General features: G+C 57.0%; 50 protein-coding genes (1 of these 50 only partly in view). 13 read left to right on the top strand and 37 right to left on the bottom strand.

Going from position 1 to position 57,323, the window contains the following annotated elements:
- The first annotated feature begins 170 nt into the window (after positions 1-170).
- The 4 genes from ssb1 to ABTW00_RS21740 all read left to right on the top strand — a co-directional run bounded on the left by ssb1 (position 171) and on the right by ABTW00_RS21740 (position 4,622).
- Positions 171-707 carry a single-stranded DNA-binding protein SSB1 gene (gene ssb1, locus ABTW00_RS21755; RefSeq protein WP_271447158.1) on the top strand — a complete coding sequence of 179 codons (537 nt, stop codon included), beginning with the start codon at positions 171-173 and terminating at the stop codon, positions 705-707.
- Positions 708-946: 239 nt separating this feature from the next.
- Positions 947-2,554, top strand: coding sequence for a gamma-glutamyltransferase family protein (locus ABTW00_RS21750; protein WP_433637592.1), 1,608 nt, complete (start codon positions 947-949; stop codon positions 2,552-2,554).
- Positions 2,555-2,585: 31 nt separating this feature from the next.
- A complete protein-coding gene (gene oxlT, locus ABTW00_RS21745; RefSeq protein WP_433637589.1) occupies positions 2,586-3,905 on the top strand; it encodes an oxalate/formate MFS antiporter in 1,320 nt (439 codons plus the stop codon).
- Positions 3,906-3,917: 12 nt separating this feature from the next.
- Positions 3,918-4,622 carry a GntR family transcriptional regulator gene (locus ABTW00_RS21740; protein ID WP_065357796.1) on the top strand — a complete coding sequence of 235 codons (705 nt, stop codon included), beginning with the start codon at positions 3,918-3,920 and terminating at the stop codon, positions 4,620-4,622.
- Between the two features lie 6 nt (positions 4,623-4,628).
- On the opposite strand, the gene ABTW00_RS21735 is transcribed toward ABTW00_RS21740, so the two are convergent.
- The 3 genes from ABTW00_RS21735 to soxS all read right to left on the bottom strand — a co-directional run bounded on the left by ABTW00_RS21735 (position 4,629) and on the right by soxS (position 7,116).
- Complete coding sequence (locus ABTW00_RS21735; protein WP_065357797.1) at positions 4,629-6,140, bottom strand: lytic transglycosylase F; 1,512 nt, start codon at positions 6,138-6,140, stop codon at positions 4,629-4,631.
- Between the two features lie 141 nt (positions 6,141-6,281).
- A complete protein-coding gene (locus ABTW00_RS21730; protein ID WP_064546682.1) occupies positions 6,282-6,563 on the bottom strand; it encodes a YjcB family protein in 282 nt (93 codons plus the stop codon).
- 223 nt (positions 6,564-6,786) lie between these two features.
- Positions 6,787-7,116: a superoxide response transcriptional regulator SoxS gene (soxS, locus tag ABTW00_RS21725; protein ID WP_064546684.1), complete on the bottom strand. Its 330-nt coding sequence runs from the start codon at positions 7,114-7,116 to the stop codon at positions 6,787-6,789.
- A gap of 87 nt (positions 7,117-7,203) precedes the next feature.
- Here soxS and soxR point away from each other — a divergent pair, with 87 nt between their 5' ends.
- From soxR to ABTW00_RS21710, 3 genes are all read left to right on the top strand, one after another.
- On the top strand, positions 7,204-7,662 hold the full coding sequence (gene soxR, locus ABTW00_RS21720; RefSeq protein WP_064546686.1) for a redox-sensitive transcriptional activator SoxR: 459 nt from the start codon (positions 7,204-7,206) through the stop codon (positions 7,660-7,662).
- 407 nt (positions 7,663-8,069) lie between these two features.
- Entirely contained in the window at positions 8,070-9,419 is a 1,350-nt protein-coding gene (locus tag ABTW00_RS21715; RefSeq protein WP_065357798.1) for an NCS2 family permease, read from the top strand.
- A gap of 196 nt (positions 9,420-9,615) precedes the next feature.
- Complete coding sequence (locus ABTW00_RS21710; RefSeq protein WP_064546690.1) at positions 9,616-11,262, top strand: Na+/H+ antiporter; 1,647 nt, start codon at positions 9,616-9,618, stop codon at positions 11,260-11,262.
- Positions 11,263-11,431: 169 nt separating this feature from the next.
- Here ABTW00_RS21710 and ABTW00_RS21705 read toward each other — a convergent pair whose 3' ends face one another.
- Entirely contained in the window at positions 11,432-12,316 is an 885-nt protein-coding gene (locus ABTW00_RS21705) for a LysR family transcriptional regulator (protein ID WP_064546692.1), read from the bottom strand.
- A gap of 102 nt (positions 12,317-12,418) precedes the next feature.
- Between ABTW00_RS21705 and ABTW00_RS21700 the strand changes: the two genes are divergently transcribed.
- Positions 12,419-12,829 (top strand): CidA/LrgA family protein, encoded by a 411-nt coding sequence (locus tag ABTW00_RS21700; protein ID WP_064546694.1) that lies wholly within the window; start codon positions 12,419-12,421, stop codon positions 12,827-12,829.
- A complete protein-coding gene (locus ABTW00_RS21695) occupies positions 12,822-13,511 on the top strand; it encodes an LrgB family protein (RefSeq protein ID WP_065356578.1) in 690 nt (229 codons plus the stop codon). The genes ABTW00_RS21700 and ABTW00_RS21695 overlap by 8 nt, the downstream gene beginning before the upstream one ends.
- Before the next feature lie 85 nt (positions 13,512-13,596).
- Here ABTW00_RS21695 and ABTW00_RS21690 read toward each other — a convergent pair whose 3' ends face one another.
- Positions 13,597-14,880, bottom strand: a complete 1,284-nt coding sequence (locus tag ABTW00_RS21690; protein WP_433641110.1) for an ABC transporter substrate-binding protein — start codon at positions 14,878-14,880, stop codon at positions 13,597-13,599.
- A 104-nt stretch (positions 14,881-14,984) separates the two neighbouring features.
- The gene (locus ABTW00_RS21685) at positions 14,985-16,280 is read right to left on the bottom strand and encodes a Gfo/Idh/MocA family protein (RefSeq protein WP_433637582.1); all 1,296 of its coding nucleotides are present in this window, start codon (positions 16,278-16,280) and stop codon (positions 14,985-14,987) included.
- 47 nt (positions 16,281-16,327) lie between these two features.
- On the opposite strand from ABTW00_RS21685, the gene ABTW00_RS21680 reads away from it, so the two are divergent.
- Positions 16,328-17,902: a hypothetical protein gene (locus ABTW00_RS21680; RefSeq protein ID WP_433637580.1), complete on the top strand. Its 1,575-nt coding sequence runs from the start codon at positions 16,328-16,330 to the stop codon at positions 17,900-17,902.
- Between the two features lie 211 nt (positions 17,903-18,113).
- Here ABTW00_RS21680 and actP read toward each other — a convergent pair whose 3' ends face one another.
- The 3 genes from actP to acs all read right to left on the bottom strand — a co-directional run bounded on the left by actP (position 18,114) and on the right by acs (position 22,175).
- Positions 18,114-19,763 carry a cation/acetate symporter ActP gene (actP, locus tag ABTW00_RS21675; protein ID WP_433637578.1) on the bottom strand — a complete coding sequence of 550 codons (1,650 nt, stop codon included), beginning with the start codon at positions 19,761-19,763 and terminating at the stop codon, positions 18,114-18,116.
- Positions 19,760-20,074: a DUF485 domain-containing protein gene (locus ABTW00_RS21670; protein WP_065356583.1), complete on the bottom strand. Its 315-nt coding sequence runs from the start codon at positions 20,072-20,074 to the stop codon at positions 19,760-19,762. The genes actP and ABTW00_RS21670 overlap by 4 nt, the downstream gene beginning before the upstream one ends.
- 142 nt (positions 20,075-20,216) lie before the next feature.
- The gene (gene acs, locus ABTW00_RS21665; RefSeq protein ID WP_433637576.1) at positions 20,217-22,175 is read right to left on the bottom strand and encodes an acetate--CoA ligase; all 1,959 of its coding nucleotides are present in this window, start codon (positions 22,173-22,175) and stop codon (positions 20,217-20,219) included.
- Between the two features lie 414 nt (positions 22,176-22,589).
- Between acs and gltP the strand changes: the two genes are divergently transcribed.
- The gene (gltP, locus tag ABTW00_RS21660) at positions 22,590-23,900 is read left to right on the top strand and encodes a glutamate/aspartate:proton symporter GltP (protein WP_433637573.1); all 1,311 of its coding nucleotides are present in this window, start codon (positions 22,590-22,592) and stop codon (positions 23,898-23,900) included.
- Between the two features lie 115 nt (positions 23,901-24,015).
- On the opposite strand, the gene ABTW00_RS21655 is transcribed toward gltP, so the two are convergent.
- The 7 genes from ABTW00_RS21655 to ABTW00_RS21625 all read right to left on the bottom strand — a co-directional run bounded on the left by ABTW00_RS21655 (position 24,016) and on the right by ABTW00_RS21625 (position 34,221).
- On the bottom strand, positions 24,016-24,699 hold the full coding sequence (locus ABTW00_RS21655; RefSeq protein WP_433637571.1) for a tetratricopeptide repeat protein: 684 nt from the start codon (positions 24,697-24,699) through the stop codon (positions 24,016-24,018).
- A 92-nt stretch (positions 24,700-24,791) separates the two neighbouring features.
- On the bottom strand, positions 24,792-26,939 hold the full coding sequence (fdhF, locus tag ABTW00_RS21650) for a formate dehydrogenase subunit alpha (RefSeq protein WP_077625465.1): 2,148 nt from the start codon (positions 26,937-26,939) through the stop codon (positions 24,792-24,794).
- Between the two features lie 319 nt (positions 26,940-27,258).
- The gene (locus tag ABTW00_RS21645; protein ID WP_433637568.1) at positions 27,259-28,713 is read right to left on the bottom strand and encodes an MdtP family multidrug efflux transporter outer membrane subunit; all 1,455 of its coding nucleotides are present in this window, start codon (positions 28,711-28,713) and stop codon (positions 27,259-27,261) included.
- The gene (gene mdtO, locus ABTW00_RS21640) at positions 28,710-30,689 is read right to left on the bottom strand and encodes a multidrug efflux transporter permease subunit MdtO (protein WP_433637565.1); all 1,980 of its coding nucleotides are present in this window, start codon (positions 30,687-30,689) and stop codon (positions 28,710-28,712) included. Before mdtO ends, ABTW00_RS21645 begins: the two co-directional genes overlap by 4 nt.
- Before the next feature lie 2 nt (positions 30,690-30,691).
- Positions 30,692-31,723 carry a multidrug transporter subunit MdtN gene (mdtN, locus tag ABTW00_RS21635; RefSeq protein ID WP_433637563.1) on the bottom strand — a complete coding sequence of 344 codons (1,032 nt, stop codon included), beginning with the start codon at positions 31,721-31,723 and terminating at the stop codon, positions 30,692-30,694.
- Between the two features lie 19 nt (positions 31,724-31,742).
- Positions 31,743-32,021 carry a YtcA family lipoprotein gene (locus ABTW00_RS21630; protein WP_433637561.1) on the bottom strand — a complete coding sequence of 93 codons (279 nt, stop codon included), beginning with the start codon at positions 32,019-32,021 and terminating at the stop codon, positions 31,743-31,745.
- A 214-nt stretch (positions 32,022-32,235) separates the two neighbouring features.
- Positions 32,236-34,221 carry an alkyl/aryl-sulfatase gene (locus ABTW00_RS21625; RefSeq protein ID WP_433637559.1) on the bottom strand — a complete coding sequence of 662 codons (1,986 nt, stop codon included), beginning with the start codon at positions 34,219-34,221 and terminating at the stop codon, positions 32,236-32,238.
- Positions 34,222-34,517: 296 nt separating this feature from the next.
- On the opposite strand from ABTW00_RS21625, the gene yjdP reads away from it, so the two are divergent.
- Positions 34,518-34,850: a DDRRRQL repeat protein YjdP gene (gene yjdP / locus ABTW00_RS21620; RefSeq protein WP_433637556.1), complete on the top strand. Its 333-nt coding sequence runs from the start codon at positions 34,518-34,520 to the stop codon at positions 34,848-34,850.
- Here yjdP and phnP read toward each other — a convergent pair.
- From phnP to kdgT, 17 genes are all read right to left on the bottom strand, one after another.
- Positions 34,847-35,605 (bottom strand): phosphonate metabolism protein PhnP, encoded by a 759-nt coding sequence (phnP, locus tag ABTW00_RS21615; RefSeq protein ID WP_433637554.1) that lies wholly within the window; start codon positions 35,603-35,605, stop codon positions 34,847-34,849. The two genes, yjdP and phnP, sit on opposite strands and share 4 nt — an antisense overlap.
- Before the next feature lie 9 nt (positions 35,606-35,614).
- Complete coding sequence (gene phnO / locus ABTW00_RS21610; protein ID WP_433637552.1) at positions 35,615-36,049, bottom strand: aminoalkylphosphonate N-acetyltransferase; 435 nt, start codon at positions 36,047-36,049, stop codon at positions 35,615-35,617.
- The gene (phnN, locus tag ABTW00_RS21605; protein ID WP_064546729.1) at positions 36,036-36,593 is read right to left on the bottom strand and encodes a ribose 1,5-bisphosphokinase; all 558 of its coding nucleotides are present in this window, start codon (positions 36,591-36,593) and stop codon (positions 36,036-36,038) included. Before phnN ends, phnO begins: the two co-directional genes overlap by 14 nt.
- Positions 36,593-37,729: an alpha-D-ribose 1-methylphosphonate 5-triphosphate diphosphatase gene (phnM, locus tag ABTW00_RS21600; protein WP_433637549.1), complete on the bottom strand. Its 1,137-nt coding sequence runs from the start codon at positions 37,727-37,729 to the stop codon at positions 36,593-36,595. Before phnM ends, phnN begins: the two co-directional genes overlap by 1 nt.
- A complete protein-coding gene (phnL, locus tag ABTW00_RS21595) occupies positions 37,726-38,412 on the bottom strand; it encodes a phosphonate C-P lyase system protein PhnL (protein WP_065356677.1) in 687 nt (228 codons plus the stop codon). The genes phnM and phnL overlap by 4 nt, the downstream gene beginning before the upstream one ends.
- A gap of 126 nt (positions 38,413-38,538) precedes the next feature.
- Positions 38,539-39,297, bottom strand: a complete 759-nt coding sequence (gene phnK, locus ABTW00_RS21590) for a phosphonate C-P lyase system protein PhnK (protein ID WP_433637546.1) — start codon at positions 39,295-39,297, stop codon at positions 38,539-38,541.
- On the bottom strand, positions 39,294-40,139 hold the full coding sequence (phnJ, locus tag ABTW00_RS21585) for an alpha-D-ribose 1-methylphosphonate 5-phosphate C-P-lyase PhnJ (RefSeq protein WP_433637544.1): 846 nt from the start codon (positions 40,137-40,139) through the stop codon (positions 39,294-39,296). Before phnJ ends, phnK begins: the two co-directional genes overlap by 4 nt.
- Complete coding sequence (locus ABTW00_RS21580) at positions 40,132-41,196, bottom strand: carbon-phosphorus lyase complex subunit PhnI (protein ID WP_433637541.1); 1,065 nt, start codon at positions 41,194-41,196, stop codon at positions 40,132-40,134. Before ABTW00_RS21580 ends, phnJ begins: the two co-directional genes overlap by 8 nt.
- Before the next feature lies 1 nt (position 41,197).
- On the bottom strand, positions 41,198-41,782 hold the full coding sequence (gene phnH, locus ABTW00_RS21575) for a phosphonate C-P lyase system protein PhnH (protein WP_433637539.1): 585 nt from the start codon (positions 41,780-41,782) through the stop codon (positions 41,198-41,200).
- Complete coding sequence (gene phnG, locus ABTW00_RS21570; protein ID WP_433637536.1) at positions 41,779-42,231, bottom strand: phosphonate C-P lyase system protein PhnG; 453 nt, start codon at positions 42,229-42,231, stop codon at positions 41,779-41,781. Before phnG ends, phnH begins: the two co-directional genes overlap by 4 nt.
- Entirely contained in the window at positions 42,232-42,957 is a 726-nt protein-coding gene (gene phnF / locus ABTW00_RS21565) for a phosphonate metabolism transcriptional regulator PhnF (protein WP_064546742.1), read from the bottom strand.
- A gap of 20 nt (positions 42,958-42,977) precedes the next feature.
- Positions 42,978-43,760: a phosphonate ABC transporter, permease protein PhnE gene (gene phnE, locus ABTW00_RS21560; RefSeq protein WP_433637534.1), complete on the bottom strand. Its 783-nt coding sequence runs from the start codon at positions 43,758-43,760 to the stop codon at positions 42,978-42,980.
- Positions 43,761-43,861: 101 nt separating this feature from the next.
- The gene (phnD, locus tag ABTW00_RS21555) at positions 43,862-44,878 is read right to left on the bottom strand and encodes a phosphonate ABC transporter substrate-binding protein (RefSeq protein ID WP_433637532.1); all 1,017 of its coding nucleotides are present in this window, start codon (positions 44,876-44,878) and stop codon (positions 43,862-43,864) included.
- A 23-nt stretch (positions 44,879-44,901) separates the two neighbouring features.
- Positions 44,902-45,690, bottom strand: coding sequence for a phosphonate ABC transporter ATP-binding protein (gene phnC / locus ABTW00_RS21550; protein WP_433637529.1), 789 nt, complete (start codon positions 45,688-45,690; stop codon positions 44,902-44,904).
- A gap of 132 nt (positions 45,691-45,822) precedes the next feature.
- Positions 45,823-46,269, bottom strand: a complete 447-nt coding sequence (gene yjdN, locus ABTW00_RS21545; protein WP_065356605.1) for a VOC family metalloprotein YjdN — start codon at positions 46,267-46,269, stop codon at positions 45,823-45,825.
- A 176-nt stretch (positions 46,270-46,445) separates the two neighbouring features.
- Positions 46,446-46,781, bottom strand: a complete 336-nt coding sequence (locus tag ABTW00_RS21540) for a zinc ribbon domain-containing protein YjdM (protein WP_064546752.1) — start codon at positions 46,779-46,781, stop codon at positions 46,446-46,448.
- Positions 46,782-46,951: 170 nt separating this feature from the next.
- Positions 46,952-47,950 (bottom strand): 2-keto-3-deoxygluconate transporter, encoded by a 999-nt coding sequence (gene kdgT, locus ABTW00_RS21535; protein WP_065356607.1) that lies wholly within the window; start codon positions 47,948-47,950, stop codon positions 46,952-46,954.
- Between the two features lie 683 nt (positions 47,951-48,633).
- On the opposite strand from kdgT, the gene proP reads away from it, so the two are divergent.
- Positions 48,634-50,136 (top strand): glycine betaine/L-proline transporter ProP, encoded by a 1,503-nt coding sequence (gene proP / locus ABTW00_RS21530; protein ID WP_433637525.1) that lies wholly within the window; start codon positions 48,634-48,636, stop codon positions 50,134-50,136.
- 86 nt (positions 50,137-50,222) lie between these two features.
- Here proP and ABTW00_RS21525 read toward each other — a convergent pair whose 3' ends face one another.
- The 4 genes from ABTW00_RS21525 to ABTW00_RS21510 form a co-directional block, all read right to left on the bottom strand.
- Positions 50,223-51,557: an HlyD family type I secretion periplasmic adaptor subunit gene (locus ABTW00_RS21525; protein ID WP_064546766.1), complete on the bottom strand. Its 1,335-nt coding sequence runs from the start codon at positions 51,555-51,557 to the stop codon at positions 50,223-50,225.
- 16 nt (positions 51,558-51,573) lie between these two features.
- Positions 51,574-53,760 (bottom strand): type I secretion system permease/ATPase, encoded by a 2,187-nt coding sequence (locus tag ABTW00_RS21520; RefSeq protein WP_433637522.1) that lies wholly within the window; start codon positions 53,758-53,760, stop codon positions 51,574-51,576.
- Positions 53,761-53,857: 97 nt separating this feature from the next.
- Entirely contained in the window at positions 53,858-55,210 is a 1,353-nt protein-coding gene (locus tag ABTW00_RS21515) for a TolC family outer membrane protein (RefSeq protein ID WP_064546768.1), read from the bottom strand.
- Between the two features lie 129 nt (positions 55,211-55,339).
- Positions 55,340-57,323 carry the 3' portion of a retention module-containing protein gene (locus tag ABTW00_RS21510; protein WP_433637520.1) on the bottom strand. It continues 1,346 nt past the right edge of the window, so 1,984 of the gene's 3,330 nt are visible here — the last part of the coding sequence; its start codon lies beyond the right edge, outside the window; the stop codon is at positions 55,340-55,342.

Below are 57,323 nucleotides of genomic sequence, written 5' to 3'. Positions count from 1 at the left end.
TAACCTGAATGAATATACAGTATAGGGGCGCCGATTCAGGATGCCGATGAAAATTTGCATAGCGGTAAGATGTTTACTGGAATACGCCTCGCAGCTACCAAAATACCGTCTGGAAATGGTACACTCGCGCGTTTACACTTAATCAAGAATCGTATTCAGGAGAGACAATCATGGCCAGCAGAGGCGTCAACAAGGTGATTCTCGTCGGTAATCTGGGCCAGGACCCGGAAGTGCGCTACATGCCGAATGGTGGCGCAGTCGCCAACATTACGCTGGCTACTTCCGAATCCTGGCGTGATAAAGCGACCGGTGAAATGAAAGAGCAGACCGAATGGCACCGCGTTGTGCTGTTTGGCAAACTGGCGGAAGTGGCGGGTGAATACCTGCGTAAAGGCTCTCAGGTTTATATCGAAGGTCAGCTGCGTACCCGTAAATGGACCGATCAGTCCGGCGCGGAAAAATACACCACGGAAGTGGTGGTGAACGTGGGCGGCACCATGCAGATGCTGGGTGGCCGTCAGGGCGGCGGCGCACCGGCCGGTGGCAACATGGGCGGCGGCCAGCAGCAGGGCGGTTGGGGTCAGCCTCAGCAGCCGCAGGGTGGCAATCAGTTCAGCGGCGGCGCGCAGTCTCGCCCGCAGCAGCAGTCCGCTCCGGCACCGTCTAACGAACCGCCGATGGATTTCGACGACGATATCCCGTTCTGATTTGCCGCCGTTTCGACGGCGCCCATCAAGACTCTCAAAACCCTGCTTCGGCAGGGTTTTTGCTTTTTTAATGCGCACCATCAGCCTACATCAGCACCGCTTCGGTGCGCGAGTTGCCCCGCGTTAATCGCCGTTTTTTGAATCTCATTCACATAACCATCAGATAATTAACAAAAATAACAATTGGCACGCTTTGTGCCTACATCCGTGTATACACACATGTAGGCAAGGTGCAGACGATGACTCAGATCCAATCAGCTAAATGTATGCAGGGCATGGCCGTTGCGCCGCACTCGCTGGCCGCCGAAAGCGCGGTGGCCGTTTTGCGTGACGGCGGCAATGCGGTTGAGGCGATGGTCGCGGCGGCGGCGACCATCGCGGTGGTTTACCCACATATGAACGGCATCGGCGGCGATGGATTCTGGTTAATTTCCCGGCCCGGCGAAGAGCCGGTGGCGATTCAGGCCTGTGGCTTTGCGGCAGAAAAAGCGAGTATCGATTTTTATCGCCAGGCGGGCTACATGCAGGTTCCGGTACGCGGCCCGCTGGCGGCCAATACCGTCGCGGGCACGGTTGGCGGCTGGGAGCGCGCGCTGGAGTGGGCGGGAGAACATACGGACAACGCGGCGCTGCCGTTAACGCGTCTGCTGCACGATGCTATTCACTATGCGCGTCATGGCGTGCCGGTCACCTCTGGGCTGCATCAACAGATTACCGCGCGGCTGCCGCAGCTCGGTCAGTATCCCGGATTTTGCGGCCTGTTTGCGCCGGAAGGTCAGGCGCTCACCCCTGACGATTTACTGCTTCAGCCCGCGCTTGCTAACACGCTGGAACGCCTGGCAACCCATGGGCTTGGGGATTTTTATCATGGTGAAACCGCCCGTCTGATAGCCAGCGAACTGGAAGCCGCCGGGAGCTTGATGCGCTTTAGCGATCTTGATGCTTATCGCGCGGCGCGGGTGAAGCCGCTGGCGCTGGAAACGGAGATTGGAACGGTTTATAACCTCCCCCCGCCGTCGCAGGGGCTGGTCTCGCTGCTGATTACCGGCATGATTGAGCAGCAGCGTAAAAAAGGCGCAATTGCTGACGAAACGGATTTTGTTCACCACTGTGTCGAAGCAACCAAGCTGGCGTTTACCCTGCGCGATCGCCACATCACAGATCCAGCGCATATGACGCTTGACCCACAGTCGCTGCTGACGGCAGACAATATCGCTCAGCTTAGCGCGCAGATTGTGCCCGACCGGGCACAGTCCTGGGGTAAAGGACGCGGGCCGGCGGATACCGTCTGGATGGGCGTTATCGACGGCTCCGGCACCGCGGTCAGCTTTATTCAGAGCATCTATCACGAGTTCGGCAGCGCGGTGATCCTCGCCGATAGCGGCATCATCTGGCAAAACCGCGGCAGCAGTTTTTCGCTGGACCCGAGCGCCACCAACCCGCTTCAACCGGGCCGTCTGCCGTTCCATACCCTCAACCCCGGGTTGGCGAGGCTGGCCAACGGCGATGCGCTGGTATACGGCAGCATGGGCGGTGACGGCCAGCCGCAGACGCTGGCAGCGGTTTTTGACCGCATTCTCCATCAGAACATGACGCCTCAGGCGGCTATCGCCGCTCCGCGCTGGCTGTTAGGGCGCACCTGGGGCGAGAGCAGCGACACGCTGAAGATTGAAAGCCGCCTGAGAGCGGCGACTACCGACACCCTCAAACAGTACGGCCATGACGTCGAGATTTACCCCCCTTACGACGACCTCATGGGGCATGCCGGGGCAATCCTCCGGCATGGCAACGGCATGCTGGAAGGCGGAAGCGACCCGCGTAGCGACGGCGGCGTCGCCCGCTGGTAACCCAGCATTTTCCAACTGAAACATTCCTGGAATGACGCGGCGCGTAAAACGCGCCCGCTTTCTGGCGACATTTTTTCGTCTATTGGAGCGTAAAATGACCGTTCTCAGAGAACCTTTGGTGGCACCAAAATTTGGCAAATGGGCGCAGCTGGTGTTGGGGCTTATCTGTATGGCCTCCATCTCCAGCCCGCAGTATGTGTGGACGCTGCTGACTAAACCGCTGACGGAAAAGCTGGGTGTGGGCCTGCCTGAGCTGCAGGTGACCTTTTCACTGCTCATTATTCTGCAAACCTTCTTTTCTCCTTTCCAGGGACGTCTGGTTGAACGGTTTGGCCCCCGACTGCTGATCTCGATTGGCACGGTAATGGCCGGAATGAGCTGGGTGCTCTCCGCGCACATTAACGGCCTGGTGGCGCTGTATCTGGTCTACGGCTGCATCGGGGGGTTGGGCACCGGGATTGTGTATATCGGTGTGGTGGGGCTGATGGTGAAGTGGTTCCCGCAAAACCGGGGCTTTGCCGCAGGGGCCGTGGCGGCGGGGTATGGCATGGGGGCGATTTTGACCACCTTCCCGATCTCGATTTCGCTGGGCAACTATGGCCTGGAGCAGACCATGACCATGTTCGGTATCGTCTTCGCTATCGTGGGTCTGCTGGCCAGCCAGGGGCTGAGCCTGCCGCCTCACTCGACCGTGCAGCCCATCAGCCGGAAAATCGTGCAGGGGACGCGTCAGTTCACCTCTCGCGAAATGCTGCGCCAGCCGCTGTTCTGGCTGATGTTTGCCATGATGGCGATGATGTCCACCTCCGGGCTGATGGTGACCTCGCAAATGGCCATCTTTGCCGAAGATTTCGGTATCAGTAAAGCGGTGGTATTCGGCATGGCCGCGCTGCCGTTGGCGTTGACCATCGACCGCTTTACCAACGGTCTGACCCGCCCGCTGTTCGGTTTTATTTCCGACCGTTACGGTCGTGAAAAGACCATGTTTATCGCCTTTGCTCTCGAAGGGGTGGCGATGACGCTATGGCTGACCTGCCGGGAAGATCCGCTGCTGTTCGTGCTGCTCTCCGGGGTGGTGTTCTTCGGCTGGGGCGAAATTTTCTCGCTGTTCCCCTCCACGCTGACCGACACGTTCGGCAGCGAGCACGCCGCCTCGAACTACGGCTGGCTGTATATCTCGCAGGGGATTGGCTCGATTTTCGGCGGGCCGCTGGCCGCGCTGCTGTATCAGCACACTCAAGGGTGGCACGTGGTCTTTGGCTGCGCGATTACCCTTGATTTCATCACCGCCGGGCTGGCGCTGTGGGTGCTGAAACCCTGGCGTGCGCGCTTTATTCGCCAGCACAGTTAATGCGGAGCACTTATGACGGTCACGACATCGGAACCGACGCCACTTCTGGCGCATTCAGAGCGGGTGTTTCTGCAACTGCGGCAGGAGATTTATCAGTTTGTCCTGCTGCCCGGCGATCGTTTCACGGAGGTGGACATTGCCCGCCGCCTGGGATGTTCCCGCACGCCGGTTCGCGAAGCGCTGTTATTGCTGCAAAACGAGGGGCTGGTTAGACGCTGTCTGCGTAACGGGTGGGAAGTTTTTCCCATTGATTTCGATGTCTATGAAGACCTGTACGAGACGCGCGCGCTGATTGAAGTGAATACGGTGCGCGCTCTGTGCCGTTCGACGTCGACAAAGGTGAATCGGGAGGGACTTGCCGGGTTGAACGCTATCTGGCGGGTTGCGCCGCGGGAGGGGCTGGCGTGCGATGATATCGCCTCGCTGGACGAGCAGTTTCATCTTGCGCTCACCGAGGCGGCGGGCAACCGGGAGTTGACGGCGATTCTGACCAATATCACCAACCGCATTCGCATTATGCGGCGGCTCGATTTTGAGTATGAAACCCGTGTGACACAGACCTACAAAGAGCACGCGGAGCTGCTGGAAGCCATTGAACAGCGTGACGAAGCGCGCGCGGTCGCGCTGATCTCCGCGCATATTCAGGATGCTTATCAGGGAGCCAGCACCATTACCCTGCGACGTTTGCAGGGGGTACGGGTCAAACAAATACCGTAACCGGGGCTAGCCGTTGTTTTTATCGGAGGCGGGCAAAATCGGCGGTTTCCCCGTCGCTGCCCGCTTCCGGTTCATCTCATCGAGAATCAGCCGATAGGCGATGTAGTACTTATAGATGTTGCTTACGTAGGTGACCGTTTCGGCTCCAATCTTCTCGGCGGCGAGGTTTTCCACGTTACCAAACCAGATGTTGGGGTCAAAACCGCGCTTTTTGGTCTCCGTACGCAGACGCGCAATCCGTGCCGGGCCAGCATTATAAGAGGCGAAAGAAAACAGTGCCTTATCCAGCTGCGTCATCGGTTCGTCACCGTAGTAGCGGTCGATCATCCAGCGCATATACTTCACCCCGGCGTGGATATTCGGATCCAGTTGCTTGATATCACCTACCTTCAATTCTTTGCCGGTGCTCGGCATCACCTGCATGACGCCAATCGCGCCAACGTGACTGCGCACGGACTGATTCAGCCGCGACTCCTGATAACCCTGTGCCGCCATCAGCAGCCAGTCGACGTCATAACGGTCGCCGTATTTGCGAAAAATCTCGACCATCTTCAAAAATTTGCGCCGTTCTTTCTCTGCTGCGGCATTTTTGACGTATTTCGCGCTTTTCAGATAGCGGAGCAACAGGGTATTGCCCAGGGTGCTGCCCTGGCGGTTGTCTTTAATAAAACCGTTGAGCTTCGCCAGCAACTGCGGGTTATCTTTGCGCACCGCCCAGGCGATGTTGCCGTTATCGCGTAGCACAATATCTTCATGAACCTGGATTTTCGGGAACACCTGTTTCCAGAACAGCGCTTTGTGGCGATCGACCACGATCAGCGGAATCAGCCCGGCGTTGAGCATTTCCAGCAGATCCTCGTCTTCCAGCGCTTCGGGGGCGGGCTTGATGACGATGGGTGGGAGAGAGGCTTTGGCAAAGCGCGCATTGAGGGCTTCAAGGCTTTCATAGTAGCTGGATGAACGACGGACAAAGACCGTCTTACCGGCGAGTTCGTCCACGTTTTTCACCTGCGGTGACGCGGGGCCGGAGATCAGCAGTTCCTGAATATCGCTGTAAATTGGGGCAGTAAAAGCCACCTGCTGCTGGCGTGCTGCGGTGATCGTAAGATTGGCTGCGGCAATATCGCCTTTACCTTCGTTCAGGGCAGTAAAGAGATTATCGCGGGTCACCGGAACGAAGATAATTCGCACCTTGAGGTGGCGCTGCTTGAGCTTTTTCTCTTTGGTAAGCTGGGCATTCAGGCTGCGTTCAAATTCGGCGAAGATATCGTGGGTGGCCCCGCGCTGCTGGCCTTTATCGATAAAAAAGAAGGTTTTGCTGTAGGTGGTCAACACGCGAATGACCCGGCGGTCGAGCATGCCAGGCAGGTCGCCCTTCCAGGGCTGCATAATGCTCTCGATATTGACCTCAAGCGCGTCGGGTGAGTCCTCTGGCTGTACGGCGGCGAAAGCGGTACCGGTCAACAGCAGGGCGCTCAGGCAGGCGGTGAGAAAACGGCTAACAGGGATGGCGTTCATGGTGCGGCACTCCGCAGGGCGCATCCCTCTATTTTAGTCGAGCGAAGCTAAAACACCCTGTTGGAGCAGGGCTTTTTCATGCGCTTCGCCGCCGCGAAATTCAGGCCATAAAAAACCCCGACGTGTCGGGGTTTTTCTTAATCAGTACATGGCCACCGGCCATTCCGGCGGCGCCTGGCTCATCACTTCAACCATCACATCTTTGATGTTGTTGAAAATGGTGGCGATGTCTACCATCGTGATGCCCAGTAACCCGGTTGCAAACCAGCACGCGGCTGCGACACCCAGCATACCGCTGATGACGGCGAGACCGGCGTAGTCGGATTTACGGAATTGAATTTTCAGGGTACTGGCGAGAAACATCAGTACCGCGCTGGTTAACGGCCAGCGTAACAGTGCGACGCCTGCGGTAATGGAAACCATGAGACTTCATCCTCAGAGATAAACAACAAGTTGCCCTGACAGCACTTATTGATTGAGGCGCGAGGCGCCCAGGCTATCTGAAGGCATTCACAAATTGAATGAAACAGTGTTTTTGTTTCATCTCGATGTGTGAACTATATCACGTTTGTTGTTTTATTCACCAGAGGTAAACGCAGGATTTTTGTCAACGCCGCGGCTCAGTATAGGCCGCGGCGAAGCGATGCTACGCGGAGATCTGATGGCGGTAGTCCGTCGGCGTGCGGTCGAACTCGCGGCGGAAGACGCGAGAGAAGGTCTGCTGAGAGACATAGCCCAGATCCATCGCGATATCGAAGATGGGGCGCTGGGTGGTGCGCAACGCTTCTGCCGCCAGCAGCAGACGTCGCTGGCGAATGTATTCGCCTAGCGTCTGGTGCATTACGGTGCGGAACATTCTTTGCAGATACCACTTCGAGTAGCCGGATTTTCTGGCCACGATGTCGATATTAAGCGGTTGATCGATATGTTCATCTATCCATTCAGTAAGAGTATGAATAATTTCCCGATGGGACATAAGGCTCTCCCCGTTGTCTATTTTCGCGTCGATTTCTTGTCTGGCGGCGAGTATAATTCCTCAAGTTAACTTGAGGTAAAGCGTATTATGGAAAAAAAATCGACCCGCATAAAATCGCTGCTCACGCCCGGTGAGGTAGCGAAACGAACGGGGGTTGCGGTCTCTGCGCTGCATTTTTATGAGAGTAAAGGGCTGATCCACAGCACGCGCAACAGCGGTAATCAGCGGCGCTATAAGCGCGATGTGCTGCGCTACGTGGCGATCATTAAAATTGCCCAGCGCCTGGGCATTCCGCTGGCGACGATCGGCGATTCCTTTAGCGTGCTGCCGGAAAACCACACGTTAGGCCCGCGCGACTGGAAACACCTCACGACCCAATGGCGGGAAGAGCTGGATAAACGCATTCACGCCATGGAGGCGCTGCGAGATCAGCTCGACGGCTGTATCGGCTGCGGCTGCATGTCGTTGCGCGACTGTCCGCTGCGTAACCCGGGCGATAAGCTGGGTGAAGAGGGCACCGGCGCGCGTCTGCTGGAAGACGAATAATCCTCCGCGATCCTCTCCCCAGGATTGCGACATTTTTGCCATAGAATTGTTGCCGGATTGCGCATAAACGATAACGTTTGCGCATGGGTTGGTGAATTCTTCATCGGTAATCGTTAATTTTCATAAACCAGGGCAAACTTCTGTTGAAAAAGGGGACATAAAAGCCAGATAATCGTTTGCCTCGGATTTTCGGACGCTTCTTATGCCGTAAATCCGCAGACCAACCTCATCACGCACTCGCGCAGATGAGGTATTCCGATTCTCGTTTTGTCTGCGCGGAGTTAATCGTTTGCTTTTTTGTGGCTCCCCTTTGCCGCAATGTAGCACATGGAGATGACGCTTAGCTGGCAGTGGATGTTCCACCACGCAGACGAACGAATGATAAAAACTCTCAGGGGATGTTTTCTATGTCTACGCCTTCAGCGCGTACCGGCGGTTCATTGGACGCCTGGTTTAAAATTTCTGCTCGTGGTAGCTCCGTTCGTCAGGAGATTGTCGCCGGTTTGACCACCTTCCTGGCGATGGTGTACTCGGTGATTGTGGTACCGGGCATGCTGGGTAAAGCCGGTTTCCCGCCGGCCGCCGTGTTCGTGGCGACCTGTCTGGTGGCCGGTGTGGGGTCTATCGTGATGGGGCTGTGGGCGAACCTGCCTTTAGCCATTGGCTGCGCCATCTCGCTGACTGCCTTTACCGCTTTCAGCCTGGTGCTGGGCCAGCACATCAGCGTGCCGGTTGCTCTGGGCGCGGTGTTCCTGATGGGCGTACTCTTCACCATCATCTCCGCTTCCGGTATTCGTAGCTGGATCTTGCGCAATTTGCCGCAGGGTATTGCGCACGGCACCGGCATCGGTATCGGTCTGTTCCTGCTGCTGATTGCCGCCAACGGCGTCGGCATGGTGGTGAAAAACCCGCTGGACGGTCTGCCGGTCGCGCTGGGTCAGTTCGACAGCTTCCCGGTGGTGATGACGCTGGTGGGCCTGGCGATGATCATCGGCCTTGAAAAACTGAAGGTTCCGGGCGGTATTCTGCTGACCATCATCGGCGTGTCTATCGTCGGCCTGATTTTCGACCCGAACGTGCACTTCTCTGGCGTATTCGCCATGCCGTCGCTGAGCGATGACAACGGCAACTCGCTGATCGGCAGCCTGGATATCATGGGCGCGCTGAACCCAATTGTCCTGCCGAGCGTGCTGGCGCTGGTGATGACCGCCGTCTTCGATGCGACCGGTACAATCCGCGCGGTTGCGGGTCAGGCAAACCTGCTGGATAAAGATGGCCAGATCATTAACGGCGGCAAAGCGCTGACGACTGACTCTCTCAGCAGCGTGTTCTCTGCCGTGGTGGGCGCCGCGCCGGCTGCGGTGTACATCGAGTCCGCAGCGGGTACGGCGGCAGGCGGTAAAACCGGTTTAACGGCGATCACCGTTGGCGTACTGTTCCTGCTGATCCTGTTCCTCTCTCCGCTTTCTTACCTGGTCCCGGGCTACGCGACCGCACCGGCGCTGATGTACGTGGGCCTGCTGATGCTGAGCAACGTGGCGCGTATCGACTTCAACGATTTCGTTGATGCGATGTCTGGCCTGATCACCGCAGTGATGATCGTGCTGACCTGTAACATCGTTACCGGCATCATGATTGGCTTCGCGACGCTGGTTGTGGGCCGTGTGGTTTCGGGCGAATGGCGCAAGCTGAACATCGGCACCGTTATTATCGCGGTTGCGCTGGTGGTCTTCTATGCGGGCGGCTGGGCTATCTAAGCCTGACGTTTTGCAGATAAGAAAACCCGCCTGATGGCGGGTTTTCTGTTTGTAGCCCGACTGCGCGACTGGTTCGGACTTTTTTTCCATTTTCCGCCGCGTCTCGTTTCCTTTTGCGTTACTCTGGTACGCGTATGATAAGAAGCACGACGCTTCATGTTTTGAATAATAAGACAACGCTGTAAACAGGGAACGCATGGAAATATTCTTTACCATACTCATCATGACCCTCGTGGTTTCGCTGTCCGGGGTGGTTACACGCGTACTGCCCTTCCAGGTTCCACTACCTTTAATGCAAATCGCCATCGGTGCGCTGCTGGCCTGGCCTACCTTCGGTTTGCACGTTGAATTTGACCCTGAACTCTTCCTCGTACTGTTCATCCCGCCGCTGCTGTTTGCCGACGGCTGGAAGACGCCGACCCGCGAGTTTATCGAGCACGGCAGGGAGATTCTCGGCCTGGCGCTGGCGTTAGTGCTGGTGACGGTGGTCGGGATTGGCTTCCTGATCTACTGGATTGTTCCCGGCATTCCGCTGATCCCCGCTTTTGCGCTGGCGGCGGTATTGTCGCCAACCGATGCCGTGGCGCTTTCCGGCATTGTGGGGGAAGGGCGCATCCCGAAAAAAATCATGGGCATTTTGCAGGGCGAGGCGCTGATGAACGACGCCTCCGGCCTGGTGTCGCTGAAGTTTGCCGTGGCTGTCGCGATGGGCACGATGGTCTTTACCGTTGGCGGCGCGACGGTAGAGTTCCTGAAGGTGGCGATTGGCGGCATCCTCGCGGGCTTCGTGGTGAGCTGGCTGTACGGTCGCTCAATGCGTTTCCTCAGCCGCTGGGGCGGCGATGAGCCCGCCACGCAGATCGTGCTGCTGTTCCTGCTGCCGTTTGCCTCTTACCTGATTGCTGAACATATTGGCGTTTCCGGTATCCTGGCGGCGGTGGCGGCGGGGATGACCATTACGCGTTCCGGCGTGATGCGCACCGCGCCGTTGGCCATGCGCCTGCGCGCCAACAGCACCTGGGCGATGCTCGAGTTTGTGTTCAACGGCATGGTCTTCTTGCTGTTGGGCCTGCAATTACCCGCGATTCTTGAGACGTCGTTGGTGGCGGCTGAGGCCGACCCGAACGTCGAAACCTGGATGCTGTTTACCGATATCATCCTGATTTACGCGGCGCTGATGCTGGTACGCTTCGGCTGGTTATGGACGATGCGCAAGCTCAGCCAGCGCTTCCTGAAAAAGAAACCGATGGAGTTCGGCTCCTGGACGACCCGCGAGCTCTTGATTTCTTCGGTGGCGGGGGTGCGCGGTGCGATAACGCTCGCCGGTGTGCTTTCTATTCCACTTTTGCTGCCGACGGGCGAAGCCTTCCCGGCGCGTTATGAGCTGGTGTTCCTCGCCGCTGGGGTGATTCTGTTCTCGCTATTTGTGGGCGTGGTGGCGTTGCCGATTTTACTGCGTCATATCGAATCCACCGACCACGTGCAGCAGCGTAATGAAGAGCGGCTGGCGCGCGCGGCGACGGCGGATGTGGCGATTGTCGCCATCCAGAAAATGGAAGAGCGTCTGGCGGCGGATAGCAACGAGAATATCGATAATCAGCTGCTGACCGAGGTCAGTTCGCGCGTCATCGGTAACCTGCGCCGTCGCGTCGACGGGCGTAACGATGTGGAAACCTCAATGCTGGAAGAGCAGCTTGAACGGCGTTTCCGCCTGGCGGCGCTGCGCTCCGAGCGCGGGGAGCTGTACCACCTGCGCGCGACCAGACAGATCAGTAATGAGACGCTGCAAAAGCTGCTGCACGACCTCGACCTGCTGGAAGCGTTGTTAATAGAAGACGCGTAGTGAAGTTCGGCGCCGCCCCGCGGCGCCTGGCCGGTCGACCATCGCCGGATGGCGGCTTCGCCTTATCCGGCCTACGGACCTGTAGGCCTGATAAGCGTAGCGCCATCAGGCACTAACGCCGCGTAGCCCGAGCGAGGCGTTTACGCCGACCTCGGGAATGGCACCCTATCTACTCCGGCAGCTTAAACCCCTCACAGCACTTCAGCCATGCCTGGGCGCTGTGAGACAAATAGACCCCTTCTCGCCAAATCATACCTAACTGCCAGCGTAGTTCGCTTTCCAGCGGCAGCCAGCGCAGCGTCTTTTCATCCAGCTTGCGGCAAATGGGCTCCGGCAGAATCGCCACGCCGACACCCGCCTGCACCATCGCCGCCAGAAAATCCCACTGGCCGCTGCGTACTGCAATGCGCGGTTTAACGTCATGGCGAGCAAACAGCTGCATCAGCTGGCGGCTGAGGGCGAAATCTTCGTTATAAATCAGCAACGGATGCGCGGCTAACTGGGTGGGCGAAACCGACGTTTGTTCCAGCCATTCACCGGAACGGGGCACCAGTACGCACAGCGGGTGGCTGAACAGCGGCAGGGTGGTGAGCGCGCTCTCTTCTTCAACAGGCAGCGCCGTCATCGCCAGATCCAGCTCGCCGTTCATCACCGCCTGCTGCACCGTCAGGCCGCCAAATTCGGAGATTTTCAGTTCGACGCCCGGGTAGCGCTGGCGGAACAAGCCGATCGGCCCCGCCATGAGCATACCGACCATTGGCGGAATACCAAGACGCAGCACGCCCTTATTGAGATGGTTAATATCGCTAAGCTCGGCTTCCAGCTGGCGGAATTCATCAAGAATCGCCAGCCCGCGCTCGAATACCACTTGTCCGGTATCGGTCATCAACAGCTTGCGGCCGTCGCGAATCAGGAGGGTACAGTTCAGCTCATCTTCCAGGTTTTTGAGCATCTTACTGATCGTCGGTTGCGTAACGTAGAGCTTCTCCGCCGCCCGGGTAAAGCTCTGCTGGCGAACGACTTCAACAAAGTAGCGCAGCGTTCTTATGTCCATGATTATGCCTCTAAACTATGCTACCGATGAGTTTAATTCATTTCTGTCATCATCGTGGTCTCACTATACTGTGCGCCTGTGATTTTTTCTGGACATCCCTCCATGGCTGAGGCCTTAGGGCGCGTAATGCCCTCCGTGTTAAATCGTCTTCAGGTACCGGTGCAGGTTGTGCTGTATGCCGGACTGTTTGTTTTTGCTGAATATCTGGTGAGCTGGTGGCATTTGCCGCTGCCTGCGAACCTGGTGGGAATGGTACTCCTGCTGGCGCTGATTGTTTGCCACGTGGTGCCGCTAAAATGGGTACGTGCGGGCTCACGCTGGCTGCTGGCTGAAATGCTGCTGTTCTTTGTCCCGGCGGTGGTGGCGGTGGTGAATTACGCTCAACTGCTGATGGTCGATGGGTGGCGCATTTTCCTCGTCATCGCGCTGAGCACCATGATGGTGCTGGGGGCAACGGCATGGGTGGTCGACAAAGTGTATCGCTACGAACTGAAGCGGATGCGCAATGAATAATTTTCAGCTGAGCGTCCTGTGTCTGGTGATTACCCTGGTGCTCTATTTCGCCAATAAACGTCTGTATCGCCGCTTTCGTAAATTACCGCTGATGCCGCTGGTTCTCACGCCGGTGCTGCTGGTGCTGATGCTGGTGTTTGGCCATATCTCCTATCAGAACTATATGGGAGAAGCCCACTGGCTGCTGTGGCTGCTGGGTCCGGCGACCATCGCCTTTGCTGTACCGGTGTACGACAATCTGGCCATTATCAAACGCCACTGGATGTCGCTCTCCGCCGGGGTGATCACGGCGACGGTCGTGGCGGTGACCAGTTCAGTGTGGCTGGCGCGGCTGTTTACCCTGTCGGATGAAATCCAGCGCAGCCTGGCCGTGCGTTCCATCACCACGCCGTTTGCGCTGGCGGCGGCGAAATCCCTCGGTGGGCAGCCGGAGCTGGTAGCGTTGTTTGTGGTAGTGACCGGTGTGTTTGGCATGGCGATTGGCGACGTGCTGTTTTTACGTCTGTCGATTCGAGAAGGTATGGCGAAAGGAGCGGGCTTCGGTGCGGCATCGCACGGCGCGGGAACCGCGCGCTCTTATGAGCTGGGGCCGCAGGAAGGCGTGGTGGCAAGCCTGGTGATGATGCTCTCCGGCGTGGTAATGGTGCTGGTGGCGCCGTTAGTAGGCTGGATTATGTTCTGACGCTATTGCCGGGTGGCGCTGCGCTTACCCGGCCTACAACGGCGCAATCCCGTAGACCTGATAAGCGAAGCGCCGTCAGGCAAAACTAGCGATTCAATCGCCGCACGATGCGCTCCACCTGCTGGCGGAAATCGGCGGCCACCTGGGCGGGTGTCTGCTTACCGAGATCCAGCTTTTCACGCGCTGACGTGAACTGATCGATCACCTGCAAATCCTCAATGTACGGCGTGGCGATAGCGGTAGTATGCAGCGACTGCGCCTGGCGTAGCCCGGCGACGACCGGATCGTTCGGGTCAATCACCCCTTTCTCGGTTAAAAGTGTTTCCGCCGCTTTATTCAGCGGAATGCCGCGCTCGAGCCCCAGCGCTTCCACCGACTGCGGATCGCTGACCAGGAAATTCAGCAGCATCGCCGCCTCTTTCGGATGCTTCGTCGACTTCGCCACTGAGAACATTTGCGACGTTTTGAAATAGACGCCCGATTCATCCGTCCCAGGCTGCATCACATAGTCGCCCAGCACCAATTTTGCCGGTGGCGTCATGTTGTTGGCGAACATGCGAATGGTAATGTTCCACGTAAACAAGCCGCCCCATTCACCGTTGATCCACGGCTTCATCTCATACAGGTTGCCCTTGCCGTAGGCGGAGAGCGTTTTCGGGGATGGCAGCACGTGGTCATCGCTCAGCCGCTTCACAAAATTGAAGGCTTCAATCCACTGGGCCTCGCTCCAGGTAAACTGACCGTCTCTGTTGAACATCGGCTGCTGATGTTTCTGCATCATGTAAGCGTTGAGCAGCAGAATCACATCCTGATCGACCATCGTGTACGGGTAGTAGTTGTTGCCGAGCTTCTGCTGGAACACCTTCCCGGCGGCAAAGAATTCATCCCAGGTTTTCGGATACGCCAGCCCGGCTTTTTTCCAGGTGACGTCGTTATAGTAAAACACCGGCGCATTCACAGAAATCGGCAGGCCGTTGAGCTTGCCTTTGACGGTGGTGGATTGCAGCTCTTTGGCCTGATACTGGCTGAAATCGAGCTCGCCTTTAAGCTTATTGAGGTCGTAATAGCCTTCACCGTTTTTGGAGAAGATGATCAGCCACGGCCAGTTGGTTTGCATCACGTCCGGCTCGGTGCCGCTCGCCATCTGGGTAGTCAGACGGGAAAGGTGTCCGTCCCAGCCGGTATATTCGGCCTTCACTTTGATATCGGGATACTTTTTCTCGAAGGTTTCCAGCGCCTTGAGGGTTGCCTGGTGACGGCTATTGCCTCCCCACCACGACATGCGTAATTCGACGGGCTGTTGCGCCCAGGCAGAGGTACAGGAAAATAACAGTGATGCGATAACACCTGATACGAGTTTATTCATTATTTCTCTCCGGAACAGAGGCAGAAATTGTTTTATAAAACAGGTGAGTAACTGCAAAATACTGACCAGTCGCTTCGGCGCGGCAGGAAGCCGCGCCGGAATGCGCTTTAGTGTTTCGCCAGACGGGAAACCAGTTCGAACTCCTTAAAGTTCACCGGGCGCTGCTGCTGCATAGAGATATTGCCCGCGATGCCGGTGAGAATGGACATCGCCCCCGCGCGATGGTCTGCCGCCCGTTGCAGCGGGTCGTTACCCGGCTCGCCAAACAGGTCCGCCAGCATGGCGTTGTCGCCGCCGCCGTGGCCGCCTTCACCCAGGTTAAACTCCGCTTTCCACGGTTCGGCGAACATCGGGAAGACGGTAATATCGCACTGCTCCAGGCTGCCTTCGTTTTCGCGCTTGCCGCCAGCGTTAACGTAGGATTTCTCGACGATTTTCATCTCCAGACGGCCTTCGGTGCCGTTAAACACCACGTTCAACCCTTCCCACGGCAGATAGGCGTTAAGGGAGTAGGTGAGCTGCACATTATTCTGGTATTTCACCAGCACCGACATGGTGTCTTCGATGGTGATACCGTCGCTGAACACGCTCTGGTCGCGGAAGTAGTTGTCTTCATGCTCGGCGTCCAGATAGAGCGCTTTCAACTGCGGGTTGTCCGCCATATTCAGCGCGAACGGGTCGTCCTTTGCTTCGGCATAGCCGTGGGCGCGGGGGTAGAACTGGGTCACGCCGCGTTTTTCCGCGTTCTCTTTGCCGTAGAACTGCAGACTGCCCTCGGCGTAAACGCGCTCAGGGTAGCTCGCCAGCCAGAAGTTCATCAGGTCGAAATGGTGAGTCGATTTGTGCACCAGCAGGCCGCCGCTGTTGCGTTTTTCACGGTGCCAGCGACGGAAGTAGTCCGCGCCGTGCTCGGTATTGAGCAGCCACTCAAAGTGAACGGAGGTAACGTTGCCGATCGCGCCCTGCATCAGCAGTTCACGCACCTTGCTGTGGTGCGGCGCATAGCGGTAGTTAAAGGCCACGCGCACCGTGTGCCCGGTCTCCTCGATGGCATCCAGAATGCGCAGCGCGCGCTTCTCGTCGATGGTCATCGGTTTTTCGGTGATCACATCGCAGCCCGCGTGCAGCGCACGGACGATGTAATCATCGTGGGTGCGGTCCATGGTGGTGACGATGACGATATCCGGCCGGGTTTCGCGGATCATCTCTTCGAACTGCGCCGCTTTCCAGGTGGAGACCGGCTCGGCGCCCTCTTTTTGCAGCAGCGTATTGGCGTAGTTCATTCGCGTCTGGTTGGTGTCGCAAAAGGCGACCATTCTGGCGTTATTACGCCAGGTTCCACCAATAGCGGAAATATATAAACCTGCACGACCTCCAGTCCCGACCAACGCATATTTTTTCATGACATCCTCGATTAATATATCAACACCAAAATCCGCAAGGCGACGCAATGAAACGTATTCCGCATCAATTGATGGAGCTGAACAGCACTTTTATCTGGCACTGGCCCTGGTTTATTCAGGGCGTGAAAAGCGCGAAACAGCACGGTTTCACCGGCATCATCCTGCACCAACAGGAACTGCTTTCTATTCTTGCGACGCCCTCGCCGTTGAGTCAGAAACTCCACGTCGAGAACTTAATTCATCAGCAACATTACGCGTTGCAGTATTTAAAACGCGTTGACCGTTATCTGGCGGAAAATAACCTGTCGTTCTGGCTACAGGGAGAGGCTGCGCCGAATGACGATATTATTAAGCGTAAATTTCCCGAACTGACCTTCGACGAAAGCAGCGCGCCGGATTTCTGGCAGCAGTTTTATGCCGCGATACTGCACCCGCTATTACCGTCGTTGCCGCACCTCAGCGGCATGATTCTCAGCCTGACCACCCCGGACTTTCAGACCGCTCGCTGGCAGCAGAGCCTGCACGATGTCTGGAGCCTGCTGCGCGCCCAGGGAAAAAAGCTGGTGTTGCGCGACTTTATCGATGACAGCTGGCCGCGCCAGCAGCTTTCGAACATACTTGCCCGGCTCCCGGACGACGTTCGCGCCGCGATTAAAGCCACCGAGCTGGACTATCACCCCGGTTTTGCCAACCACCCGCACATCGCCACGCTGCCGGGGCATAAAAAGTGGATAGAGTACGATCTCTTTGGCACCGGCTACGGCTGGACCGCGCTGCCGTGCTATCTGGCCGATGAAATCAGCGGCCGCCTGAGCTGGGCGCTGAGCGCCGCCGAAAACGAAATTGAGGCGATTACGTCTCGCGTCAGCTGGCAGTGGCTACCCGACAGCCGGGTCATGGACTCTGCCAACGCCATTAACCTCTTCGGGCTTTGCGCCGCCAATCAGACCGACGATTCCGCGCCGTCGGTCTTTGAACGCTGGGTTGAGCATCAGCAGCTTGGCTTTCGTTCGATGCAGGACAAACACCAGCTTTCTGTCATCGTCCACGCCAGCTACGACTGGCTGTGTAAAACGCCGAACTTCCTTGGACGACGGCTGCACTACCAAAGCCAGATCCCGGAGAGCGTCGCCCAGGCGCAGCAGCTGCTGCATATGGACACCCGCAGCGCCAACTGGATGCACGCCTGGCAGCCATTAATGCCGACCGACGACCCGACCCTCGGCAAAGAGCAGCGCGAGCGGGTGACGCTGGAAAAAGAGGCTGCCTGCTTCCTTGCGACCCGCACGGTACAAAATCTGCGGGAGCTGATGCCGCGAATGACCTGCCCGAACGACACGCTGGAGGTGCTGCTGGCCGCCTGGCGTAGCGCGGAAATCTACAGCCAGATGTTCTCTCGCGTGGCGGCGACGGTGACCGATATCCTGTGGCTTGACCACTACGGCCCGCACAGCCTACCTGCCGACATGCTACAAAAGCATCAACAGCAGCTGCTGCGCTACGCCGACACGCTGGAACGCTGGCTGGTTAATCCGCCTGCCAGCGGCCCGCTGTTCCTGCCGCTGTTGCTCAGCCCGGAGCGCTTAACCCGCTTTGCCAGAAGTCTCAGCGATGTGTCTTGAGTTAAAGAATAAAAAGCGCGGCGAGAGTTGTCTGTAAACGTCGTAGAGGTAAAGCTGAGGAATGGCGTGAAAACGGGAAAAGTGTGATGGCCTTTGCGAATCGCAGATAAAGCTTGTGATGCGCATCGGCTTTTTTCGTTTTGGTGACGTGATAAACGTCACCTGAAGGGAAAAAAAATGTGATCCCCGACCAGCGGTCGGGGAGGGGATTTTAGTGTGCGCGGCCCTGATCGATGCCCAGACCGGTCTGCGAACGGATGAACTGCGCGCGGAACTGTTCGCGTTCACGATTACCTTCTTCGGAGTTATCGGTGGCGGAGAAGAACCAGATACCGATAAAGGCGATGGCAATGGAGAACAGCGCCGGGTACTCATATGGGAAGATCGCCTTCTCGTGGCCGAGGATCGTCACCCAAATGGTTGGGCCGAGGATCATCAGCACTACCGCCGTCAGCAGGCCCAACCAGCCGCCGATCATCGCGCCACGGGTGGTCAGTCTTGACCAGTACATGGAGAGCAGGATGATCGGAAAGTTGCAGCTCGCCGCGATGGAGAACGCCAGGCCCACCATGAACGCGATGTTCTGATTCTCGAACAGGATGCCCAGCAGAATCGCCACCACGCCCAGCACCAGTACGGTGATTTTCGAAACCTTCAGCTCTTCACGCTCGGTCGCGCCTTTCTTGAAGACGTTGGCGTACAGGTCGTGAGAGACCGCTGAAGCACCGGCCAGCGTCAGACCGGCAACCACCGCCAGAATAGTGGCGAAAGCGACCGCCGAGATAAAGCCGAGGAACAGGTTGCCGCCCACGGCATCGGCCAGGTGCACCGCCGCCATGTTGTTACCGCCAATCAGCGCGCCCGCCGCGTCTTTAAACGCCGGGTTTGCCCCTACCAGCATGATCGCGCCGAAGCCGATGATAAAGGTCAGGATGTAGAAGTAGCCCATAAAGCCGGTGGCGTAGAACACGCTCTTACGCGCTTCGCCCGCATCGCTTACGGTGAAGAAACGCATCAGGATGTGCGGCAGACCGGCGGTACCGAACATCAGGCCGAGGCCCAACGACAGCGCCGATATCGGGTCTTTCACCAGCCCGCCGGGACTCATGATCGCCGTGCCTTTCGGGTGCACCGCCATGGCTTCGGTGAACAGATTATTGAAGCTAAAGCCCACGTGTTTCATCACCATAAAGGCCATGAAGCTAGCGCCGAACAGCAGCAGCACCGCTTTGATAATTTGTACCCACGTGGTGGCGAGCATGCCGCCAAACAGTACGTACATCACCATCAGCACGCCGACCAGCACCACGGCGACGTGGTAGTTGAGGCCGAACAGCAGTTCGATAAGTTTACCCGCGCCCACCATCTGGGCAATCAGATACAGCGCCACCACCACCAGCGAGCCGCAGGCGGAGAGCATGCGGATTGGCCCCTGCTTCAGTCGGTAGGAGGCCACGTCGGCAAAGGTATAGCGACCGAGGTTACGCAAGCGTTCGGCGATCAGGAACAGGATGATCGGCCAGCCGACGAGGAAGCCGAGCGAGTAGATCAGCCCGTCGTAGCCGGAGGTGTAGACCAGCGCGGAAATACCGAGGAACGACGCCGCCGACATAAAGTCACCGGCAATCGCCAGCCCGTTCTGGAAGCCGGTAATGTTGCCGCCGGCGGTGTAGTAATCGTTACGCGAACGTACGCGCTTCGACGCCCAGTAGGTAATGTACAGCGTCAGGACGACGAAAATCAGGAACATGATAATCGCCTGCCAGTTGGTCGGCTGGCGTTCGACCGGGCCGCTCAGGGCATCCGCCGCGCTGGCCGCAAAAGGAAGTGTGGCGGCTAGCGCCGTCAGGACTTTCTTCATGATGCTTTTACCTCGCGCAGGACGGCCTTGTTCAGGCGATCGAATTCATTGTTAGCCCGCCAGACGTAGATGCCGGTCAGAACAAAAGAAATCACGATAATGCCGATACCAATCGGAATGCCGCGCGTGACGCTGGTACCCGCGTGCAGCGGCGTGCCGAGCCAGCCCGGCGCGAAGGCGATGAGTAAAATAAAACCGACGTACACCACTAACATAATCAGCGATAAGAAGGTGGCAAACCGTTGCCGTTTTTCGACGAGCTCCCTGAAATGCGCACTATCTTCTATCTGCTGACAAATTTGATCATTCATCACAGAATCTCCAGAGGTACAGGTAGGGGTTGTTGTTATAGGTAGAGCTGTCTATTGCCGGATGGCGACTGGTGTCTTATCCGGCCTACGTTTGACTCCCGTAGTCGGCCCGGTAAGCGGAGCGCTACCGGGCAAAATAGTCTTATGACGGCATCGTGATGGCCTGCTTCTCTTCCAGCAGTTTTTCCACCACGCCCGGATCGGCGAGCGTTGAAGTATCGCCCAGGTTGCTGGTGTCGCCAGCGGCAATCTTGCGCAGAATACGGCGCATGATCTTGCCTGAACGGGTTTTCGGCAGCGAGTCGGTCCAGTGCAGCACGTCCGGCGTCGCCAGCGGGCCAATCTCTTTACGGACCCAGTTGCGTACTTCGGTGTACAGCGCAGGCGTGGGCTCTTCGCCGTGGTTCAGCGTGACGTAGGCATAAATCGCCTGGCCTTTAATACTGTGCGGAATACCCACCACCGCCGCTTCGGCAATTTTCGGATGCGACACCAGCGCCGATTCGATTTCCGCGGTACCCAGACGGTGGCCGGAGACGTTCAGTACGTCGTCGACGCGACCGGTAATCCAGTAGTAACCGTCTTCATCGCGACGAGCGCCGTCGCCGCTGAAGTACATGTTCTTGAAGGTGGAGAAGTAGGTCTGCTCAAAGCGTTCGTGATCGCCGAACAGCGTACGCGCCTGGCCCGGCCAGGAGTCGGTGATTACCAGGTTGCCCTCGGTGGCGCCTTCTTGTGGATGACCCTCGTTATCCACCAGCGCTGGCTGCACGCCGAAGAACGGACGGCTGGCGGAACCGGCCTTCAGCTCTGTTGCGCCCGGCAGCGGGGTAATCATGAAGCCGCCGGTTTCGGTCTGCCACCAGGTGTCCATCACCGGGCACTTCTCGTTGCCGATCTGTTTCCAGTACCACTCCCAGGCTTCCGGGTTAATCGGCTCGCCGACGGAACCCAAAATGCGCAGGGAAGAGCGGTCGGTGCCCGCGGTGGCTTTATCGCCTTCCGCCATCAGCGCGCGAATCGCCGTCGGTGCGGTATAGAGAATGTTGACCTTATGCTTATCCACCACCTGGCACATACGCGCCGGCGTTGGCCAGTTCGGCACGCCCTCGAACATCAGCGTGGTGGCACCGCAGGCCAGCGGCCCGTAGAGCAGGTAGCTGTGGCCGGTCACCCAGCCCACATCGGCGGTGCACCAGTAGATGTCGCCCTGATGGTAGTCGAAGACATATTTAAAGGTGGTTGCGGCGTACACCAGATAGCCACCGGTGGTGTGCAGGACGCCCTTCGGCTTGCCGGTGGAACCGGAGGTATAGAGGATAAACAGCGGATCTTCCGCATTCATCTCTTCAGGCTGGTGCTGGTCGCTGGCTTTCTCCAGCAGGTCGTGCCACCACAGGTCGCGGCCTTCGTGCCAGTCGATATTGCCGCCGGTACGTTTCAGCACCACGACATTTCTGATGGTTTTAACGTTCGGGTTTTTCAGCGCGTCGTCGACGTTCTTTTTCAGCGGCACGTTGCGTCCAGCGCGAACGCCTTCATCGGAAGTGATAACCAGGCAAGCGCTGGAGTCGATGATACGACCGGCGACAGCCTCCGGCGAGAAGCCGCCGAAGATCACCGAGTGGATCGCGCCAATACGGGCGCTGGCCAGCATCGCCACCGCCGCTTCCGGCACCATCGGCATATAGATAGCCACCACGTCGCCCTTTTTCACGCCCAGCGAGAGCAGGGTATTGGCGAAGCGGCAGACGTCGCGATGCAGTTCGCGATAGGTAATGTGTTTACTTTGCGTGGCATCGTCGCCTTCCCAGATGATAGCGGTCTGGTCGCCACGTGTCGCCAGATGGCGGTCAAGGCAGTTTGCCGCCAGGTTCAGCGTGCCGTCTTCGTACCACTTGATAGAGACGTTACCAGGCGCAAAGGAGGTGTTTTTGACTTTCGTGTAAGGCCGCATCCAGTCGAGGATTTTGCCCTCTTCACCCCAGAACGCATCCGGGTTGGTGACTGACTGGTGATATTTGGTCTGGTATTGCTCCGGGTTAATCAGGCAGCGGTCTGCAATATTTGCAGGAATAGGGTGTTTGTGAATTTGGCTCATGCTTTTTTTCTCCTTGTAAGATGTTAATAATATGTCTCATAAAAGTTAATAACAGAGGTATATGGCGCTTTGTTTACTATTTGCGCGGCAGATCACGCATTATTGGAATTGCTCAAATAACGTTCATTTGATTCTTTGAACAAAAATAATTACGGAAGGGGATTTATAGAAAAGTCGCAAATTTTTTTGTTTTTATAACAAAAACTTATAAATAATTATTGGTAGAAATTAGCGGTAATATAGATTTGGCTGGTGAAAAGCTCTGAACTGAAAGGGTTGCATGAGACGCCATGCAGATGATACTGATATTGCGCGTTAAAAACCTCTAAAAGTAAACGCAACACAAATCACCCCCTTTCAAGTGGATACCATTCCCGTATGGCATGGTATTTTTCATTGAGGAAGTTTGCCGTTATGAAGAAAGCACGTGTCAGCTTAGCCTGGCAAATTCTTATTGCCCTGATTCTGGGTATTATTCTTGGTAGTTATCTGCATTATCATAGCGATAGCCGCGACTGGCTGGTTATGAATCTGCTGTCCCCTGCTGGCGATATTTTCATCCATCTGATTAAAATGATTGTTGTGCCGATTGTTATTTCGACGCTGATTGTCGGAATAGCCGGTGTTGGCGATGCAAAACAGTTGGGGAGAATTGGCGCCAAAACCATCATCTATTTCGAAGTGATCACCACGATTGCGATCATTATCGGTATTACCATGGCCAACGTGTTCCAGCCGGGTGCCGGTATCGATATGTCGCAGCTGGCCACGGTGGATATTTCGAAATACCAGAGTACCACCGCAGAGGTGCAGAGCCACGCGCACGGCCTGATGGGAACCATCCTGTCGCTGGTGCCGACCAATATCATCGCCTCGATGGCGAAAGGCGACATGCTGCCGATCATCTTCTTCTCGGTGCTGTTCGGCCTGGGCCTCTCCTCGCTGCCGGCGACGCACCGTGAGCCGCTGGTGACGGTATTCCGCTCTATCTCGGAAACCATGTTTAAAGTCACCCACATGGTGATGCGCTATGCCCCTGTCGGCGTTTTCGCGCTGATCGCCGTGACGGTCGCCAACTTTGGCTTTGCCTCGCTGTGGCCGCTGGCCAAACTGGTGCTGCTGGTTCACTTCGCGATTCTGTTCTTCGCGCTGGTGGTGCTGGGCATCGTGGCGCGCATTTGCGGGCTGAGCATCTGGATCCTGATTCGCATCCTCAAAGACGAGCTGATTCTGGCGTACTCCACCGCCAGCTCTGAGAGCGTGCTGCCGCGTATTATCGAGAAGATGGAAGCCTACGGCGCTCCGGCGTCGATCACCAGCTTCGTGGTGCCGACCGGCTATTCCTTTAACCTCGACGGTTCCACGCTGTACCAGAGCATCGCGGCGATCTTTATCGCCCAGCTGTACGGTATCGACCTGTCTATCTGGCAGGAAATCGTGCTGGTGCTGACGCTGATGGTCACCTCGAAGGGGATTGCGGGCGTACCGGGCGTCTCCTTCGTGGTGCTGCTGGCGACGCTGGGGAGCGTTGGGATTCCGCTGGAAGGCCTGGCGTTTATTGCCGGTGTGGACCGTATCCTCGATATGGCGCGTACCGCGCTGAACGTGGTGGGTAACGCGCTGGCGGTGCTGGTGATAGCCAAGTGGGAACACAAATTTGACCGCAAGAAAGCGCGGGCGTATGAGCGCGAGATGTTGGGCAAGTTTGATAAAACCGCCTCGTAGGCCGGATAAGGCAACGCCGCCATCCGGCAACCTGCTCCGGGTTGCCTGATGGCGCTACGCTTATCAGACCTACCGCAACGTAGCCCGGGCGAGCGCATGCGACCCCGGGAAAATCCTACTCCGCACTCAGCTTATCAAACTCTTCACACCCGGTATCAAACCCTTCCGTACAGCTCAGATTCAGCCACTGTAGCGCTTTCTGCTTGTTCGGCGTAATAAAGCCCTTCTCGCCGCCCAGGAACATCATTCCGGCCCAGTATTCTGAGTAGCCAGTGCGCGAGAGCGCTGAGCTGTTTTTGAAGTAGTCCGTCGCCTTCTCATCATCTTCTTTCACGCCGACACCGTTGGCGTAAATCAACCCCAACAGCATTTGTGCGTCAACGGCGAAATCGCTCTCGGCGTTCATCGACGCCTGCTGGAGCAGGGTTATCGCCCGTGGGTAGTCGGTTTGCCCCGCCTGGCTATTGATAAGAATGCGCGCCAGGATAACGTCACCGGCACGGCTGCCCGCTTTGACGGCTTTCTCCGCCAGCGCTTTGGCTTCGGGATAGTCGAGACTCACTGGGTTCGTAATTTTGATCTGCGCCAGCAGAGCGCAGGCATCGGCGTCGCCGCCGTCAGCGGATTTTTGCGCCCAGAATTCGGCTTTACTCAGGTCGCCTGAGCTAAACCAGGTATCGGCCAGATAGTACTGCGCGCGTGCGTCTCCGGCTTCCGCTGCCTGCTGATACTGGCTGCCCGGCTCTTCTGCGTGGACCGCCAGCGCGGCGAGCCACAACAATGCTAAAAGTCGTTTCATCTTATTATGTAGGTAGTCGAGGAAGTGGGCAGTATAAAGAGATTGGCAGGATAAAAAAACGCCCCCGAGTGGGGGCGTTGAAACGAGTCCGCTTAGCCCATTGCGCTTTCGCGCAGGCGAGCCTTCAGCTTATTGTACTCATCAATCACGTACTGCTCGGCGGCACGCTGGTCGGCAATCGGCTCAACGTTCACGGCACAGTACTTATACTCAGGCGTTTTGGTAATCGGGCTTAAGTTCTCGGTTACCAGCTCATTACAGGCCCCAATCCACCACTGGTAGGTCATGTAAATCGCGCCTTTGTTCGGACGATCGCTGACCGCCGCGCGGGTGATGATGCGGCCTTTGCGGGAGTTCACCCACACCAGCGCTTCATCTTCGATGCCTAAACGCGCCGCATCGGCGGTGTTGATCTGGGCATAGCCCGGTTCATCCGCCAGCGCCGCCAGCGCCGCACAGTTGCCGGTCATCGAACGGCAAGAGTAGTGGCCGACTTCACGCACCGTAGAGAGCACCATCGGATACTCGTCGGTGAGTTTGTCGATTGGCGCTACCCAGTCGCAGGTGAAGAACTGCGCCAGGCCGTTCGGGGTGTCGAACTTCTCTTTGAAGAGATAGGTCGTCCCCTGGTCGGCATCGGAAGTATCGCGGCACGGCCACTGAATAAAGCCCAGCTCGCCCATTTTTTCGTAGGTGGCACCGTAGAAGTCCGGGCACAGATGACGCAACTCGTCCCAGATTTCCTGGGTGTTGTTGTAGTGCATCGGATAACCCATACGGGTGGCGATTTCACTGATGATCTGCCAGTCCGTTTTCAGGTCCCACTTCGGTTCTACTGCTTTAAAGAAGCGTTGGAAGCCACGGTCCGCCGCGGTAAAGACACCTTCATGCTCGCCCCATGACGTAGACGGTAAAATCACATCCGCCGCCGCCGCGGTTTTGGTCATAAAGATATCCTGGACGATAACCAGTTCCAGATCTTCGAACCCTTTGCGTACCGCAGAGAGTTCAGCATCGGTCTGTAACGGGTCTTCACCCATGATGTACGCCGCGCGTACTTCGCCATGCGCCGCACGGTGCGGCAGTTCGCTGATGCGATAGCCGGTATGTGCTGGCAGGCTGTCGACGCCCCAGGCTTTGGCGAATTTCTCGCGGTTAGCCGGATCTTTTACGTACTGATAGCCCGGATAGGTATCCGGCAGAGCGCCCATGTCGCAGGCGCCCTGAACGTTGTTCTGGCCGCGAACCGGGTTAACGCCCACGCTTGGCTTACCGAGGTTGCCGGTCAGCATCGCGAGGCTGGTCAGTGAACGTACGGTTTCCACGCCCTGATAGAACTGGGTTACGCCCATGCCCCACAGGATGGCCGCGCTTTTCGCACTGGCGTACATGCGCGCGCACTGACGAATTTCCTGCGCGCTGACGCCGGTAATGTCTTCGACAGACTCTGGCGTGTAGCCTTCGACAATCTTGCGGTACTCTTCAAACCCTTCGGTACGGCTGGCGACAAACGCCTGGTCGTACAGATTTTCTTCAATAATGACATGACCCATGGCGTTGAGCAGCGCGATATTCGAGCCGTTCTTCAACGCGATATGCATGTCAGCAATGCGCGCGGTTTCAATTTTGCGCGGATCGCAAACGATGATTTTCGCCCCTTTACGTTTGGCGTTAATCACGTGATTCGCCACGATAGGGTGGGAATCAGCCGGGTTGTACCCGAAGATAAAGACTAAGTCAGTGTCATCAATTTCGTTGATGCCGTTACTCATTGCGCCGTTACCGACCGATTGGTGCAGACCTGCAACCGAAGGGCCGTGTCAGACGCGAGCGCAGCAGTCGACGTTATTGGTACCAATAACGGCGCGCGCGAATTTTTGCATGACGTAGTTAGTTTCGTTACCCGTCCCGCGTGAGGAACCGGTAGTCTGAATGGCATCCGGGCCGTATTTCGCTTTGATCGCGCTCAGGCGATCGGCCACGTAATTCAGCGCTTCGTCCCAGGAGACGGATTCCAGCTTGCCGCCACGCTGGCGACGAATCATTGGGGTTTTCAGACGTGGCGTCAGGATCTGGGTATCGTTAATAAAATCCCAGCCATAATAGCCTTTCAGACACAGGGTACCCTGGTTGGTTTTCCCCTGAGCTGCCTCCGCCCGGACGATTTTTCCGTTATCGACCACCAGGTTGATTTTGCAACCTGATGCGCAATACGGGCAAACCGTGACGACTTTTTTCATCGGTCTCGCTCCAGTTAATCAAATCGCGCATACGCGCTGTCGCCCTCAGTATGCATCTTTTATGCCACTTTTTTATTGTGGTCATTCCCTGATAATACGGGCGATTTTTGGTCAAAACTCTGACGAAAAACAGGCTGTCGTCATATTTGACGTGTCGAAGGGAAAAGTGAGGTGACATTTCTGGGGGGGGGGAGGCGAGCCACTCCCGGAGTCGGCGCTGGCGCGCCTCGTCCGGGCTACATTTTTGTAGGCCGGATAAGGCAACGCCGCCATCCGGCAATGTGCGCCGATCTACCTGATGGCGCTACGGTTATCAGGCCTACTTCCCGGCAGCGGCCTGATAGCCACCGCCGAGGGACTTAATCAACTGAATGCTCTGAATCACCCGCTGAGTGTCGAGCATCAGCAGCGACATCTGCTCGGCAAGCACCGGCAGGCGCGCTTCGGTCGCCTGTAACCGGCTGCCAAGACCTTGGTTAAAAGCGGCTTCGGCGGCGCTTTGGCTATAGCGCATCGCCTCGACGCGATCGGCTTGCATCTGCCGTTCATCGCTCAGCGTTTGCAGGCGCGTACCGCCGATCGCCACGTCGCGCACCGCGTTCAGCACCGACTGGTTGTAGCGCTCAATCAGCATGTTGCTGTTGGCGCGCGTGTTTTGCAGGTTGGTGTTCAGGCGACCGCCGTCGAACAGCGGTAGGCGCAGGCCGGGGATGACGTTAATCTGCCGGCTGGTACCCTTAAACAGATCGTCGATATGAATGGCGTCGAGGCCAAAGAACATTTTGATATCAAAGCTCGGGTAGAACAGCGCTCGCGCGGCATCGACCTGATCGAGCGAAGCCTGCACGTACCAGCGCATGGCCTGAAGGTCCGGGCGACGGGCGAGCAGATCGTAGGAGAGCGTAGCGGGAACGCCCGTCTGCACCTGCGGCAGCGCTACGGGCTTAATCTCCGGTAACCCGTCGGCACCTACGCCCATCAGCGCGCGCAGCGATTCACGAGTTTCTTTGATTTGCCCTTTGGTGGCAGCAATCTGCTTCTCCACCGCCAGGATCTGCGCCCGCGCGCCGTGGTACGGCACTTTGGCTTCGAGACCCTGCGCAACTTTGCTCTGATGCGCCTGTACCGCGTAGTCAATCACGCTGCGGGTCTGCTCGAGCAGGTCGAGCATTTGATAGCTGGCCTGAATGCTGTAATACAGCTGCGCGACGGCGACAGAGAGCGACAGTTCTACCGCCGCGGTTTCCGCGAGGCTGGCGTTCTGCGCGCCGATGGCCGCCGATACGGCGGAGCGATGCGCGCCCCACAGATCGGGATCAAACCCGGCAACTAAGCCGACGGTGGCTTCCGTGTAGTACGGGCCATCCATCCCAAGCCTCGGTGCGTCCAGCGCGTAGGGGCCGAGGAAACCGTTGGCGGAGGCGCGCTGGCGGTTAATCATGCCTAAGGCCGCCATTTGCAGCTGCGAACCGGCCTCCAGCAGGCTGGCCTGCGCCCGCGCTTTGTCTTCGCGCAGTTTGGCCTCGGCCAGCGTATGTGAACCGGCGAGCGTCTTGTCAATCAGCGCCGTCAGCTGGGGGTCGTTAAACTGCCGCCACCACTGCGCCTGTGGCCAGCCCTGGCTCGCCAGATGGATATCATCGGCCAGCTTGATTTGCTCTGGCCGAAGCTGCGCGTGCGGCGCTGAGTCTTTACGGATTAACGCGCAGCCGGAGAGCGCCGTGGCGCCGGTAAGCAGGCCGCAAAGTAGTAAGCGAGAAAGGTGACGAGTCATTGTGGTGTGGCTCCTTGCGCCTGTTCCCCGGCAACAGCGATAGCCGAGCCAGTCCAGTCAGGTAACCGGGCGATTTGCTGCATCGCGCGCTGCGCCGGTTCCGATAATGTTGATAATGCGTCGATGCTCGCCGTGGGCGGGTGGCTGCTTGCGGTCGCGATTCCCGCGGCATACTGCTCCACCGCTGCGGCGAGATCCGGTTCTGGGGTTGGCATGTTGTTGTTGGCGTAGAGGATCTCCCGCCCCTGGCGAATAACGGCCTTGCTGCGCGCCAGCAGCAGAGCACGTTCCTCCTTATTTAGCTGCCGTTCGAGCGCCACGCGATCGCACATCTCTTCACAGGCGTTAAACGCGGCGTGACAACCGATGCGCAGCTGGAGCCAGGTCCGCTGCATCGCGGGATCGTGCTGAGGAATGCGCAGCAGCTTGCCGAGGCCAGCGAGCGCGGCCGCCAGCTTTTGTGGCAGGACGGCAGCTTCGCTTTCCGGCCAGATAAAGGTGTAGATCACCGCCGAGACGGCGGTGCCGACCAGAATGCCGACCGCACGATCGCGGATCTCGACCAGATCGTAAACCGGGCCAAAGGCATTCTCGAGGGTGGCGAGCGCAAAGGTGACGATCATCTGCGTGCCGATATAGGACGATCGCTCCGATCCGGTAGCGATCCACGCGGCAAGCAGCAGGATGGGGGCCAGCACGCACAGCAGTTCGGCAATATTATCCAGCCACGGGATCACGCAAATTGTCACCAGCAGCGCCAGCACAGCGCCGCATACCGCGCCGCCAAAACGCAGCGCCATTTTCTGCCACGATGAGCCGATGCTGGGGTTGGCGACAATAATGCAGGTCAGCATGCAGGTGTGAATGCCTTCCCAGTCAACGCCGGAATAAAAGACGTAACAGATCATGCAGGCCAGCAGCGTTTTCAGCGCGTAGCGAAGATAGGCCGGATTGCTGAAGGCGTCCGGTACCATCGACGGCTGTTTGGTGACAGGTGGTGGCGGCGTATCGGGGTCCATTGTTCCCAGTTGACGCAGCTGCTCGCAGAGCGTTTCCAGGCCGGATTTCCGGGCAACGTCACGTTCATCTGCGCTCAGTTCCAGCGCGCTTTGCCATGGCTCACCCTGCGCGATTGAATGCCGTAGCGACGTCATTTCACCGCGTAGGTTTTGTATCAGCGCGGGGGGCTGAGCGCGGGGGGAATAACGGTTAAGCGTGCTGTACAGATAGGTGACCGTGGCAACGCAGTTTTGCCACCAGGCGCTACGCGCCTTCCAGTCGGCATCATCGGCCAGGCAGAATACGTTGAGTTTTTGCAGCGCCAGCGCTTCCCGTTCAACGTATTTTTCCGCCAACGGCGCGGACGATGTCGTCAGGTGGGCGAGTGCATCATCAAGCCTTGCGCACAGCGCCTCCTGCATCTGCGTTCCCGCGCGGTCAGGGAACCACAGCACCCCCAGCAGCACCATCAGCAGCGTAGGATAGAGGCCTACGACGATGCACCACAGCGTCAGACGCACGACGATTTCTGGATAATCGAGCATGCCGGGAAAGGTTTGACCGTACACGGCGATAATGGCGACGGCGAAGAACAGCAGCCCGAGCTTGTAGGTGCGCATCATAAACATGCAGCCAAGCACCACCAGGCTGGCGACGACCAGGCGTATGAGTGGATAGCTGTAGGCCCATTTGTAGATCAAAAACAGGCTGGCGATTTCCATAACCGTGGCCGCGACGAACAGGATCGCCACGAATTTGGTGTAAAACGCGTTGGACTGCACGCCGTAAAACAGCACCGCCAGCGAGATCGCCAGAAACGGGATCTGGAAAGTCATTGAGATCAGCACGACCAGCAGACAGCCTGTCCACAGCTGGAGCGTCTGCGACAGCCGTCCTGGCCGCCGCTCGCTGAGTTCTTCATGGAAAAACGCCAGCAGCCTGACCAGCGGCAGAGGCAGATAATGGAATATATTCATGATTATTGCGGCTCAAGGCTGGCAACCGCCGATGCGCCGATGCGAAACAGCCCTGCATCCGGTTTATCGACCATGATTTTGACCGGAAAACGCTGGGCTACGCGCACCCAGTTAATTGAGCGGGAGACGCGAGGCAGCCCGCCGAGCACGATGCCGCCGTCGTCCGGCAGCACGCCGAAGCCGATGGAGTCGACTTTACCGCTGAAGGTTTTACCGCTATCGCTCATCAGGCGTAGCGTTGCTGGCGTACCAGGGTGAATGTTTTTCAGTTCGGTTTCGCGGAAGTTGGCGATCACGTACCAGCGGCGCGTGTCGATCAAGGTAAAAATGGGCTTCATGGCGGAGGCGAACTGGCCGATGGACGTTTTCAGCGACACCACGCGGCCATCAAAGGGCGCGCGCACCGTTGCCATTTCAAGATGCAGTTTGGTGAGCGCAATATCGGCCTCGACGGCAACGCGCTGGGCCACTAGCGCATCCACGCCGCTGACCGCGCTGGCGGCTTGCTGTGCTTGCAGCAGTACGGCGTTAAGGTCGGCTTCACTGGCACGCTTCGCCGTTCTTGCGCGGTCAACATCTTCGGCGGAGACAAAACCCTGCGCCAACAGCGGTTCGGTGCGCTTAAGCGTATCACCAGCCTGTTTAGCGGCAGCACGGGCTTTCGCGACCGTTGCTTCTACGGAGCTGGCGGCAAATTTCTGTGCGTCGACGCTGCGCTGGGTCAGCATGATCTGTTTATCCAGCGCCGCCAGCGAGGCTTCCGCTTTGGCCAGGCTGGCTTCATAAGGCCGAGGATCGATGCGGAACAGCAGATCGCCCTGTTTCACCTGTTGGTTATCAACAACCGCCAGTTCCACAATGCGCCCGCTCACTTCAGGCACAACGTCGATCGTGTCGGCGGAGACGTAGGCATCGTCGGTGGCTGGTTTGCTGTCGACCCGCCAGATGACGAAAATCAGGACGACCAGTGCAAGCAGGGCTAACAGCAGGGCCGGAAGTTTATTGCGTGGAGCTTTTTTCAGCGAGCTTTCCATGAGCGCATCTCAACGTAAATTAGAAAAAGACCAGCCAGAACAGCATGGAGTAGAGGGCAAAAAGCGCGGTGTAGATAACCGCAGGAAATGCCAGCGTTGAACCTGTTTTACTGACGATAACTCGCCGGGTGATCGACGAGAGAATAACGCCGGCTAAAATACAGAACAGCCAGTCTGGGTAATAAGCGCCAATAACGGGAATGGAGGGTGACAATGAACACCCTGTTAATAAGAGCACTGAACCGAGACCACTTATTCCTTTTAGCCTCGTCACGACGCGGGACTTTGCTGTTTGCATAATGAAATACGATCCTGTGTATATCGAATAATATCTTGAGTGAATATTTATGAATAAATAAATCTTAGTATGGCGATTTATTTACCTGGGAGGGTATCTTTTGTTGACTAACCGCATTAATAACTTATTCACGATTCAAGTATTTAATTTATATTTATTCATTGTGTGAATTCTATATATCCGAGGGGCGGGAATCCCCTCGGATAAACCCGGTTTAATTCGGGGTAACGATATTCACCCACATTTCGAACCGATCCAGACAGCCGATGATTTCATCCAGCTTCGCGGCGTTGCCGATAACGCTGGCCTTCTTCGCCTTAATCAGATCGGCCATTTTGGCCTGACCGGTGAGCACCTGCTGCAGGTCGCTACGACTGATGTAGAACGAGGCGTCAGCTTTCGGTTGCAGTACTTTGCGGTAGTTAAGCACGCTGTCGTTCAGGGTCAGGTTGAGGTTGTCGTTGTCGCTCAGGTTAAAGTTAATACTGATATCTTTACCGACTGATTTTTCGCTATCGAGGCGCACCGCCATATAATCAAACAGCATTTCCACCGTCATGCCTTTCACGGTATCCGGCGAGTTTGATGAGCCGTGGGTAAACTTATGCACGCCGTCGCGCAGCTCTTTTGCGCCGGTCAGATAGAAACCACGCCAGGTGGCGGATTCAGACTGGTAGCCCAGCTGTTCGAAGGCATCGGCCTGCAGATTTTTGGCAATTTGATCGCCAGGGTCGGCGGCGATCACGTGTTTCAACAATTCTGCCGCCCAGCGGTAATCGCCCTGGTTATAGGCGTCGCGCGCAAGGTTAATGGCGCGTGCGGAACCGCCCAGCGCTTTCACGTAGCGTTTACCCATCTCAACCTGGCCGTAAGGATTCAGGTTGGCGGGATTACCGTCGAAGTAGCCGAGATAGTAGTTGTAGACGGCACGCGCGTTATGGCTGACAGAGCCGTAGTAGCCGCGGCTGGCCCAGTTATTTTCCAGGTTTTTCGGCAACTTAATCATGTTGCCGATCTCATTCATGGTATAGCCCTGGTTTGCCAGATGCAGCGTCTGATCGTGAATGTACTTAATCGTGTCGCGATATTTGCCAATATAGTCGTTAATCTGTTTATTTCCCCACACCGGCCAGGTGTGAGGCATAAACAGGACTTCTGCCTGGCTGCCCCATTTATCGAGCGTTTCGTTGAGATAATTGGTCCACTTGCTGGTATCGCGGGTTTTTGCACCGCGCAGGGTATAGAAATTGTGCAGCGTATGGGTGGTGTTTTCCGCCGTGCACAGCGCTTTCAGCGCGGGAATGTAGAAGTGCATCTCCGCCGGAGCCTCGCTGCCCGGCGCCATCAGGAACTCAAACTTCAGGCCGTCGATGGTCAACGTTTCGCCCGTTTTGGTGATCGATTTGGTTGGCGCGATCAGCGTCGGGTTACCGGTGGTTAAGGTTACGCCTAATCCATTACCGATGTTGCCTTTGGCATTATGCGGCAGCAGCAGCCCGTAGGAGTAGAGCACGCGGCGGTTCATGATGTTACCCGCCAGCACGTTCTCGCTGATGGCTTCCTCCATAAAGCCCGCCGGGGCGATGATTTGTACTTTTCCGGCTTTGACGTCCGCTTCGGACACCAGCCCTTTCACGCCGCCATAGTGGTCGGTATGGCTGTGGGTGTAGATCACCGCCACAATCGGCTTGTGCGGACGGTGTTGATAATAGAGGCCCAGCGTGGCTTTGGCTGCTTGTGGAGAAACGAGCGGGTCAACGATGATAAGGCCGGTATCGCCTTCGATAAAGGTAATGTTTGAAATATCCTGGCCGCGCACCTGATACATACGATCGGTGACTTTGAACAGGCCGGAAATACCGTTCACCTGAGACTGACGCCAGAAGCTTGGGTTGACCGTATCGGGTGCTGGGGCATTAATATCAAACTTATAATCTTCAGCGCGGTACATCACCTTGCCATCGGCATCTTTGAGCTCACCGTGATTGAATAACGGCGCGATAAACCCACGCTGGGCATCTTCAAAATCCTGACGATCGCTAAAGGGTAAGGATTTAGCATACTGCTGATTCATTTCCCGGGTATATTGCGTGGCTTCTTTCGGCATTTCGGCGGCGAAGGCGCTATTTATCAATAGGCCGCTGGCGACGCCAACGGCAATAAACACGTTGCTGAAACGAAATAACCTAGAGTTATTCATATTAAACTCCATTTCATTATTAATATTCTGGATGTTCGGCATGTCACTAACGTCTGAGATATGGCGATCTATATTAGAGGCTGTTTTGATAATTTAAGAGGTTTGTTTGTGAGGCCGATCGTTATTTTTATAAGGTATTTGTGCTTAAAGATGAATGAATAAAATAAACATATATTTTATGGAATATAATATTTAATTGTTATCGTTACGCACGCTGCAGAATTGAGATTCCTCCGCTACTCCGCCAGCCGCTGCTTGCCTACCCTACAGACAGCTACCCCGATGAGACCGTCCCTATGAAACGTTATCTAACCGCAGTGATGCTTTGTTCGCTCTCGCTGACCAGCCAGCTGGTGCGGGCGGATATTATCGACGATGCCATTGGCAATATTCAGCAGGCGATCAACGATGCGTACAACCCCAGCAGCGATCGCTCCAGCCGTGATGATGACGATCGATCTTATGACGATCGCAGCAGTCGTTCTCAAAGCAGCCAGCAATATAACGATCGTCGCCGCCAGCTGGACGATCGTCGGCGTCAGTTGGATGACCGCCAGCGCCAGCTCGATCAGGAGCGACGCCAGCTGTCGGACGATGAGCGGCGTCTTGATGACGATTATGACCGCTAGGCGAGGCGAATTTCCATGCCGTCGTAGCCCGCTTCAATGCCGGGCGGCAGCAGATGGGTCATCATCCACTCATCAAACTGGTGACTAATATGGGTCAGCACCATGCGCGGGCAGCGGATTTGTTCGTTGAGCGCCACGATGGTGGCTAAATCACTGTGGTTACGCGGCGTCTGCTCGCGGGGGGCGTGGCTACAATCAATCACCATCACCTGCGGCTGATTATTGCTTAAGAAAGTGAGCGTTTTATCAGGCAGCCCGGCGCTATCTGAAAGCCAGGCGACTCGGCTGTGCGGCGTCTCCAGCAGATAGCCAAAGGTGAGTTTTGAGTGTTCCAGCGGTACCGGCGTAATCTGCAGTCCCTGCAAGTCAAATACCACAAACGGCTCCACGGTATGGCTGAAATCCAGTAGGCCAGGATGTTTGAAGAGATCGTCGCAGCCCTGTTCGTCCGGCGGGCCGTACACCGGTACCGTTTCGCCTACGCCCCAGCGCAGCGGAAACAATCCCTGAACGTGGTCCATATGATAGTGAGTGAGTAAAAACTGCTGGAAGGATCCGGCGGGCCAACGCTCGGTGAGGTCGTGCAATCCCGCATCAATCAGCGTGACCGCGTCGTTAAAGCGGACGACGCCGCTGCATGCTTTACGGCGATACTGCGGCGCGCGATGGGCGCGCACGCAGGCGGGGCAATGGCAGCCCCAGGCGGGCACGCCCTGCGCGCCGCCGGTACCGCTGAGGGTGAGGGTTAAACTCATACGGCATCCTCATAGCGCTTTGGTGAATCGAATGTGGCTGGGGGCATAACCCTCACGCTGATAAAAACGATGGGCGTCGAGTCGTCGGGTACTGGTGGACAACTCGGTCATCTCCGCGCCCGCCTCACGTGCGGTCTCTTCGGCCCAGCTCAACAGTTGGCTGCCGACGCCTGAACCGCGCGCGCATGGCATGACGACCAGCTCCTGAATCTCGCCAATCCAGTTGGCGTGATGCAGATGGAACTGCAAATGCAGGCTGATGATGCCGACCACCTCGCTGCCCTGCAAAGCCAGTTGATAGTGCAGATGCGGGTCCTGAAGATTGGCGGCGAAGCCGGAGTAAAAGGCATCTTTGTCGTATTCCGCTTGTTTCAGTTCGCACATCAGCGCGTAGACTTCATCAATATCCTCGAACGTGGCATGGCGCAGCTCACAGACAGGCATGGTCCTTCTCCTTGCGTCCCATCAGGGTCAGTAAAATATCCACTGACTGTAGCAAACTTCCATCATTATTGAGCATATAGCAGTTTTCTGGCGCATAGCGGGCAGCACGTTCCAGCCTGGCGGCAATCTCCATGCCGTTCTCGCGCCCGCGGGCCTGCAGGCGCTCGCGCAGAATCGGCGGTGAAACCTGCAGGCACACCGGCAGCAGGGCGTTGCCGTAGCGCGCTTTGGCCTGCGCCAGATGCGCACGCGAGCCGTTGACGATGACATCGAACCCGGCGTGCAGCCACAGGTCGATCTCTACACCCACACCGTAGTACAGGCCGTTAGCGTGCCAGCTCAGGGCCAGCAGGTTGTGTCCGGCTCGGGTGAAAAATTCCTGTTCGCTTAACGCAATGTGGTTCTCGCAGCCGGCGTTAGCCGGACGGGTAATATAACGATGGGCAACCAATAGCTGCGCATGCTCCTGCTGACGAAGCACTTCCAGCAGGCTGTCTTTGCCGGAGCCCGATGGCCCCATTAACCAGATCAGTTTTCCTTTCATCAGAACACCCTTTTACCCTGACGCCAGACGTGGTCGATATGGATGTGCTCGCCTTTACGGTGCGCCAGCACCAGGTCGGCTCGTTTTCCTTCACCAATCACCCCGCGGTCGTGCAGATTCAGCGCGCGCGCCGGGTTTTGCGTCACCAGATTGATGGCCTGTGAAAGGGTAAAGGCGTTCTGTTGGTCATCGGCAACGCGGAAGGCGGCGTCCAGCAGGCTTGCCGGATAGTAGTCGGAGGAGAGAATATCCAGCAGCCCCAACTGCGCGAGTTCACTGGCTGCGACGTTGCCGGAGTGCGAGCCCCCGCGCACGATATTCGGTGCGCCCATCAACACATTCATCCCGTGGCGGCGTGATGATTGGGCGGCCTCAAAGGTGGTCGGAAACTCGGCGATGACGCTGCCCAACTGGTGGGATTCCATCACGTGCTCATGGGTGGCATCATCGTGGCTGGCCAGCGCGATGTTGCGGTCACGGCACATCGCGGCGATGGCGGTGCGGTTAGGCTGCGACCAGCGTGCGGCAAGCTGAAGTTGTTCTTCTTCGTATTGACGCATTTGTTGGTCAGTCAGTGAGTACTTACCTTGATAGTATTCCCGGTATTTCTCACGGTTGGCGAACTGGCGCTGGCCGGGAGAGTGGTCCATTAACGACACCAGCGTCACCGGCTCGCGCCCGACCAGTTTTTCAAATAGCGGCAGCGTGGTGTGGTGCGGCAGTTCACAGCGTAGATGCAGGCGATGCTCGGCACGGTTGAGGCCGCGTTTCTGCGTCTCTTCCACCGCGTTGATCATCTTCTCGAGGTTTTCCAGACGGTCGCCGCCATCTCGCACATCGCCGATCGCTACCGCGTCCAGCACGGTGGTGATGCCGCTGGCGACCATCAGCGCATCGTGGCTGCTCATCGCCGAGTGGGCGGGCCAGTCTACCTTCGGGCGCGGGGTGAAGAATTTATCCAGATTATCGGTATGCAGCTCAATTAGCCCCGGCAGCAGCCAGCCGCCTTCACCGTCGAAGGCTTCCGGCAGGCGGCTCTGGCTTTCGGCGAAGGCGCGAATTTCGCCGTCCTGCACCTCCAGCGAGCCGTGGACCACATCATGCTCAAGCACCAGCTTTACGTTATTGATAATCATACAGGTGTACCCATTGGGTGGAGGCGGTCGGCGACCTGATTGCGAACGGTTTCGTCATGGAATATACCGACGATGGCCGCGCCGCGTGATTTGGCTTCTTCAATGAGGCTAACGACCGCAGCGCTGTTTTTAGCGTCCAGCGAGGCGGTGGGTTCATCAAGCAAGAGAATCGGATAGTCGACGATAAAACCACGGGCGATGTTGACACGCTGCTGCTCGCCGCCGGAGAAGGTAGATGGTGCGAGGTGCCACAGACGCTCCGGTACGTTCAGACGGGTGAGCAACTGGGCGGCTTTGGCGGCACAGGTTTCGCGCGGCACGCCAATGTTGAGCAGCGGTTGCATCACCACTTCCAGCGTGGAAATACGTGGGATAACGCGCAGAAACTGGCTGACCCAGCCGACGGTGGTTTTGCGCACTTCCACCACCTTGCGCGCCGGAGCGCTGACAAGATCGATCCATTCATCGCCGTGTTTAATATGGATATGGCCTTCGTCCGGCAGGTAGTTGGCGTAGAGCGAACGCAATAGGGTGGATTTGCCGCTACCGGAGTGGCCATGCAGCACCACGCACTCCCCGGCGTTGACGGTGAGCGACGCTTCGCGCAGCACCGGAAGCTGGACGCCGTTTTGCTGGTGCAGAACAAAGGTTTTACTGACGTTTTCGACGCGGATCGCGTTCATTTTTGCCTCTTTAAGCATTTGTGCGTTCGATTGCCTGATGGCGCTTCGCTTATCAGGCCTACAAGCGATGCCGAACCGTAGGCCGGATAAGGCGCAGCCGCCATCCGGCAATTCGCTGCTCGATAATTAATTCTGCAACACCGACGACACCAACAGCTGGGTATACGGATGATGCGGATCGTCGAGCACCCGATCGGTCAGCCCACTTTCCACCACCTGACCCTGTTTCATCACCAGCAGGCGGTCGGCGAGCAGACGCGCGACGCCCAAATCATGGGTGACAATCACCACCGCCAGGTTCAGCTCCACCACCAGGCCGCGCAGCAGGTCGAGCAGGCGTGCCTGCACCGACACGTCCAGCCCGCCGGTGGGCTCATCCATAAACACCAGCTTTGGGTGGGTGACGAGGTTGCGGGCAATCTGCAGACGCTGCTGCATCCCGCCGGAAAACGTGGTTGGCAGGTCGTCGATACGCGACGCAGGGATCTCCACTTCCTCCAGCCAGCGCTGGGCGGTAGCGCGGATATCGCCGTAATGGCGCGCGCCGGTGGCCATCAGCCGTTCGCCGATATTGCCGCCCGCCGACACCTGACGACGCAGGCCGTCCATCGGATGTTGATGCACCACGCCCCATTCGGTGCGCAGCAGACGGCGGCGGTCGGCCTCGGTCATCGCGTACAGCGAACGGTCCTGATAGCGAATTTCCCCTTCCTGCTGCGTCAGGCGCGCCGAAATGGATTTCAGCAGCGTGGTTTTACCGGAGCCGGATTCGCCGACGATGCCCAGCACTTCACCCGGCCATAAATCAAAGGAGACGTTGCAGAACCCCTTGCCCGGCGCGTAGAGATGGGTCAGACGGTCAACGGAGAGTAATGGTTGCATCATGCGTTTTTTGCCTCGCTCTGTTGGCGGCAGAAATCGGTATCGGAGCAGACAAACATCCGCTTGCCGCTGTCATCCAGCACCACTTCATCAAGATAGCTGTGCTGCGACCCGCAGATGGCGCACGGTTCGTCCCAGCTCTGGATGGTGAACGGATGGTCGTCAAAATCGAGGCTTTCCACGCGGGTAAACGGCGGCACGGCGTAGATGCGCTTCTCGCGCCCGGCGCCGAACAGCTGTAGCGCGGGCATCATGTCCATCTTCGGGTTATCGAATTTTGGGATCGGCGACGGGTCCATCACGTAGCGACCGTTGACCTTTACCGGGTAGGCGTAGGTGGTGGCGATATGGCCGAAGCGGGCGATATCTTCATACAGCTTCACCTGCATCACGCCGTACTCTTCCAGCGCGTGCATGGTGCGGGTCTCCGTTTCGCGCGGTTCGATAAAGCGCAGCGGCTCGGGGATCGGCACCTGGAAGATCAGGATCTGATCCTCAGTCAGCGGCGTCTCCGGGATCCGGTGGCGCGTCTGGATCAAGGTGGCGTCTTCGGTGCGCTCGGTGGTGTTCACCCCGGTCACGCGCTGGAAGAACTGGCGGATGGAGACGGCGTTGGTGGTGTCATCCGCACCCTGGTCAATCACCTTCAGCACGTCCGCTTCGCCAATCACGCTGGCGGTAAGCTGGATCCCGCCGGTGCCCCAGCCGTACGGCATCGGCATTTCGCGGCCGCCGAACGGCACCTGATAGCCGGGGATCGCCACCGCTTTGAGGATGGCGCGACGGATCATGCGCTTGGTCTGTTCATCGAGGTAGGCAAAGTTATAGCCGCTGAGATTAGCCATTTTTCTGCTCCCGTTGCAGGCGTTTCAACAGTTCCAGTTCGGCCTGGAAATCGACGTAGTGGGGGAGTTTGAGGTGCGAGACGAAACCGGCGGCTTCGACGTTATCGGCGTGGGCGAGGACAAACTCTTCGTCCTGCGCCGGGCCGACGGCGTGCTCGTCATACTCCGGGGCCTGCAACGCGCGGTCGACCAGCGCCATCGCCATCGCCTTGCGCTCGCTCATGCCGAAGACCAGCCCGTAGCCGCGGGTGAAGTGCGGCGGCTCGTCAGCCAGGTCGACGAAGCCGTTGACCATTTCGCATTCCGTCATCAACAGTTCACCGACATTTACCGCAAAACCCAGCTCTTCAGGCACGATTGAAACGTCGATATAGCCGCTGCGAATCTCGCCAGCAAACGGGTGGTTGCGCCCGTAGCCGCGCTGGGTGGAGTAGGCCAGCGCCAGCAAATAGCCTTCGTCGCCGCGCATGAGCTGCTGGAGACGTGAGGAGCGCGAGCAGGGGTAGACCGGCGGCGTGCGGGTGATATCGTCCAGCGTCGCGCCGCTGTCCTCTTCCGTCTTTGCCAGTCCCTGGCTTGCCAGCAGGCTAAAGACGTGCGGCGCGGGCGTCGGCTCGCCATCATCGGTTTGCAGGGACGGGGCTTCGCCGTTTGCCAGCAGGGTAAAATCCAGCAGACGGTGGGTGTAGTCGTAGGTTGGGCCGAGCAGCTGGCCGCCCGGTACGTCTTTGTAGACGGCGGAAATACGGCGTTCCAGGCGCATATGACTCGTCTCCAGGGGCTCGCTCACCGCCAGTTTCGCCAGCGTAGTGCGGTAGGCGCGCAGCAGGAAAATGGCTTCAACGTTGTCGCCGCTCGCCTGCTTTAGCGCCAGCGCCGCCAGCTCGCGGTCGGCGATGCCGCCTTCGGTCATCACCCGGTCCACCGCCAGGTTAAGCTGCTGTTCAATCTGGGCGACGCTGAGCTCCGGCAGCGCGGTGTCGCCCCGACGTCGATGTTCCTGTAGCGCGTGGGCGGCGGCTATCGCCTTCTCGCCCCCTTTGACGGCAACGTACATATCAGCAAACCTCGACGTGAGTGGTACGCGGAATGGCCAGCAGACGCTCGCCGCAGGTGAGGATCAGATCTACGCCGAGCGGGAACGGGTGCGGGCGTTCGGTCAGTTCATGCAGAATGCAGCTCGGCAGCTGTGGCGCGATCATCCGTTCTTCGGCGATGCCCGCACCGGTCAGGCGCAGCATGCGCCCACCGCTGAGACTTGGGACCTGCACAATCAGCGTGGCGCTGGTTTCCGGCGCTATCGCGCTGCCTTCGCACAGGGCGTTCAACTGCTCGCTGCTGATGGTGTCGCTTGAGACGGCGAAGGTTGCCTGCTGCGGCTGCTCAACCAGCGGCGCGTTGGTGTGAAAGCGCAGGCTCTGGCTGACGATATCGTTGTGCAGCGCGTGGGATAGCCACACCGGCGTGTCGTTGTCGGCAAGGGTCAGCAGCACGCTGGTGGTGGCGACGTTCAGCGGCTGCCAGCCGTGCTTGAGCTGATGCAGCGCGACGATCATCCCCGGTTCGCTCATGGCTTTTAACAGGCGACGAAAGCTGTGCTGGGCATCCTGCACGGGAAGGGTAAAAGCGGTTTCCAGGGTCATGCGTTATCTCCGCGAACCAGCGTAAAGAAGTCGACCCGGCTGGCGTTAATTTCAGCCTGGCGTGCGGCAATGCGCGCGGTACGGTCGGCTTCCAGCGGGGTAATCAGGGTTTCTAGTAAGGTTTGAAAATGGATGGGCTGCTGCATCAGCGCATCAATCAGCGCGCAGCGCTCGGCGTGGGCTTTATCGCGCCCCAGCACCCAGCTGTAGCCCACGGTTCCGTTGCTCAAGCGCACGGCAGCGCGGGTTAGCGTGGCGTCACCGGCAAAGAAGCGTTCGCCGGTGCCGCCCATGCGGCCCTGAAGCTGGACCAGGCCGGTTTCCGGGGCGCGAATCGTCTTGTAGTCGGCGATAATGTTCAGCGCGACCATTTTTTCCGCAAGATTGGCGGGGTCGCTGTGGGACAGCACCGACATCCAGCGCTGACGGGTTGCGGTATCGAGGTGCATTCAGTGCTCCATAATAAATTCGATCATGTCGGCGCGGGTCAGGCTGACGGAGTACTCCATCACCTGGTCATCGCCTTCACGGTGGTTCAGGGTGCGCACGCACAGCAGGGGCGCCATGTTGGGAATTTCTAAGCGCTGGCTCTCTTTGGCCTGTGCCCGACGTGCGCTGATGCGGGTCTGGCTACGTTTGAGCACAATGCCGGTTTGCTCGCGCAGAAAGTCGTGCAGCGAGCCGCTGCTAAAGCTTTGCAACTGGGGCCAAAGTTGAAGGTCGGCAAAGTAGTGGTCGATAAGGCACAGCGCCACGCCGTTGACCCGACGCAGGGTGCGCAGATGAATGACGTTGTCGCCCTCGCGAATTCCCAGCGCTTCGGCAATATGGCCGGAGGCCGGGCGCAGCACCGACAGCAGCTTCTCGCTGGTGGGATGGCTGCCCTGGTCGAGCAAGTTCTGGCTAAAGCGCGTCTGGGCGTTCAGCGGGTAGTCGAACGGGCGCATCAGCACCAGCACGCCAATTCCCTGGCGGCGCTGAACCCAGCCTTTCTCGACCAGCTGATCGATGGCGCGACGCAGGGTGTGACGGTTTACTTCAAAACGCGCCGCCAGCTGGTGCTCGGCGGGCAGGTAGTCGCCGCAGCGGTAGTTCTGGCGCAGCTCTTGCTCCAGGCGAGCTGCAATCTCTTGATAACGCGTTGGATAACTGGTCGGATGTGTAGACAGGTGCATAGTCAACAAGACCTCGCTAATCAGATGAAGTGCTTACGCAAACGCTGGGAGAGGAAATCCAGCAGGCTGACGGTGACGATGATAAGAATCATCAGCGCACAGGTTTGCTGGAACTGGAAACCGCGAATAGCCTCCCACAGCGTTACGCCAATGCCGCCTGCGCCCACCATCCCGACCACCGTGGCGGAACGGACGTTGGACTCGAAGCGGTAGAGCGAGTAGGAGATGAGAAGCGGCATTACCTGCGGCAGCACGCAGTAGAGGATCTCTTCGATTTTGTTGGCGCCCGTGGCGCGAATGCCTTCAACCGGGCCGGGTTCAATGGCTTCTACCGCTTCGGAAAGCAGCTTGGAGAGCACGCCAGTGGTGTGAATAAACAGCGCCAGCACCCCGGCAAACGGGCCCAGGCCGACGGCAACGACGAACAGCATGGCGAAGACCATTTCGTTAATGGCGCGACAGGCGTCCATCAGGCGACGCATCGGCTGGTAGACCCACCACGGGACCAGGTTTTCGGCGCTCATCAGGCCGCAGGGGATGGAGAGCACCACCGCCAGCGCGGTGCCCCAGACGGCGATTTGCAGGGTCACGGCCATCTCGCTGAGATAGTCCTGCCACTGGCTGAAATCCGGCGGGAAGAAGTCGGCGGCGAAGGTCGCCATGTTGCCCGCGTCGGTGAACAGGGTGACCGGGTTCATTTCCGCCCCTTTCCAGGAGACGACGAGCACCGCCAGCAGGATGGCCCAGCTAATCAGCGAGAACCAGCTGCGCTTGGGCGGGGGAACGGTGATGGTGTGTTGCATGGTTGGGCTCCGTGCGTGTGTTATTGCCGGATGGCGGCGCAAGCGCCTTATCCGGCCTACCATCGTAGGCCCGGTAAGCGAAGCGCCACCGGGCACCAGGGTTACTGCACCGCTTTGGTCACCGACGTCATCGCGCCAATCGCCGCCGAGGTACGGTCAAGGTCGTTCAGCCGCGCCTGAATCTCGGCGGTCTTCGTGGCTTTATCTGCGGCGTTCAGCGTGTCGTTGCTCTTCACCGTCTGCATCTCTTTAAACAGGGTCAACTGGCGAATCGGCAGCAGCTGGAGATCGCTGGAAGCGCGGAACGGCGCCCAGCCCAGACGTTCCAGCACCGCTTTCTCTTCCGGTGTTTTGCCGTAGTTCATAAAGAAGCTGTACACCTTGTCCTTGGTGGATTCAGACAGGTTTTTACGCCACACAATCGGGTCACCGGGGATCAGCGGCGATTTCCAGATAACCTTCAGCTGTTTCAGCTTGTCCGGCGCGGAGACCTTCAGCTTGTCGAGGTTTTCGGTGTTGTTGGTGGCGACATCCACCTGCTTGTTGGCGACGGCCAGGGCGTTGGTTTCATGGCTGGCGTTAACCGTGCGCTTGAAGTCGCTGGCGGAAGCGTTGTTTTTGGCGAAGACGTAGTAGCCCGGGACGAGGAAACCGGAGGTGGAGTTCGGGTCACCGTTGCCGAAGGTCAGCTCTTTGCGTTTGGCGAGCAGCTCGTTGAGGTTGTTGATCGGGCTGTCTTTGTTGACGATCAGCACGCTCCAGTAGCCCGGTGCGCCGTCGGCGGCGACGGTCTGGGCGAACACCTGACCGTTGGCGCGATCCACCGCTTCCATGGCGGAGAGGTTGCCGTACCAGGCGATGTCGACTTTATTGAAGCGCATGCCCTGAATAATTCCCGCATAGTCCGGGGCGAAAAAAGCGTTCACTTTCACGCCCAGCGACTTTTCCATGTCCTTCAGGAACGGTTCCCACTGTGGCTTTAAGTTCTGCTGTGATTCCGTCGAAATAATGCCGAAGTTCAGCGCTTTTTCCTGTTCTTCCGCGTGTACGGGGCTGAGTAGTGTGCTGAGGCTAAACATGCTGGTAAAGGCCAGCGCGGCAACGGCTTTATAACTCATTTCCATTCCTCATTGTGGGGACGTTAAGCAGCCTGCGCGTTCTGTTCGACGCGAATTATGCTGCGGTAGAGATGGTCAAAACGTTCGTTATCAAACTGCTGGCTGCTGCCGTCGTAGAACACCTGTCCCTGGCGCAGCGCGACGATGCGTTCGCAGTAGCGCAGCGCATAGTCGACCTGATGCAGCGTCACCACCACGGTGATGCCGTCGGTCTGGTTAATATCGCGCAGCGTGTCCATAACGATGCGCGCCGATTCAGGATCCAACGAGGCGATAGGTTCATCGGCGAGAATGACTTTTGCCTGCTGCATCAACGCACGGGCAATGGCCACGCGCTGCTGCTGGCCGCCAGATAACGTCGACACGCGCTGATGAGCCATGTGCGCCATGCCGACGCGGGTTAATGCCTGTAGGGCGCGCTGTTTCTGCTCGCGGGTGAACCAGCTAAAGCAGGTACGCCAGAAGGGCGTGCTGCCGAGCGCGCCAATCAGCACGTTCTCCAGTACGCTCAGACGGTTAACGAGATTGAACTGCTGGAAGATGTAGCCGGTTTGAGCACGGCTCTTGCGGATGTCGCGCGCCAGACGGCCCGCCTGCTGTACGGTATTGCCCAGCAGTTCGATACGACACTCCGGCGTTTTATCGCCGACGATGAGGCCGCTAAGGTGACGTAAAAGGGTGGATTTGCCAGAACCGGACGGGCCAAGCAGAGCCACCATCTCACCGGCGTGGACGTTCAAATCAATAGCGTGCAGTACCTGATGCTGATTGAACGTCTTGTTGAGCTTTTCAACGCGAATAATGGTTTGCATATTGGGACCCTCAAAAAAGGTGGCCCCATCGTGGCGAACTCATGTGACATTTGGGTTAAGACGGGATGACTCGATGATGAATAATTGACAGGGATTTGATGACAGTACGGGAGGCCGTGGCCTCCCGCGTTGTCAGAGCGTTGGCTCCTGTTGTTTGACCACGTTAATCATCCACGGTACGCCGTACCGGTCGATCACGCGGCCAAAACCGTGTGCCCAGAAGGTCTCCTGCCACGGCATTTCCACCTTGCCGTTGGCGGCGAGATTATCGAACCAGCGTTTGCCTTCTTTAACGTCCTGGGTGTCGAGCACCAGCGTGAAGCCCGCGTAGTGGGCGTCGTCGGGTGAGACGCCGTCGCTCATCATAATGTCGCTGCCCGCGATGTGGACGTTGGCGTGAGCAATGGCGCTGTCGGGGAACTTCAGGCCGGAGGGGCAACCGCCTTCGTCATCCATCGCGGAGGGCGGCATTTCGCCGAAGGTGATTTTGTAGCGCAGTTCCGCACCCAGCGCCTGCTGATAGTAGGCAATGGCATCGGCGCAGTTGCCGGAAAAGGCGAGATAGGGACTTAACGGCATGATCGTTACCTCAGGTAAGAGTAGCCAGTTAAGTGTAGTGCGTGTCGGTACAGGGAGCGAAGCGTGGCGGGGGCGTATTGCCGGATGGCGCTTCGCTTATCCGGCCTACGGGACAGCGCAATTTGTAGGCCGGATAAGATGCGTAGCATCGCCATCCGGCAATGCTACAGGTTCAATCAGTTCTTTTTCACAAACTCAGATTTCAGCTTCATCGGGCCGAAACCGTCGATTTTGCAATCGATGTTGTGATCGCCTTCGACCAGGCGGATGTTTTTCACTTTGGTGCCGATCTTCAACATGGAAGAGCTGCCTTTGACCTTCAGGTCTTTGACGACGGTGACGCTGTCGCCGTCGGCCAGCAGGTTGCCGTTAGCGTCTTTGACGATCAGCGCGTCGCTGTCTTGTGCGGGTTCAGCATCGTTCCACTCATGCGCGCATTCCGGGCAGATGAACATGCCGTTGTCTTCGTAGGTGTATTCGGAGTTGCATTGTGGGCAATGGGGTAATGACATGGAGTGTTTCCTCAAAAGTGCAGTGCGAAAGGCAAGGGCCTGAAAAAACGGCAAATCGCCGAAAATAGCCCTGATTATACAATAAAACCCTGCATTTGTCGGTGTTATCCCGGACGGGATGAGGAATGGTGGGGAAATTATCCCTCTCCCCAGCGGGGAGAGGGAACCGATTAGTGGTGCGCGGACTCCGGTATCACCTGTGTTTCGGCGTCTGCCGATTTTGGCGCGCCATAACGTTTCGCATACAGCGCGGTAATAATCGGCACCAGAATCGCGGTGACAATCACGCTGGCGGCAACCAGCGCCGTCGCGGAGGCGGCTACCGGGGCGAACGAGGGGTTAATCTGCGCAATAATCACCGGGTTTGCCACGGCAGCGCCCGCTGCGGAAGAGGCGGCGACGCCTGCGGTGCCGTTACCGCCACCGATGACGCGGTCAGCGATAATCAGCGGAATACCGGTGATAACGATGACGGCAACACCCAGTACGATACCCAGCAGGCCGGTGTCGAGAATCACGCTCAGGTTGATGGTATTACCCAGCGCAAAACCGAAGAACGGAATCAGTACCGGCGTCGCTTTGCTGAAGAAAGTACGCAGGTCGTGGTCCAGGTTGCCGAGGGTGAAACCAATCAGGAACGGCAGGACGGCGCCGATAAAATGGTGCGGTTCGAAAGACGCAAGGCCTGCAGAACCGAGGATGACCATCGTCATCAGCGGGCCGGATTCCAGCGACATCAGGACGAAAGCGCCTGACTCTTCCTTCGTGCCATATTGGTTCATCAGGCTGGCATACAGGCCGCCGTTGGTCATATCCATCGCAGAGACGATCGCCAGAACGGAAAGTCCGGCGAAGAAACCGGTCTGAATACCCGTATCCGGAATGAACATGGCGGCAATCATTGCCACAACCCATGCCACGGCGATTTTGGTCAGTACCAGCGTACCGGATTTACGTAATACCGTGCCGGTGGCGCGTAAATCAATGGATGCCCCAATGCAGAAGAACCAGACGGCCAGAATGGGCACCGTTCCGCCGATCATACCTTTGGTGAAAGATCCGAAATATTCGCCGGTGCTCGGTGCAAAGGTATTTAATACCGCGCCTAACAGTAACGGGATAAGCATCATCCCGCCTGGGATTCGTTCCATTGTCGCTTTAATTTTCATCTGGCATCCTCGCCTCGTACCGCCTTCTGACGGCAGAAGAGATTAAGTATAATAATTTCAGTTATTTACGTTGATATCGTCTGGTGTTTCCATGCCAGCGCACTCCGGATAAGAAGATGTTTTCTGGCATGTTTAAAGTTGTTTCGGACGCTATAATGCATTTACTGGAATGCTGATTCAATGAAAATAAAACGACGTTTTAGTTATATAGATCACACATTTCATAAATGAGAAATGCGCTATGGTGAAATTGAATTGGGCTGTGAATTCTTTGTGAAATATTCTGAAATATTTTTTTTCTTAAATGAGGGGGAAAAGGAGGCGGTTTGCCAGGTTTTTCCACTGGTGAGGCGATAATCGGCAAGGAGAAGGTGAGCGAAATATTTCGCCGTTGTGGCGGGTGTCACTCTTTTGTTAAGTTGATCACAATATTAATCGCTGTTAGGGTAAATAGGATTGCCTCTCTGCGGGATATTTTTCGAGAGGCACCTGATTAACTGACTCGCCATCAGGCCCAACAGGTTTGATTGTCGGAGAACATACTCTAACGCCGACATGCAAACCTGCTACGCTTGGATAAACGGAACCAGACTTGCCACGGTTCCCTTTACGCACCTTCGCAAACGCCTTGCCGTTTGCCCCCACAGGGTGTGCGTTCAAGGCGAAATTGAACGAGGAAAACCATGCTTAGAAGGAAAAAAGTAAAACCGATCACGCTACGTGACGTCACCATTATCGACGATGCCAAACTACGCAAAGCAATCACCGCTGCCTCGTTGGGCAACGCGATGGAGTGGTTCGATTTCGGGGTTTATGGATTTGTGGCCTATGCGCTGGGTAAAGTCTTCTTCCCGGACGCTAACCCAAGCGTGCAGATGATTGCCGCGCTGGGGACCTTCTCTGTTCCCTTCCTGATTCGTCCGTTGGGCGGTTTGTTCTTCGGGATGCTGGGTGATAAATACGGTCGACAGAAGATTCTGTCTATCACCATTATTATTATGTCGCTCAGTACATTCTGTATTGGCCTTATTCCGTCGTATGAGACCATTGGTATCTGGGCGCCGGTGTTGCTGCTGCTGTGTAAAATGGCGCAGGGGTTCTCTGTGGGGGGCGAATATACCGGGGCATCAATCTTTGTAGCGGAATACTCGCCTGACCGTAAGCGCGGCTTTATGGGCAGCTGGCTGGACTTTGGTTCTATCGCCGGGTTTGTGATGGGCGCAGGGCTGGTGGTTCTGCTCTCGACGGCAGTGGGTGAAGCGAACTTCCTCGAGTGGGGCTGGCGTATTCCGTTCTTCGTCGCGCTGCCGCTGGGGATTATCGGTCTCTACCTGCGTCATGCGCTGGAAGAGACGCCAGCGTTCCAGCAGCACGTGGATAAGCTGGAGCAGGGCGACCGTCAGGGCTTACAGGACGGGCCGAAAGTCTCGTTCAAAGAAATTGCCACCAAGCACTGGCGTAGCCTGCTGGCCTGTATCGGTCTGGTTATCTCCACCAACGTCACCTATTACATGCTGTTGACCTACATGCCGAGCTACCTGTCGCATAACCTGCACTACTCGGAAGACCACGGGGTGCTGATTATTATCGCCATTATGATCGGTATGCTGTTCGTGCAGCCGGTGATGGGGCTGCTGAGCGACCGCTTTGGCCGTCGCCCATTTGTCGTGGTGGGTAGCGTGGCGTTGCTGGTGTTCTCGATTCCGGCATTTATCCTGATTAACAGCAACTCCATTGGCCTGATTTTCTCCGGCCTGCTGCTGCTCGCGGTGATTCTGAACTGCTTCACCGGGGTGATGGCGTCGTCGTTACCGGCGATGTTCCCAACCCACATCCGCTACAGCGCGCTGGCCAGCGCCTTTAACATCTCGGTGCTGGTGGCGGGTCTGACGCCTACGCTGGCGGCCTGGCTGGTGGAGTCGACGCAGAACCTGATGATGCCGGCTTACTATCTGATGGTGATTGCGGTGATTGGCCTGATTACCGGCGTGATGATGAAAGAGACCGCCAACCGTCCGCTGAAGGGCGCGACGCCTGCGGCATCGGACATTGAGGAAGCGCGTGAGATTCTTCAGGAGCATCACGACCATATTGAGCACAAGATTGAAGATATCGATGCGGAAATTGCCGCGCTGCAGGAGAAACGTTCGCAGCTGGTGATGCAGCATCCGAAGATTAACGAGTAACGTCTTCCGCGCTGCAGGACGGTGGCGCCGACCGACTTAACGAGCGATAACCCGGACGTACAGCAGTACGCCGGGTTTTTTTATGCTTAACGCTCGCGGAACGCTTCTGCTCTTGCGCGCAGAATTGGCTTCAGCAGGTAGGAGAGAATGGTTTTCTTACCGGTAATGATATCCACCGACGCCACCATCCCCGGGATAATAATCAGCGGCTTCTCGTCGCTGCCCAGGTGGTTTTTTTCGGTGCGCAGACGGATGACATAGAAACTCTTACCGTCTTTGTCAGTGACCGTATCGGGGCTTATCTGTTCCAGCTTGGCCTTCAGGCCGCCGTAGATGGTGTAGTCATAGGCGGTGAATTTGACCATCGCCTCCTGCCCGGGGCGTAAGAATGCAATGTCCTGTGGGCGGATTTTCGCTTCGACCAGCAGCGTATCGTCCAGCGGCACGATTTCCACCAGGTCGTTCCCCGGCTGGATGACGCCGCCGATGGTGTTGACCATCAGCTGTTGCACGATACCGCGTACCGGCGAAGTCACCAGCGTACGGTTAACCCGGTCTTCAATGGCCTTACCGGAAGCCTCGATTTTACTGAGCTCGGTACGTGCCTCATTGAGCTGCGACAGCGCTTCGCTGCGATAGCGGCCACGCGTCTCGTTGATTTTGCTCTCAATCTCTTTGATCGCCGCTTCGGCTCTGGGGACGGCCAGCGTCACGGACTCAAGCTGTCCGCGGGTTTCGACTTCAGAACGGCGCAGACGCAGAACCTCTACTTTGGAAATCGCCCCCTTGGCAACCAGTGGCTCAGACATGCTGATTTCCTGCTGCAACAGACCCAGGCTGCGGCGGTACTGTGCGCCTTTTGCCTGATAGTCCAACAGCTCCTGTTTCTTCTGCACCAGCTGTTCGTTCAGCCCGGACAGTTCGCTCTGAATGCGCTTATTGACGCTGGCGAACAGTTCCATTTCGCCGTTGGCGATATCCGGCGTTTTATTGAGGATTTCCGGCGACAGGGTGAGGGTTTCTTTATTATCCAACTGCGCTGTCAAACGCTGAATGCGCGCCTCCAGCGCCAGACGATCGGCCTCGGACTCGCCAGCGTTAGAGCGAAAACGGGTATCGTCCAGACGCAGCAGCGGCGCGCCGGCTTTTACCACTTCACCTTCGTGCACAAATACCTCGGCGACAATACCGCCCTCCAGGTTCTGGATTTTTTGCAGGCGCGAGGAGGGAATCGCTTTGCCGTCACCACGCGTAACTTCATCAATATCGGCCAGTGATGCCCAGGCAATCATGATGATAAAGAAGCCGAGAATAGCCCACAGGGTGATGCGTACTACGCGCGGGGAGTCATCAATGAGCGCCTTGTTCACCTCGTTAGCAGTGAGCGTTGACGCGTTTTTGTCGCCAAACAACCACTTCATCAGGCGGGTAAGTCGGTTAGCGTTGCGCATGAATTTGTCCTTTCTTCAGTGCGTTCATCACGCTTTCTTTCGGACCATCGGCGATGATTTTGCCATTATCGAGGATGATCAGTCGGTCAACCAGCGTGAGCAGCGAAGCGCGGTGGGTGACCAATAGCAGCGTTTTGTTGCTCACCATCGGCGCCAGCGCCTTTTTAATCAGGTCTTCGCTGGTGTTATCCATAGAGCTGGTTGGCTCATCCATCAGCAGCACCGGCGGGTCGAGCAGCAGCGCGCGGGCTAGCGCCACGGCCTGTCGCTGGCCGCCTGAAAGGTTCATCCCGCGCTCGCCAACCTGCATGTTATAGCCGGACGGATGACGGCGAGCGAATTCATGCACGCCTGCCAGCGTGGCGGCGCGTAGCATGGTCTCTTCATCTACGTAGCTGGCGCCGCTTAACAGGTTGTCGCGCAGCGTGCCGCTGAACAGGTGGATATCCTGCGGCGCGTAGCCGATATTGTGGCGTACATCATTGACGTCGAGCTGACGGGCGTCGATGCCGTCAATCAGGATGGTACCGCCGTTGGGTTGGTAGAAGCCAACCAGCAGCTTGGCTAGCGAGCTTTTGCCGGAGCCGCTACGGCCAATAATCCCGACCTTCTCACCCGGCTCAATTTTCAACGAAATACCGTTGAGTGACAGGTACTGGTTTTGCGGATAGTGGAAGCTGACATCGCGAAATTCGATGGCGCCAGTCAGCGTCTCGCGCTTCAGCGGCACTTCGTTTTCTTCGACCTCTTGCTCCAGATCCATCATGCGATCGATGGTCGCTTTAGTCATTTTGGCGCGCTGGTAGCGGGTGATCAGGCTACAGAGCTGACCAATCGGCATCATCGCGCGGCGGTTGAGCAGGTAGCAGGCGATGAGACCCCCCGTACTGAGATTACCGTCAATAATGCTGTAAACCCCGATGACAATAAGCACCACGCCTGAGATATGCTGAATCCAGGCGGTGAAGTTAACCGCCACGTAAGAGAGCGATTTGACACGCAGCTCAAGCTTACTGAGCTGGCCGATAATCTGTTCCCACTGGTACTGGCGTTCGCTTTGCGCGTTGTTGACCTTAATCGCATCCAGCCCGGTGACGGTCTCAACCAGCATGGCCTGACGCTCGGTGGAAAGGCGATAGGTCTTTTGCACCTGCGCCAGCAGCGGACGCTGCATCATCCAGTTGACGAGCAATGCCAGCGGATAGCAAAGCAGGGGCACAAAGGCCAGCGGGCCGCCGATAATGCTAATTACCAGTAAAATCAATAAGGTAAATGGGAGGTCAATCAGTGCCGTCAGCGTCAGTGAAGAGAGAAAATCACGGACAGACTGATATTCCTGGAAATGTTGCGTAAAGCCGCCGACCCGCAGCGGGCGCTCTTTCATCTTCATACCCAGCAGACGCTCAAAGAGCGCAGCAGAGACGATAAGATCGGTCTTTTTACCCGCCAGATCGAGGCAGATGCCGCGTAATACCTTCAGTATTAAATCAAAAATAAAGGCGATCGAAATGCCGATAGCCAGCACCCAGAGGGTAGCAGTTGCCTGATTGGGTACCACGCGGTCGTAGACGTTCATGACGAACAGCGGGGTGGCAATGGCGATCACGTTAATGATAAAACTGGCGACTATCGAGTCCAGATAGAGGAATTTCGACAGTTTTAGCGTGTCTTTAAACCAGGATTTGGTGCGAGGAATGGTTGCCGTGGGTTGGCTGCCGAACTCATGTCCCGGCTGAATAAAAATCGTTTTCCCGCTGTAGTTCTCCGCCAGCGTTTCGCGCTCAAGCACCGTTTCGCCACCTTCGGTTTCGGTGGACAGCAGGCGGGCGCGCTGTTGATCGTCCCAGCCGATCAGCACTGCTGCCTGATCGTTTTTGAGCAGTACGATGGCCGGTAGCGAGAGGGCGGTAATTTTTTCCAGCGGCCTCTGTAGCACACGCGCTTTTAACCCCGCTCGCTGAGCGGCTCGCGGAAAAGCGCTCAGGGTCAGTCGATGCGCTTCAAGCGGTAAACCGGCGGTTAATACATTTCGGCTGGTGATGACGTTGTGCAGTTTGCACACAATCATTAGCGAATCGAGTAAGGGGTCATCATGGTTTTGACGTGGGTCGAGTCTGATGTTGTCATCAGTAGAGGTATTTGCTTGCTCAAGTGGATCAGTATAAGACGCCATAATCCGACCTTATATACCAGCGAAAAAATCGCTAAGGCTAAAGAATATAATGGGTTATCCCATCGTGAGATGGGATAACCCGCAGGTCCAAAATCAGTTACTTCAGGTCAGGTAAATTACTGTGTGCCGTTTGCTGTACCTCGACCGGCTGCGCGGCAGACGGTGCCTGAATATTCAGCTGTTTTAACAGATCGCCGATGCGTGCGTTGATACGGTAGGTGGTGAACATCTCAGTGAACTGCATCTCAACGTAACGGCGCTGGGCATTGAACACTTCGTTTTCGCTGTCCAGCATATCCAGCAGGCTACGTTCACCGATGCTGAACTGCTCCTGGTATGCGGTACGAACGACGGCGCTGCGATCGGCATAATCTTTGGCGATCGGCACCTGCTGTTTGGCGTTCTGCCAGGCGTTCCACGACAGCCGCAGCTCTTCATCCAGCTGGCGAAGGGCGTTGCGCTTCACGTCCTGCGCTTCCTGCATTTTATAGGCATAGGATGACAATTGCGCCTGATCGCTGCCGCCGTTAAACAGGTTGTAGTTCATACGAACCATGGCCTGCCATTCCTGGTCGTGACCGCGGGTACCGTCAACGTTGTTATCCATGCGGCGGCCAACGTCAATATTGACGCTCGGATAGAAGCGGGATTTTGCGGCTTCGTACTGCTGACGGGTGGCTTCAACATCGGAGTCCGCCTGTTTCAGCAGCGGGCTGTTTTCCAGCATCAGCTTACGCGCTTCGGCCTGTGAGGCCGGGATTTTCGTGGTCATCGGCATCGATAGACCGGTGGCTTCTTTCCCGACTACGCTGTAGTAGTTGGCCTGGGCGTCCTCGAGGTTGGTTTGCTCGGTCAGTAGGTTGTTTTTCGCCTGCGCGAGACGAGCCTGCGCCTGTTCATAGTCGGCGGTTCGGCCTACGCCCTGCTCGGTGCGCAAACGAATCTGATCGAAAATACGTTCGTGGCTTTTCAGGTTATCCTGCGCCAGTTTCACCATCTTTTGACGCATCAGCACGTCGAGATAGCTCTGGATTGCATCCAGCGCCGTCACTTCGCTGGTGTTCATGACCGAGAACGCTCGCGAGTTAACGGTGGCTTTCTGGCGAGCGACTTCGCTGGAGGTGGCAAAGCCGTTAAACACGTTCTGCCGCAGGTTGATGCTTGACTCACTGCGGTGCAGGTTACGGCGATGATCGTCCGCCGCGCGAGTCGATGAGTTATCGGTTTGTTCCCAACCGGTGCCAGCAGACAGATCCAGGGTCGGCAGATACCCGCCCTTGGCCGCGCGCAAATCCTGGTCGGCAGAATAGCGACTGTTGACCGACGCGCTCACCTGCGGATGCCACAGTAAGCTGTCCTTGACCGCTTGTTCGAGCGTAGCTGCGCTAACCGTATTGGCAAACAGTAATGGCAGAGAGAGACCTGTTAATATCCGAATGTGTTTGTTCATCATGACGTCCTTTCCTTACGTTCATTTCCCTGACTCGTGGCTTAATTCACCAGAGGTCATGTCATTAGACAAAAAGTCAACCAGGTGTTGACGAAGATGGGGCTGGTAACAGCCCCATGACGTTATGCATCAGGCTTCGACTTCTGGCTTCGCAATCAAATCATCAGGGTCATTGCTGGCCCAGGATTGATTGTCATCCGTATCGCCGCCTTCTGCGGGAACATGTTCAACGTCATTCGGTGTTTCTGCCGTTTCCGTTGTCTCCGTTGTTTGAATGAGGCTGGAGAGATCCTTATTATCACCGTCGATCATATCACTGAATGACAACGGTTCATCCTGACTAATAATGGTGGCTTCTTGCCCAGACTCATTGCTTTCGCCATTGGGGTGACTTTCCTCGCTGGCGGTTTCCGTTTCATTAAGCGAAGTGTCATCACTATTTTCTAATAGCGTACTGAGCGAATTCGGCTCCGTTTCGACACTTGACTCGTTCACAAGATCGGTGTCGGTGGTTGGGCTATCGGGTTCATCACTGACGTTATCGAGGGTCTGCGAGTCGCTATCAACTAGCGGATTATCGACGTTGTCTGCATCGGTATCCTGTGGACTCTCGCTGTTATCTGCCATTTCCTGGTCGGTATCAGTTGGCTCCGTTGAGGTGCTATCCTCTGCATACTGACTATCGTCAGCGTGGTCGCCACTATCTGCTGATTGCAGGGCGTTGTCATCGGTATTGTTGTTTTCTTCGGTTTCGACGTCGATAGGGGGGGCCGCCATGGTTGTCATGGCGATATCCATTTCCTGAGTGTCAGGAGATTGTTCTTCGTTGTCAGCGTTGCTGTAATCCCATTGTGCGGTATCGGAGTATCCGTTTTCGCTGCTGAACTCATCTCCTTCGTAAGGCCCGGCAGAGGTTTCTACATCCATGGCGAGTTCGAGCGTAGTGTCTTCGCCATCCGGTATGGTGATAGTGATTTGACCGTTGAAATTCTTAATACCGTCATCAAAGAGCAGCGTATAGGTGCCGTCTTCGTTGTACACGACGGTCACGTGATCCATGTCATTACCACTGAATACTGCATCTTTCGGTAGCCCATGCAGCGTTATTTGTGTGATGGTTTGCGTCCCACTTTCGCTCTCCAGATCGACGTTTACATCCAGAGTGACCTTCCAGCTCGCCGTGGTTTGCCCCGGATGCTCGGAGAGACCATCCCCATAGATGACGCCTTCGATAAATTTTGTGGCATTCGGGATGAGCTGCGTTTTACCATCAGCGCTGAATATTTTGATTGCGGTCAGGTTGTTGAATTGGCCGTTATCTTTTTCCGTAGCGCTAAATTGATAGTCAGCCGCTTTGCCGACTAAAAAGATGTAATCTTTGCACCCGCTCTCGCCAATAGCGATCTGATCCCCGCCGACCCCGCCTAGCTTGGTTCCGTCTGTGGTCTTTGAGTGGGCGCCTATAACGAAGATATCACTGTAGTTTTCGCTGCCATCCAGCTTCGTCGCATCCACGTTTTTACTGGTGTAATACTGGATTTGCGACGGATCATCACAGGTCGGCTCAGGATCAACTCCCTTAGTGAGCCAAACTCGAACGCTGCTTCCTATCGCGGTAATGACTCCGTCGACCACGTCAAATCCATAAGGTTCTGAAGAGCCTCCGTTAACCTGGAATACCTTGCCTTCCGTTGATTCACCGGGGATCTCGGACGGTATACCAGGAGTAACGTTGACGGAGAGTGTGATTTTTTCGCTGTCACTGTCGGAATCGGAGTCGCTGTCCGAGTCCGAGTCTGAATCGCTGTCGGAATCTGAGTCGCTGTCAGAGTCAGAGTCGGAGTCGCTGTCAGAGTCAGAGTCGCTGTCGGAATCAGAGTCGCTGTCGGAATCTGAGTCGCTGTCAGAGTCGGAGTCGCTGTCAGAGTCGCTATCTGAATCGGAGTCACTGTCCGAATCAGAGTCGCTGTCCGAATCAGAGTCACTGTCAGAATCGGAGTCGCTGTCCGAATCAGAGTCGCTGTCCGAATCAGAGTCGCTGTCCGAATCAGAGTCACTGTCAGAATCGGAGTCACTGTCCGAGTCGGAGTCACTGTCGGAGTCGGAGTCAGAG

This window comes from Kluyvera georgiana, from assembly GCF_050990895.1.
GTDB classification, from domain to species: domain Bacteria; phylum Pseudomonadota; class Gammaproteobacteria; order Enterobacterales; family Enterobacteriaceae; genus Kluyvera; species Kluyvera georgiana.
This window is presented reverse-complemented; position numbering and strand designations above follow the sequence as displayed.

Excerpts from the sequence above, each read along its gene's own strand:
- ABTW00_RS21735 (WP_065357797.1), bottom strand. The coding sequence starts at position 6,140 with ATGAACGCCATCCCTGTTAGCCGTTTTCTCACCGCCTGCCTGAGCGCC.
- phnJ (WP_433637544.1), bottom strand. The coding sequence starts at position 40,139 with ATGGCTAATCTCAGCGGCTATAACTTTGCCTACCTCGATGAACAGACC.
- phnH (WP_433637539.1), bottom strand. The coding sequence starts at position 41,782 with ATGACCCTGGAAACCGCTTTTACCCTTCCCGTGCAGGATGCCCAGCAC.
- ABTW00_RS21525 (WP_064546766.1), bottom strand. The coding sequence starts at position 51,557 with ATGAAGTGGTTGTTTGGCGACAAAAACGCGTCAACGCTCACTGCTAAC.
- mdtN (WP_433637563.1), bottom strand. The coding sequence starts at position 31,723 with ATGGAAAGCTCGCTGAAAAAAGCTCCACGCAATAAACTTCCGGCCCTG.
- actP (WP_433637578.1), bottom strand. The coding sequence starts at position 19,763 with ATGAAGAAAGTCCTGACGGCGCTAGCCGCCACACTTCCTTTTGCGGCC.
- kdgT (WP_065356607.1), bottom strand. The coding sequence starts at position 47,950 with ATGAAAATTAAAGCGACAATGGAACGAATCCCAGGCGGGATGATGCTT.
- proP (WP_433637525.1), top strand. The coding sequence starts at position 48,634 with ATGCTTAGAAGGAAAAAAGTAAAACCGATCACGCTACGTGACGTCACC.
- acs (WP_433637576.1), bottom strand. The coding sequence starts at position 22,175 with ATGAGCCAAATTCACAAACACCCTATTCCTGCAAATATTGCAGACCGC.
- phnE (WP_433637534.1), bottom strand. The coding sequence starts at position 43,760 with ATGCAACACACCATCACCGTTCCCCCGCCCAAGCGCAGCTGGTTCTCG.
- oxlT (WP_433637589.1), top strand. The coding sequence starts at position 2,586 with ATGACGCGGCGCGTAAAACGCGCCCGCTTTCTGGCGACATTTTTTCGT.
- ssb1 (WP_271447158.1), top strand. The coding sequence starts at position 171 with ATGGCCAGCAGAGGCGTCAACAAGGTGATTCTCGTCGGTAATCTGGGC.
- yjdP (WP_433637556.1), top strand. The coding sequence starts at position 34,518 with ATGAAACGTTATCTAACCGCAGTGATGCTTTGTTCGCTCTCGCTGACC.
- ABTW00_RS21740 (WP_065357796.1), top strand. The coding sequence starts at position 3,918 with ATGACGGTCACGACATCGGAACCGACGCCACTTCTGGCGCATTCAGAG.
- ABTW00_RS21730 (WP_064546682.1), bottom strand. The coding sequence starts at position 6,563 with ATGGTTTCCATTACCGCAGGCGTCGCACTGTTACGCTGGCCGTTAACC.
- ABTW00_RS21685 (WP_433637582.1), bottom strand. The coding sequence starts at position 16,280 with ATGAAAAAATATGCGTTGGTCGGGACTGGAGGTCGTGCAGGTTTATAT.
- ABTW00_RS21715 (WP_065357798.1), top strand. The coding sequence starts at position 8,070 with ATGTCTACGCCTTCAGCGCGTACCGGCGGTTCATTGGACGCCTGGTTT.
- ABTW00_RS21700 (WP_064546694.1), top strand. The coding sequence starts at position 12,419 with ATGGCTGAGGCCTTAGGGCGCGTAATGCCCTCCGTGTTAAATCGTCTT.
- mdtO (WP_433637565.1), bottom strand. The coding sequence starts at position 30,689 with ATGAATATATTCCATTATCTGCCTCTGCCGCTGGTCAGGCTGCTGGCG.
- ABTW00_RS21645 (WP_433637568.1), bottom strand. The coding sequence starts at position 28,713 with ATGACTCGTCACCTTTCTCGCTTACTACTTTGCGGCCTGCTTACCGGC.
- ABTW00_RS21515 (WP_064546768.1), bottom strand. The coding sequence starts at position 55,210 with ATGAACAAACACATTCGGATATTAACAGGTCTCTCTCTGCCATTACTG.
- gltP (WP_433637573.1), top strand. The coding sequence starts at position 22,590 with ATGAAGAAAGCACGTGTCAGCTTAGCCTGGCAAATTCTTATTGCCCTG.
- ABTW00_RS21680 (WP_433637580.1), top strand. The coding sequence starts at position 16,328 with ATGAAACGTATTCCGCATCAATTGATGGAGCTGAACAGCACTTTTATC.
- phnG (WP_433637536.1), bottom strand. The coding sequence starts at position 42,231 with ATGCACCTCGATACCGCAACCCGTCAGCGCTGGATGTCGGTGCTGTCC.
- phnD (WP_433637532.1), bottom strand. The coding sequence starts at position 44,878 with ATGAGTTATAAAGCCGTTGCCGCGCTGGCCTTTACCAGCATGTTTAGC.
- phnP (WP_433637554.1), bottom strand. The coding sequence starts at position 35,605 with ATGAGTTTAACCCTCACCCTCAGCGGTACCGGCGGCGCGCAGGGCGTG.
- soxS (WP_064546684.1), bottom strand. The coding sequence starts at position 7,116 with ATGTCCCATCGGGAAATTATTCATACTCTTACTGAATGGATAGATGAA.
- ABTW00_RS21705 (WP_064546692.1), bottom strand. The coding sequence starts at position 12,316 with ATGGACATAAGAACGCTGCGCTACTTTGTTGAAGTCGTTCGCCAGCAG.
- phnO (WP_433637552.1), bottom strand. The coding sequence starts at position 36,049 with ATGCCTGTCTGTGAGCTGCGCCATGCCACGTTCGAGGATATTGATGAA.
- ABTW00_RS21750 (WP_433637592.1), top strand. The coding sequence starts at position 947 with ATGACTCAGATCCAATCAGCTAAATGTATGCAGGGCATGGCCGTTGCG.
- phnC (WP_433637529.1), bottom strand. The coding sequence starts at position 45,690 with ATGCAAACCATTATTCGCGTTGAAAAGCTCAACAAGACGTTCAATCAG.
- ABTW00_RS21520 (WP_433637522.1), bottom strand. The coding sequence starts at position 53,760 with ATGGCGTCTTATACTGATCCACTTGAGCAAGCAAATACCTCTACTGAT.
- phnN (WP_064546729.1), bottom strand. The coding sequence starts at position 36,593 with ATGAAAGGAAAACTGATCTGGTTAATGGGGCCATCGGGCTCCGGCAAA.
- ABTW00_RS21630 (WP_433637561.1), bottom strand. The coding sequence starts at position 32,021 with ATGCAAACAGCAAAGTCCCGCGTCGTGACGAGGCTAAAAGGAATAAGT.
- phnF (WP_064546742.1), bottom strand. The coding sequence starts at position 42,957 with ATGCACCTGTCTACACATCCGACCAGTTATCCAACGCGTTATCAAGAG.
- ABTW00_RS21580 (WP_433637541.1), bottom strand. The coding sequence starts at position 41,196 with ATGTACGTTGCCGTCAAAGGGGGCGAGAAGGCGATAGCCGCCGCCCAC.
- ABTW00_RS21695 (WP_065356578.1), top strand. The coding sequence starts at position 12,822 with ATGAATAATTTTCAGCTGAGCGTCCTGTGTCTGGTGATTACCCTGGTG.
- ABTW00_RS21670 (WP_065356583.1), bottom strand. The coding sequence starts at position 20,074 with ATGAATGATCAAATTTGTCAGCAGATAGAAGATAGTGCGCATTTCAGG.
- phnM (WP_433637549.1), bottom strand. The coding sequence starts at position 37,729 with ATGATTATCAATAACGTAAAGCTGGTGCTTGAGCATGATGTGGTCCAC.
- phnK (WP_433637546.1), bottom strand. The coding sequence starts at position 39,297 with ATGATGCAACCATTACTCTCCGTTGACCGTCTGACCCATCTCTACGCG.
- ABTW00_RS21625 (WP_433637559.1), bottom strand. The coding sequence starts at position 34,221 with ATGAATAACTCTAGGTTATTTCGTTTCAGCAACGTGTTTATTGCCGTT.
- phnL (WP_065356677.1), bottom strand. The coding sequence starts at position 38,412 with ATGAACGCGATCCGCGTCGAAAACGTCAGTAAAACCTTTGTTCTGCAC.
- ABTW00_RS21655 (WP_433637571.1), bottom strand. The coding sequence starts at position 24,699 with ATGAAACGACTTTTAGCATTGTTGTGGCTCGCCGCGCTGGCGGTCCAC.
- soxR (WP_064546686.1), top strand. The coding sequence starts at position 7,204 with ATGGAAAAAAAATCGACCCGCATAAAATCGCTGCTCACGCCCGGTGAG.
- yjdN (WP_065356605.1), bottom strand. The coding sequence starts at position 46,269 with ATGCCGTTAAGTCCCTATCTCGCCTTTTCCGGCAACTGCGCCGATGCC.
- ABTW00_RS21540 (WP_064546752.1), bottom strand. The coding sequence starts at position 46,781 with ATGTCATTACCCCATTGCCCACAATGCAACTCCGAATACACCTACGAA.
- ABTW00_RS21710 (WP_064546690.1), top strand. The coding sequence starts at position 9,616 with ATGGAAATATTCTTTACCATACTCATCATGACCCTCGTGGTTTCGCTG.